The sequence below is a fragment of the Mongoliibacter sp. genome, from assembly GCF_007692705.1.
In the GTDB taxonomy this organism is placed as follows: Bacteria; Bacteroidota; Bacteroidia; order Cytophagales; family Cyclobacteriaceae; genus Mongoliibacter.
Map to the genome: position 1 here is coordinate 1 of NZ_REBN01000139.1, position 44,709 is coordinate 44,709.

At 38.4% G+C, this 44,709-nt stretch carries 36 protein-coding genes, 2 tRNA genes and 1 pseudogene; 22 read left to right on the forward strand and 17 right to left on the reverse strand.

The features are described 5' to 3' along the window. Nucleotides 1-189 precede the first annotated feature (189 nt). Together EA341_RS07725 and EA341_RS07730 are read left to right on the forward strand one after the other, a co-directional pair. Nucleotides 190-840 (forward strand): response regulator transcription factor, encoded by a 651-nt coding sequence (locus EA341_RS07725; RefSeq protein WP_293012749.1) that lies wholly within the window; start codon nucleotides 190-192, stop codon nucleotides 838-840. A gap of 341 nt (nucleotides 841-1,181) precedes the next feature. Beyond that, complete coding sequence (locus EA341_RS07730) at nucleotides 1,182-2,861, forward strand: S8 family serine peptidase (protein WP_293012751.1); 1,680 nt, start codon at nucleotides 1,182-1,184, stop codon at nucleotides 2,859-2,861. Nucleotides 2,862-3,046: 185 nt separating this feature from the next. Here the strand turns inward: EA341_RS07730 and EA341_RS07735 are convergent, their stop codons facing one another. Further along, a complete protein-coding gene (locus EA341_RS07735; RefSeq protein ID WP_293012752.1) occupies nucleotides 3,047-4,255 on the reverse strand; it encodes an acyl-CoA dehydrogenase family protein in 1,209 nt (402 codons plus the stop codon). Nucleotides 4,256-4,373: 118 nt separating this feature from the next. Between EA341_RS07735 and EA341_RS07740 the strand changes: the two genes are divergently transcribed. Both EA341_RS07740 and EA341_RS07745 read left to right on the forward strand, forming a co-directional pair. Next, complete coding sequence (locus tag EA341_RS07740; protein WP_293012753.1) at nucleotides 4,374-5,339, forward strand: tryptophan 2,3-dioxygenase family protein; 966 nt, start codon at nucleotides 4,374-4,376, stop codon at nucleotides 5,337-5,339. A gap of 223 nt (nucleotides 5,340-5,562) precedes the next feature. Further along, entirely contained in the window at nucleotides 5,563-7,149 is a 1,587-nt protein-coding gene (locus EA341_RS07745) for an NAD(P)/FAD-dependent oxidoreductase (protein ID WP_293012754.1), read from the forward strand. A 1-nt stretch (nucleotide 7,150) separates the two neighbouring features. On the opposite strand, the gene EA341_RS07750 is transcribed toward EA341_RS07745, so the two are convergent. Continuing rightward, nucleotides 7,151-8,356: a Gfo/Idh/MocA family oxidoreductase gene (locus EA341_RS07750; RefSeq protein ID WP_293012755.1), complete on the reverse strand. Its 1,206-nt coding sequence runs from the start codon at nucleotides 8,354-8,356 to the stop codon at nucleotides 7,151-7,153. 160 nt (nucleotides 8,357-8,516) lie between these two features. Here EA341_RS07750 and EA341_RS07755 point away from each other — a divergent pair, with 160 nt between their 5' ends. Further along, on the forward strand, nucleotides 8,517-9,905 hold the full coding sequence (locus EA341_RS07755) for an exonuclease domain-containing protein (protein ID WP_367127052.1): 1,389 nt from the start codon (nucleotides 8,517-8,519) through the stop codon (nucleotides 9,903-9,905). Between the two features lie 4 nt (nucleotides 9,906-9,909). Here the strand turns inward: EA341_RS07755 and EA341_RS07760 are convergent, their stop codons facing one another. Together EA341_RS07760 and EA341_RS07765 are read right to left on the reverse strand one after the other, a co-directional pair. Further along, nucleotides 9,910-11,310, reverse strand: a complete 1,401-nt coding sequence (locus EA341_RS07760) for a glycoside hydrolase family 30 beta sandwich domain-containing protein (RefSeq protein WP_293012756.1) — start codon at nucleotides 11,308-11,310, stop codon at nucleotides 9,910-9,912. A 73-nt stretch (nucleotides 11,311-11,383) separates the two neighbouring features. Then, nucleotides 11,384-11,785 carry a hypothetical protein gene (locus EA341_RS07765; protein WP_293012757.1) on the reverse strand — a complete coding sequence of 134 codons (402 nt, stop codon included), beginning with the start codon at nucleotides 11,783-11,785 and terminating at the stop codon, nucleotides 11,384-11,386. Nucleotides 11,786-11,970: 185 nt separating this feature from the next. On the opposite strand from EA341_RS07765, the gene EA341_RS07770 reads away from it, so the two are divergent. Then, nucleotides 11,971-12,564, forward strand: coding sequence for a DUF6134 family protein (locus EA341_RS07770; protein ID WP_293012758.1), 594 nt, complete (start codon nucleotides 11,971-11,973; stop codon nucleotides 12,562-12,564). Between the two features lie 549 nt (nucleotides 12,565-13,113). Here EA341_RS07770 and EA341_RS07775 read toward each other — a convergent pair. Next, nucleotides 13,114-14,451, reverse strand: a complete 1,338-nt coding sequence (locus tag EA341_RS07775) for an amidohydrolase (RefSeq protein ID WP_293012759.1) — start codon at nucleotides 14,449-14,451, stop codon at nucleotides 13,114-13,116. A gap of 92 nt (nucleotides 14,452-14,543) precedes the next feature. Between EA341_RS07775 and EA341_RS07780 the strand changes: the two genes are divergently transcribed. Beyond that, nucleotides 14,544-15,509, forward strand: coding sequence for an alpha/beta fold hydrolase (locus tag EA341_RS07780; RefSeq protein ID WP_293012761.1), 966 nt, complete (start codon nucleotides 14,544-14,546; stop codon nucleotides 15,507-15,509). A gap of 532 nt (nucleotides 15,510-16,041) precedes the next feature. Here the strand turns inward: EA341_RS07780 and EA341_RS07785 are convergent. The 9 genes and pseudogenes from EA341_RS07785 to lhgO form a co-directional block, all read right to left on the reverse strand. Next, on the reverse strand, nucleotides 16,042-18,306 hold the full coding sequence (locus EA341_RS07785) for a molybdopterin cofactor-binding domain-containing protein (RefSeq protein WP_293012762.1): 2,265 nt from the start codon (nucleotides 18,304-18,306) through the stop codon (nucleotides 16,042-16,044). A 17-nt stretch (nucleotides 18,307-18,323) separates the two neighbouring features. After that, nucleotides 18,324-18,779, reverse strand: coding sequence for a (2Fe-2S)-binding protein (locus EA341_RS07790; RefSeq protein WP_293012764.1), 456 nt, complete (start codon nucleotides 18,777-18,779; stop codon nucleotides 18,324-18,326). Nucleotides 18,780-18,883: 104 nt separating this feature from the next. Then, entirely contained in the window at nucleotides 18,884-21,124 is a 2,241-nt protein-coding gene (locus tag EA341_RS07795) for a molybdopterin cofactor-binding domain-containing protein (protein WP_293012766.1), read from the reverse strand. 85 nt (nucleotides 21,125-21,209) lie between these two features. Continuing rightward, nucleotides 21,210-21,659, reverse strand: a pseudogene (locus EA341_RS07800) (nuclear transport factor 2 family protein). Nucleotides 21,660-21,978: 319 nt separating this feature from the next. After that, nucleotides 21,979-22,800, reverse strand: coding sequence for a hypothetical protein (locus EA341_RS07805; RefSeq protein WP_293012768.1), 822 nt, complete (start codon nucleotides 22,798-22,800; stop codon nucleotides 21,979-21,981). A 235-nt stretch (nucleotides 22,801-23,035) separates the two neighbouring features. Beyond that, nucleotides 23,036-24,184 carry an aldo/keto reductase gene (locus EA341_RS07810; protein WP_293012770.1) on the reverse strand — a complete coding sequence of 383 codons (1,149 nt, stop codon included), beginning with the start codon at nucleotides 24,182-24,184 and terminating at the stop codon, nucleotides 23,036-23,038. 108 nt (nucleotides 24,185-24,292) lie between these two features. Beyond that, nucleotides 24,293-25,189, reverse strand: a complete 897-nt coding sequence (locus EA341_RS07815; RefSeq protein WP_293012772.1) for an AraC family transcriptional regulator — start codon at nucleotides 25,187-25,189, stop codon at nucleotides 24,293-24,295. A 278-nt stretch (nucleotides 25,190-25,467) separates the two neighbouring features. Continuing rightward, nucleotides 25,468-26,163: a hypothetical protein gene (locus tag EA341_RS07820; protein WP_293012774.1), complete on the reverse strand. Its 696-nt coding sequence runs from the start codon at nucleotides 26,161-26,163 to the stop codon at nucleotides 25,468-25,470. Nucleotides 26,164-26,542: 379 nt separating this feature from the next. Then, nucleotides 26,543-27,742: an L-2-hydroxyglutarate oxidase gene (gene lhgO / locus EA341_RS07825; protein WP_293012776.1), complete on the reverse strand. Its 1,200-nt coding sequence runs from the start codon at nucleotides 27,740-27,742 to the stop codon at nucleotides 26,543-26,545. A gap of 161 nt (nucleotides 27,743-27,903) precedes the next feature. Here lhgO and thrS point away from each other — a divergent pair, with 161 nt between their 5' ends. From thrS to rplT, 4 genes are all read left to right on the forward strand, one after another. Next, on the forward strand, nucleotides 27,904-29,856 hold the full coding sequence (gene thrS / locus EA341_RS07830; RefSeq protein WP_293012778.1) for a threonine--tRNA ligase: 1,953 nt from the start codon (nucleotides 27,904-27,906) through the stop codon (nucleotides 29,854-29,856). An 84-nt stretch (nucleotides 29,857-29,940) separates the two neighbouring features. Beyond that, nucleotides 29,941-30,492 carry a translation initiation factor IF-3 gene (infC, locus tag EA341_RS07835; RefSeq protein WP_293012780.1) on the forward strand — a complete coding sequence of 184 codons (552 nt, stop codon included), beginning with the start codon at nucleotides 29,941-29,943 and terminating at the stop codon, nucleotides 30,490-30,492. A gap of 20 nt (nucleotides 30,493-30,512) precedes the next feature. Beyond that, nucleotides 30,513-30,713 (forward strand): 50S ribosomal protein L35, encoded by a 201-nt coding sequence (rpmI, locus tag EA341_RS07840; protein ID WP_106132024.1) that lies wholly within the window; start codon nucleotides 30,513-30,515, stop codon nucleotides 30,711-30,713. 100 nt (nucleotides 30,714-30,813) lie between these two features. Next, nucleotides 30,814-31,158: a 50S ribosomal protein L20 gene (gene rplT, locus EA341_RS07845; RefSeq protein WP_293012782.1), complete on the forward strand. Its 345-nt coding sequence runs from the start codon at nucleotides 30,814-30,816 to the stop codon at nucleotides 31,156-31,158. A gap of 527 nt (nucleotides 31,159-31,685) precedes the next feature. Here rplT and EA341_RS07850 read toward each other — a convergent pair. Then, entirely contained in the window at nucleotides 31,686-31,808 is a 123-nt protein-coding gene (locus EA341_RS07850) for a GIY-YIG nuclease family protein (protein WP_293012783.1), read from the reverse strand. 47 nt (nucleotides 31,809-31,855) lie between these two features. Then, nucleotides 31,856-31,929 (reverse strand) — tRNA-Met (locus EA341_RS07855). A 92-nt stretch (nucleotides 31,930-32,021) separates the two neighbouring features. Here EA341_RS07855 and EA341_RS07860 point away from each other — a divergent pair. The 8 genes from EA341_RS07860 (at nucleotide 32,022) to bshB1 (ending at nucleotide 40,801) form a co-directional block, all read left to right on the forward strand. After that, complete coding sequence (locus EA341_RS07860) at nucleotides 32,022-32,417, forward strand: START-like domain-containing protein (protein WP_293012785.1); 396 nt, start codon at nucleotides 32,022-32,024, stop codon at nucleotides 32,415-32,417. A 75-nt stretch (nucleotides 32,418-32,492) separates the two neighbouring features. Continuing rightward, complete coding sequence (locus tag EA341_RS07865; RefSeq protein WP_293012787.1) at nucleotides 32,493-34,319, forward strand: LptF/LptG family permease; 1,827 nt, start codon at nucleotides 32,493-32,495, stop codon at nucleotides 34,317-34,319. A gap of 73 nt (nucleotides 34,320-34,392) precedes the next feature. Next, nucleotides 34,393-34,668 (forward strand): 30S ribosomal protein S15, encoded by a 276-nt coding sequence (rpsO, locus tag EA341_RS07870; RefSeq protein ID WP_293012789.1) that lies wholly within the window; start codon nucleotides 34,393-34,395, stop codon nucleotides 34,666-34,668. 107 nt (nucleotides 34,669-34,775) lie between these two features. Beyond that, nucleotides 34,776-36,917 carry a polyribonucleotide nucleotidyltransferase gene (pnp, locus tag EA341_RS07875; RefSeq protein ID WP_293012790.1) on the forward strand — a complete coding sequence of 714 codons (2,142 nt, stop codon included), beginning with the start codon at nucleotides 34,776-34,778 and terminating at the stop codon, nucleotides 36,915-36,917. An 86-nt stretch (nucleotides 36,918-37,003) separates the two neighbouring features. Next, nucleotides 37,004-37,867 (forward strand): sigma-70 family RNA polymerase sigma factor, encoded by an 864-nt coding sequence (locus EA341_RS07880; protein WP_009036261.1) that lies wholly within the window; start codon nucleotides 37,004-37,006, stop codon nucleotides 37,865-37,867. A gap of 206 nt (nucleotides 37,868-38,073) precedes the next feature. Further along, nucleotides 38,074-39,012, forward strand: coding sequence for a thioredoxin-disulfide reductase (gene trxB, locus EA341_RS07885; protein WP_293012791.1), 939 nt, complete (start codon nucleotides 38,074-38,076; stop codon nucleotides 39,010-39,012). Between the two features lie 15 nt (nucleotides 39,013-39,027). Beyond that, complete coding sequence (locus EA341_RS07890; RefSeq protein WP_293012792.1) at nucleotides 39,028-40,068, forward strand: M23 family metallopeptidase; 1,041 nt, start codon at nucleotides 39,028-39,030, stop codon at nucleotides 40,066-40,068. 16 nt (nucleotides 40,069-40,084) lie between these two features. Beyond that, nucleotides 40,085-40,801: a bacillithiol biosynthesis deacetylase BshB1 gene (bshB1, locus tag EA341_RS07895; protein WP_293012793.1), complete on the forward strand. Its 717-nt coding sequence runs from the start codon at nucleotides 40,085-40,087 to the stop codon at nucleotides 40,799-40,801. 5 nt (nucleotides 40,802-40,806) lie between these two features. On the opposite strand, the gene pdxH is transcribed toward bshB1, so the two are convergent. Continuing rightward, nucleotides 40,807-41,442, reverse strand: coding sequence for a pyridoxamine 5'-phosphate oxidase (gene pdxH, locus EA341_RS07900; RefSeq protein ID WP_293012794.1), 636 nt, complete (start codon nucleotides 41,440-41,442; stop codon nucleotides 40,807-40,809). Nucleotides 41,443-41,530: 88 nt separating this feature from the next. Here pdxH and EA341_RS07905 point away from each other — a divergent pair, with 88 nt between their 5' ends. From EA341_RS07905 to EA341_RS07915, 3 genes are all read left to right on the forward strand, one after another. Beyond that, nucleotides 41,531-42,100 carry a YqgE/AlgH family protein gene (locus tag EA341_RS07905; RefSeq protein ID WP_293012795.1) on the forward strand — a complete coding sequence of 190 codons (570 nt, stop codon included), beginning with the start codon at nucleotides 41,531-41,533 and terminating at the stop codon, nucleotides 42,098-42,100. After that, on the forward strand, nucleotides 42,022-44,187 hold the full coding sequence (locus EA341_RS07910; RefSeq protein ID WP_293012796.1) for a DUF349 domain-containing protein: 2,166 nt from the start codon (nucleotides 42,022-42,024) through the stop codon (nucleotides 44,185-44,187). The genes EA341_RS07905 and EA341_RS07910 overlap by 79 nt, the downstream gene beginning before the upstream one ends. A 126-nt stretch (nucleotides 44,188-44,313) precedes the next feature. Beyond that, nucleotides 44,314-44,386, forward strand: a tRNA-Thr gene (locus tag EA341_RS07915). Nucleotides 44,387-44,709 lie beyond the last annotated feature (323 nt).

Genomic DNA, 44,709 nt, shown 5'->3' on the forward strand with positions numbered 1-44,709 from the left:
TAAAATTTTGATTTTAATAAAATTAACAAATTAAATTTGGTTGAATAGTTTTTTTATACTACATTAGGTTGAAAAGTATCTTTAAAGTTAGTTTGAATAATTTTGGGAAATGGTTTTTTGGTAACATTTTAAAAATTGTTGGATATGGTTATGACTTTGAAATAAAGCCAATCATCTAAAAATTGTTTTATGTGTATTAAAGTTGCCATTGTTGATGACCACGAATTGTTTCTATTGGGAATAGGCTATTTGATTGAAAAATCCCTAGGAATTCAAGTATCAAAAAGATTTTACGATGGGCAGGAAGTTTTGGACTACCTAAAATTGGGAAATACTATCGACCTTTTGATCTCTGATCTGGACATGCCTGAAATAGATGGTTTTAAATTACTTTCCCATTTGAAAAGAGATTACCCCAATACCAAGGTGATGATCATGAGTGCTATCAATGATAAAGAAACGATTGCACTCTGTAAAAATCTGGGAGCCAATGGGTTTATAAGAAAGGACAGTTTCAAAAAAGAACTTATTGTTGCAATTGATAGAATAATGCTGGGCTTAGAATATTTTTCAAAAGGGGCTGAATCCTCAATGTTATTCACTCATTCTTCTGTATATGGTATTTTATCTGAAAAATACAATTTAACCAAAAGAGAAATCGAAATTTTGCAATTGATTTTGAATGAATTTATGAGTTCTGAAATAGCAGATAAACTTCATTGCAGCATTTTCACCATCAAAACTCATAGAAGAAATCTTTTTAAAAAACTTGGGATACGAAATCTTGCCGGATTAATCAATTTGATCAATGAATTGCAGGCAAGGTATATTGAGAAGTAAGAAATATTATTTTGAAAATTTTTTCCAGTGGTTAACAATAATTTTAAAACCAGTCAATTCAAAAATCAAATAGTGGTGAAAACTTGTAACCAAACCCAATTTGGAGCTGATATTTATCTAAAAATAGTACCTAGGTAGTATTTTTTAACTCTCTGAAAATCAGCAATTTTATTTTCTGTTTTATACCCTAGAAGGGGGGGATCATGTTTCCGTGAAAAGGCTCTTTTTAAATACAACTATAAAGTGTAGCAGTCTAAAGATGGATAGGTAACAATTTCAAACACTAAGTGATCTCTAAGTACTATGAATTTTCAATATTAAACTTTAAACAAATTTCAACCATGAAAAATTTAAAACTTAACAATAGACCACCTTTTTGGGGATTACTTATGTTATTTATAGTCTTTTCCTGTCAGGATATTAATCTGGAAGAACAACAATCGGAGGCTTTCGTCGATATAGATCAAGCATTATCTAATGCAGTCGCGGGAAGCTATATTGTAACGCTCAATGCCAGCGAAGTCAGTTTTCGTAAATCTGAAAAGTACGAGGACGTGCAGGAAAAAATGAGGAATATAGCCAATGAGGTCCTATTGAGAAGCGGTATTTTTGATAAAAAAATAAAGGCTGTATTTGGTCACGTACTAACTGGTTTTGTTGTCGAACTAAGTAATGAAGAAGTACATGCATTAAAAAATAGTCGTGGAGTTAAATCTATTTCATCAGATAAATTTACTTCAAGTAATCAGATCCTCCGAAATAATAATCCAAATAGAGGGGGAGGTGGAGGAGGATCAGACCCTGATCCAACTACTGATCCAGAGCCTACTCCAGACCCAGAACCGGAAATAATTGATACAAAATGGTATTTAGATAGAATTGATCAAAGGAAATTACCGCTTGACAACAAGTTTAATACTCCTACAACAGGTATTGGGGTAACGGTTTATTTGCTTGATGTGGAATTAGATCCAAGTCTTGACGAATTTGGTAACAGAGCTTCTAACGAAAATATTGGTCTGGGATCCGGAGGAAATCCTTACAGGATTTATTTAGGAAATATTAAAGGTGCTGTTGTTGCCGGTAAAACCTTAGGTGTTGCTAAAGACGCCAATTTGATTGCAGTAAAATTATTGTATGAAGTTGATGAAGGCGAGAGAGAGTATGATGTGCGTTTGAGCTCTTACATTCAAGCCATAGATTGGGTTTTAAGCGATGCCAAAAGTAAAAATGGGCCAGCAGTAGTTTTATCTGGACCAATTTCATATGTCATTGAACCGATGTTAGAACTGGCTATGAACGAACTATATAATTCGAATATTAGTATTTTTACAAGTGTAACTAATGCTGATAGCAATATACCGACATGTACAACATCACCTTCTGGTTTTTCAAATGTTTTTACAGTAGGACCTACCACAAAATATGATAAATTAGGATTTAATGGTTGGCAATACGGTGACTGTATTAATCTTTTTGCTCCAGGAACTGATATTCTTATAAACGGATTTCCAGGAGCAGAAACTACAGATTCAGGAATTCCTCATTTTGATATCTCGTATGGGAATTCGGCTGCATTGGCAGCTGGAGTGGCGGCACTTTACTTAGAATCCAACCCAAAAGCTAGTGCGCAGCAGGTATATGATTTCCTTTTTGAAACTTCCACCAAGGACATAGTCAAGTTCTCCAAATCTATCAATAACCACATGTTGTTTTCCGGACTGAATAGTGATGGAGCAGGAGAGATTGATCCTAATCGACCCAATTATGCCTTTGATTTAGAGGCAAGCTCTCAAAAGGCCAGAGGAAATAGTTACAATGTGTTTTTCCATTGGAATAATATAGAAAGTGCTTCCGGTATGCTGAATGTCTATCAGGATGGAGATGCAGTTGGTAGCGTACCAAATAGTGAATCCTTTATGATAGGTGTGAGTGGAAAAAACTTACCTCCAAGAACCTACAAGTTTTGTGTTCCTGGTACCAACAAGTGTTCAAATGAGGTGGTGGTGACCTTTAACTGATTTTAATGAATCTCTTAATTTTTTAACTTGTAAATGGTTCATAAAGCTTTGAAATTCTTTAAAATATAACCTTCAACCGCAACAAAAAGACCGCCGAGGTTATGAAAATCTCAGCGGTCATTGCTTGGTACGTAGTATAATTGTCAAGTCTTGGTTCTTGTGTCTTAAGTCTAAAATCTCGTTTCTTACTTAAAAGCCGCTATCCCCGTAATCTCATGTCCCAAAATCAACAAATGAATATCATGGGTTCCTTCATAGGTAACTACAGATTCCAGGTTCATCATGTGGCGCATGATTGGATATTCTCCCGTGATTCCCATTCCTCCATGGATTTGTCTGGCTTCTCTAGCGATATCCAATGCCATAGCCACATTATTCCGTTTGGCCAAAGAGATATGGGCTGTGGTAGCCTTGCCTTCGTTCATCATCATCCCAAGTTTCCAGTTGAGCAATTGTGCTTTCGTGATTTCAGAAAGCATTTCTGCCAGTTTCTTTTGTATAAGCTGAAATGACGCAATAGGCTTGTCAAACTGTATCCTCTCCATCGCATATCGCCTCGCCGAATCATAACAGTCCATAGCAGCACCAACCGCACCCCAGGCAATCCCATATCTCGCAGAGTCCAGACACATCAAAGGTGCTCCAAGACCGGATTTATTGGGAAGCAGGTTTTCTTTTGGCACTTTGACATTATCAAAAACCAATTCTCCAGTACAAGAAGCCCTCAAAGACCATTTGTTGTGGGTTTCAGGTGTAGAGAATCCCTCCATTCCTCTTTCTACTATCAAACCGTGAATCCTACCTTCCTCATTTTTTGCCCAAACCACAGCAATATCAGCTTTGGGAGAATTGGAAATCCACATCTTTGCTCCATTCAGAAGATAATGGTCTCCCATATCCTTAAAATTGGTTTTCATTCCACTTGGGTTTGAACCGTGGTCAGGCTCAGTCAGTCCAAAGCAGCCTAGCATTTCACCTGAGGCTAATTTGGGCAAAAACTTCTTTTTCTGTTCTTCAGAACCGAATTTGTAAATAGGATACATCACCAAGGAACCTTGAACCGATGCTGTAGAGCGCATACCGGAATCACCTCTTTCTATTTCCTGCATAATCAGTCCATAGGAAATATAATCCATTCCTCCGCCTCCATACTCCTCAGGGATTTGTGGACCAAAAGCACCCACATCACCAAATTTTTTTACTATATCGTAAGGAAAGTAAGCGTCTTGTGCCCACTCTTCTATATATGGGCTAATCTCTTTTTTCACAAAATCTCTGATGGAGGAACGGACTAATTTGTGCTCCTCATTTAAAAGGTCATCAATAAGATAAAAGTCCACCCCTTCAAATAAATCCTGCTTGCTTGCTTTCTGCTTTGTGGAAGTATGCTCCATAAGTATTTTGGTTAATTGCTAATTATAATGGATTTTTACAGCCAAAATGCTGCTTTCCTGCCTTGAAATAAATAAGAAGCAGGTGAAAAAGCTATCTATTTGCACAAAATTTTAATTCATGAGCCCAGCCCAATACCCAAAAGACGTTTTAGAGAAAATAGAGCTACTTCAGGAAAAATTTAAGGCCTCCGGTCAAGACCTTTCTTCTTACCTTGAAGGATTGCTTTATGCAGATTATATGACTTATTGGGATTATATCAATTTGGATATCCTGCTTTCCTTACAACAACCTAGAACCTCCTTCAAAGACGAAAAAATCTTTATCATTTACCATCAGATTACTGAGCTATATTTCAAGCTGATCATTTGGGAAATGGAACAGATTGCTGAAAAGGAGCCCATAAATGCTGAGTTTTTCAAGCAAAGGCTTGAAAGGATTATCATGTATTTCGACCACCTGATCAGTTCTTTTGCCGTGATGTGGAAAGGTATGGAAAAAGAGCAATTTCTTAAATTCCGTATGTCGCTACTTCCTTCAAGCGGATTTCAAAGTGCACAGTATCGAGTGATTGAGATTTTGGCAACTGACGCCAATAAGCTGATCCATATTGAAAAAAGGGAACTACTCGACAAAACCAGAGATACTGAGCAAATATTCGATAATCTGTATTGGCAACAAGGAGCTGTAGAATTGGCAACCGGTGAAAAGACCCTGACCCTGAAAACCTTTGAAAAAAAGTATGGAAAGCAATTAAAGGATCTGATTAAGAATTACAAAACTTCTAATATTTGGCAAAAATATACTTCCTGTCAAGATCAGGATGATGAGTTGAAGGAATTGATGAAGTCACTTGACCTGAAAGCCAATGTTTTCTGGCCTTTGGCTCATTACAAATCTGCAGTCAGGTACCTTCAAAAAGACCCTGTAGATATTGCTGCTACGGGCGGTACCAATTGGCAGAAATACTTACCGCCGAGATTTCAAAAAGTCATTTTCTACCCAGAACTCTGGTCTGAAGAAGAAATGAACGAATGGGGAAAAGGCTGGGTTGTGAAGGAGGTTTTTGGGAAAGAAAATGAATGATTTACGATTGACGAATTACGATTTACGGCGCTATTACCTGTATTTATTGCAACAATTCATTAGTTCATCAAATTGTTAATAGTTAAAAGTTAAATAGTCCGTACACCTTAACCCTTAACCTTTAACTTTTAACAAAACCATCAATTACACAATTAAACGATTCATCAATTCCTCAGTTCATCAATTACACGATTACACCATTTAAGGATAAATACCTTACACAATGAAAAAAGAAATCAACTTACAGCTTTCCCCTGAGGAAGCTTATAATGAGGAGTTATTCAGGCCCATTGCGCTCAGAAAAGCAGGGATTGGACCTGATCAGCCCATGACATACGTCAGGCAAACCCGAAGGTCTATAGATGCTAGGGGAAGAAATGTTAAGGTAAATGTTGCCGCAGAAGTTTTTGTCAATGAGGCACCCCAGCCCATGCTGGATTTTCATCATGATTACCCCAATGTCCAAAATGCTGATCAGATTATTATCGTAGGAGCTGGACCGGCTGGACTTTTTGCAGCTTTACGTGCTATTGAGCTTGGAGTGAAACCAATTGTAATTGAGCGAGGCAAAGATGTCAGGGCCCGCAGGCGAGACCTTGCAGCCATCAACAAATCTCATATTGTCAATCCTGAATCCAATTATTGTTTTGGAGAGGGCGGTGCCGGAACTTATTCTGACGGAAAGTTATATACACGTTCTAAAAAACGAGGGGATATCAGAAGAATCATGGAGATTTTGGTCGCCCATGGTGCTACTGAAGAAATACTCGTAGAGGCACATCCCCATATCGGAACCAACAAATTGCCAAAATTGGTGGCTGAATTGAGAGAATCTATTTTACAGGCAGGAGGGGAGGTGTTGTTTGATTCTAAGGTAGTTGATTTTTTATTGAAGGGAAATGAAATCCAGGGAGTTACGCTTCAAAATGGTGAAAAAATTATGGGCAAAGGAGTTATCCTAGCCACAGGACATTCTGCAAGAGATATTTTTCACCTGCTTCATGCCAAAAACATCCTGATAGCCGCTAAACCATTCGCATTGGGAGTCAGGATTGAACACAGCCAAAATTTGATTGACAAGATCCAATACAATTGTGCTGTGGATAGAGGACCCTATTTGCCTGCTGCTTCTTATTCTTTGGTCAGTCAATCCATGTATCAAGGAAAACAGCGCGGAGTATTTTCTTTTTGTATGTGTCCTGGTGGTTTTATCGTTCCTGCAGCCACAACTCCAGGAGAAATTGTAGTCAATGGCATGAGTCCAAGCAGAAGAGACAGTAAATATGCCAATTCGGGAATGGTGGTGGCAGTGGAACTGGAAGATTTACAGGAATATCAAAAATACGGCCCATTGGCAGCCATGATGTTTCAAGCTGATGTGGAAAAAAGGGCCTGGGAACTTGGAGGAAAGACACAGGTTGCTCCGGCTCAAAGGATGGTGGATTTTACACAAAGTAAAGTAAGCAGTTCCTTATTGGATACATCTTATCAGCCAGGTTTACTTTCTGTGGATATGAGGGAAGTGCTTCCGGATTTTATTTCAGAAAGGCTAAGACAGGGGCTGATCGCATTCGGCAATAAAATGAGAGGTTACCTAACCAATGAGGCCCAGATTATTGGAGTAGAAAGCCGTACATCATCTCCAGTTCGCATCCCTCGAGACAAGGAAACTTTTGAACACCCTATAGTTAAAGGACTATATCCCTGTGGGGAAGGTGCCGGATATGCAGGAGGTATTGTCTCCGCTGCCATGGATGGGGAAAGATGTGCAGAAATGCTTATTGGAAAATATGTAAGAATCAATAATTGATTCAACTCAAATTATATTCATCTTTCCAACTCATTGTGCTTCCCTCATAAAGAGATTGATTGGCCAAGGCTACCGTAATGGCGGTCTTGCCGGCATTGACAACATTGGCATAAGGCAAGGCTGATTGTGTTAAACATCTGTGGTAATCTTCAAGGGCATAATAGGATCCATCCCTTGTGGGTTCATCCAGTATCTTGACTCCTTTTTTGTCAGATGACCAAGTCAATTTGGTAGCACCGGAGACACCATCTACTTCTTGTAATTCTGCTTTGACGTCCGGTTCTGGATAGAAAATCCCCTCATTCATCAGCAAGGAAACCATACCCTTGGTACCTTTGATTTTGAAGGCATATCCTTCATGCTGATTGGCGCAGGTTGCTCCGAAATTCCCTATCATTCCCTCATTATACCTTAGCATAACCTGCACGTTATCAAATGTTTCTCTACCATCATTGAAATAATCTATTCCACCCATACCATGTATTTGGCCGGGTTGTGTTTCGAAGGCCCAGTTGATAAAGTCTATTTGGTGAGAAAGTAATTCTGCTACCAATCCTCCTGAATATTCCTTGTACATCCTCCAGTTGATTTGTCTTTCCAGATCAGAACTGGGAACAGGTCTTCTCCAATTGTGGTTGCGGTCCCACCTTGCATCGATTTGGGTGACTTTTCCGAGCCATCCATTTTGAATCATTTCTTTGACTTTAAAATAAAGTGGGGAGTATCTGTATTGGTGTCCTATTTGCACAATTTGATTTGGGTGAGCTTTTACCAAATTGTTTAAAGCCAGAACCTCATCCACATTAAAGACCATGGTTTTTTCCAAAAATAGATGCTTACCTGACTCCAATACAGCTTTCGCATGCTCAAAATGTAGGTAAAGAGGAGTGGACACCAACACCACATCAATCTCCTTATTTTCCAAAAGGGCATTATGATGATCATAAAAGCTGATTCCGGTAGGGTAGGTTTGTTTGGCATTTTCAATCCTGAAAGGAAGGTTGTCACAGATAGCGACCACCTCAAATTTTTCAGGCATGGAATTCATCACGGAATGCATACCGGATCCTCGATCCCCATATCCGATGATGCCTACTTTAAAGGGACCTTCTTGGGCTGAGGCAAAAAGTTTTGAACTGCCAATAATAGGAATCGTACTTCCTGCTGCCAGCAAGGTACTAAGTTTTACAAATTCTCTTCTATTCAATTTTTTAGGTCTTTTAGGTTTTGGATCAACAATATAAAAAAGAATTCAAAGCAAAACAGAACCTTTTGAACTTATGGCAAATGAACGGGTTTGATGGAATATAAATCAAATCAGGACAATGAATGTCTTTCATTTTTTTTAGAGGTAAAAAATTCAAAACTTGCTCAGCATAAAGAATACTAGGATGGAGTTTGTGATCGTGGACATTGAGACAACAGGTGGAAACCCCAGTAATGGTGGTATTACAGAAATAGCAGCCTTGATCTATAAAGATGGGATAGTGATTGATCAATATCATTCACTGATAAATCCCGAAAGGTATATTCCCGGCTATATCACGGGGCTTACTGGAATAGATCAAGGTATGGTGGAAAACTCCCCAACTTTCGCTGAGGTTTCTGATGAATTATTAGACTTTCTCAAAGGAAGAGTTTTTGTAGCCCACAATGTCAATTTCGATTATACTTTTATTAGGGAATCCTTCAGACAGGTTGGTATCTCTTATGATTCAGCCAAGCTTTGTACAGTGAGGTTAAGTAGAAAAGTTTTTCCCGGGCTTGGATCCTACAGTTTGGGCCGCATATGCGAGCAATTGCAAATCAAAATTGAAAACCGACACCGGGCGTTCGGAGATGCAGAAGCAACAGCTATTTTATTTGACAAAATTTACTCCAAAGATGGCCAAACCGTGCTTTCAAGCTTAAAAAGGAATGCAGGAGAAACCTTTTTACCTCCTAATATTTCAAAAGAAAAATATATGGAAATCCCTGAAGCTACGGGAATTTATTTTTTCCACGACAAAAATGGTCAGGTTATTTATGTAGGTAAGGCTACGAATATCAGGTCCAGGTTTAAAGGTCATTTCTCCGGAAATTCCAAAGAAAAAATCAATCTCAAATCCGAAATACACGATGTAAGCTGGCAGTTGACAGGAAGTGAGTTTTTGGCTTTTCTTCTTGAACTTTTGGAGATCAAGAATTTATGGCCCAAATACAATAAAGCTTTAAAATACAAGTCAAGTAACTGGGCTCTTTACTCCTATGAAGATAATGCCGGTTATTTGAGGTTTCAGGTATCGAAAAATACAAATCCACAACAAGCATTGACTGAATTTGACTCACATTCAGAAGCCTGGAAATTCATCATGGATAAAGTGAAAGAATTTGACCTTTGTCCGAAATTGGCAGGAATACAAAAGTCAGTAAGTGACTGTTTTGACTACAAAATCAAAAAATGTAAAGGAGCATGCTGTGGACAAGAATCAGCCCAAGATTACAATACAAGGGTCAACAATTTTCTAGATGAGCTGCAAGACCAAAAAGGTGAATTGCTGATCAAAGAAGAAGGGATTTACCCAGATGAAGAGACAGCCTTGTATTTTGTAAACGGGGTATTTGCGGGTTATGCATTTTTGAACGGACAGAGTATGATAAATACAAGTGAAGATGTTTTGAATATGATTCAAAAAGTAAAGCATTTACCTGAAACAAGGTATATTCTCAGGTCATTTATCCCTAAAATCAAAAGCACAAAGATTCAGGTGCTTTAATCTTTTAAAGGTCAAGAATAAGGGTTGCTACTGCACCGGGACCTAAAGTTAGATTGCCTTCATATGCTTGCCATCCAATTGTAAATTCTTTTTCTTCATTGCCTTCATTCAGTACCAAGAGGACAATTTTGCCATCTGGCCTTAAGAATGCCACATTTGGCAAATTATCTGCCATATTAGAATCTATTCTTACAGAACCAGGATCAACAAACTTACTGGCATGGGCTAAGATATAATATGCAGGGTTTCTGGTAACATCATTTCCATCAATAGTGACTCCCCCCAAGCATCTGTCACAGCCACCTCGATCAGTGAAAGGAGTTAAATCCGGATTAGAACTGAGGTTCCATTCCAAAACTGCTTTGGCCCAATTTCTGGATGCTCCAATTGTAAGGTTCTTCGTATGCCAAATCAAATCTTCAGGTAGATTTCCAGGAGCCCCTATCCACTGTTCGGTAAAATATATATGTTTGTCTGGGTGTGCTTGATGTACTTCTGAGAGTGCATCTATGGTACCCCCATAAAGGTGAAATGCCGATCCGTGAACGTACCTTTTGGCTTCAGGATCGTCCAAGATACTAATCGGGTAATCCGGTCGGTCGGCATTGTGGTCATATAAAATGATTTTTGTTTTCAGACCTTTTTCTTCAAATAAAGGACCCAAGTGGTTTTTTACAAAATCTCTCTGTTCTTCGGCAAGCATAAGTAGACTGGGATTGTTTCCAGGGTGTAGGGGCTCATTTTGCACTGTGACAGCATCAATGTGAATTCCTTCTTCGTCCATTTGCTCGAGATAACGGACAAAATATAAAGCATAAGCAGGATAATTTTCAGGCAAAAGTTGGCCTCCTCTGGTATCCTGATTGTCTTTCATCCATGCAGGAGGAGACCAAGGCGAACCCATAAGGGTAATGTCGGGATTGATTTCCAGAATTTCTTTCAGAATGGGGATTACATCTTCTCTGTCGGGACCAAGGTCAAACTTGCTAAGTTGAGGATCATTCTGACCATCTTCAACATCATGGTATGAAAATACAGTTTCATTGAGATCTGAGGCAGCGATGGATAGCCTCAAATAAGCAATACGGATATCTTCTTTTCCATCACCGAAAAGCTCTTGCAGCAATGCTTTCCTTTTTTCTTTATCCATTCCTAAAAGATGCTTGGCTGAGCCTTGAGACAAGGTAAACCCAAATCCTTCCATTTCCTGGTATTGCATCTCATGATCAATCAGGATATTGGGTGTCAACTCCCGATTTTGTTTGAAAATAGCATTATCCTGTTTTTGAAATAGTATATCCTTTGAGGGATCGGTTAACCAGAATTCTGCTTCTTTTTCATTGACGGTATTACAGGATGCGATTAATACTGTAGTTAGAATGAGTAAAGATAGGGCGTATTTCATAGGTGGGGAAATTAAACAGAAGCCATGAATTTAGGAATAAATCCATGGCTTAAATTAAATGTTTGTCGGTAATTTATAAAAAGGCCAGAGCTGCAGGCCCTAATTGTCTTTGCAGGGGCTTTAGCAGGCTCCCAATACTATTGTTATAATTGCCTAAAAGTTGTTTCCCCAAAAGATTTAAGAGAAAATTCTGTCTGGTTTTTTTTAGGTCTAAAAATTGGGATTTTTTGGCATCCTCTCCCAAAGAACTGTTGAGTACTTTGAAAACATCATCAGTGAAGCTTTTATTATTTGTTTTGAGTTTGCTTTCCTGGTCTGCACTTAGACCAAGGCCATCTGTTTTATTCAGAATATTGAGTACCTGTGTAGGGAGGTCTGCACTTCCTGCAGAGGGGACATTCAACCTTTGCGCTGTGACATTCATAGCTGATAAGGTTGTGAAAATAAATGTGAAAATGACAAATAATTTTTTCATGATTAGGTTTTTTCGTTTCAAGTAAATTAATAAAAATCAAATAAATTATAAGTTAAATATGGTTTTTATTGAGCAGGGTAAGGCTATTTTATTTTTGAAAAGACAATAATACTAAGTAATGAAATCTGATTTTCTGCTCAATCATTTGAGCTTGCAAACAATTATTTCCAATTTCGGGCATGAATATGAGATTAATAATAATTGCTGTTTTTATACTGATTTTAAATGCTACAGGGATGTCGCATGGCCAAGTAGTACAAAAATATGATGTTTCTATTGCAGGTATTTCTATTGGAGAAATGACTGCTAAAAAGTTTGATAGGGGAGAGGAAGTTGTTTATGAATTGAGCAGTAATGTGAGCTTTTGGTTTTTTGGACGGATCAATTTGGATTACTTCACCAAAACCACTTACAAAGATGGGTTGCTCAGAACAGTAAGGTTAACTTCAAATACCAACCGGGGAAATTTCAAATCGGATATAGCTTGGAAAGAAGACCATTACAAAGTTCAAACGACCAACTACAAATACGAATTGGACACCACTATTCACAAACCTCTACATTTCAGCGCCGCCGTTTTTTACTTTCAAGAGCCAAGGGGAGTTAAGGAGTTTATGGCGGAAGCTTATGGTTTGGTATCTCCGATTGTGAAAAAGGGAGAATATTACGAGGTAGATGTCAATGGTAACCGGAACCGGTTTTACTATAAAAATGGTGAACTGGAAAAGGCAGTAATGCAGTTCCCCGTCAAAAATTATGTAATTACGAGAAAGGATTGATATCTCAATAAGAAAAGGAACCGGCAAAACCGATTCCTTTAAAATATCATCGATACCTATGAAGAAAATTTTCTATTGCAAAGGTATGCCTACGGAAATTAATCACGGTTAAGTCATTGTGAAGTAATCTTTAATTTCACACTTGAAATATGCTTTCAGCGAAATAGGATGGAAATATACTTCGTGAAATATTGTAGAAATATGCTTCGCGATATAAATTGAAATATGCTTCGCGAAATATTGTAGAAATATGCCTTCGGCGATATAATTTCCTATCTTCAAAACTGAATTCCAAATTATAGCAGTAGAGCGAGGAATTTATTTCAACCTTATTTCAATCGTATTTCCACCTTATTTCTATAATATCTCTACTTTATTCCGAATCACTTCGTTCTCGGGATCTTCGCTTCAATTTCAAGTATATATCTAAAATATTTCAACTTATTTCCACCCTATTTCTATTCTATTTCAACTGTATTTCCACTGTATTTCCATCAAATTAAAGTATCTATCAATATCCACAAATATCTAATAATATCCATTTAAAAATTACTTTTTCATTATCTCCATATTCCTCAAAATATCCATTGCAAAAAGACTCATGGCCTTTATTCCTGTTTTGATGGTTGGCTCAGGTAAGGGAGCGAATTGAGGGGAATGCAATCCTGGAATTTCTAAACCCTCTGCTTTGGCTTTTTTAAGGAATTCGGGGTCAGAGGCTCCTAGATAGAACATGCTGATAGGGATATTCCTTTCCTGCAATCCAAATCTGCTGAAATCTTCTCCTATCATCTGAGCTTCAACTTCTTTGACATTGTCTTCCCCTAAATTGGTTTTAAACACGTTGACCATACGCTCTGTAAGCTCCGCATCATTGATGGTAGCAGGTGTATGTGGCTCTCTGATCCAATACGTTGGCATTTTAGACTCAGGAAGGCCTGCTGCTTTCGCATAATTTTCACTGATTCTTTTGACACTGCTGATCATTTCTTCCCTTACCTCTGGCGAATATGACCTTAATGTCAATTGCATGGTCACTTCATCAGGGATGATGTTGTGGACAGAACCTCCATGGATTGATCCAACGGTTACCACCGCGGGGTCAGTTGGTGCAATTCTCCTGCTGACAATTGTCTGATATGCCTGGATCATTTGCGCACTTAATACTATCGGGTCAATTCCGGTATGTGGGGCAGCACCATGCGCACCTTCTCCATATACTGTCACGTTCATCATGTCAACCCCAGCCATCAAAGGCCCTGCTTTGTAGCCAACCTGACCGGCAGGTAAAAACGGATCATCATGTAAAGCAATGGCATAATCAGGGTGAGGGAATCTTTCATAAAGGCCATCATTCATCATATTCCAAGCTCCCATTCCATTTTCTTCGGAAGGTTGACCCACCATCAGTAAAGTTCCTCTCCAGCTTTCCTTAAATTCCTGCATGATCCGAGCCGTACCTACAAAAACGGTCATATGGATATCATGCCCACAGCTGTGGGCAATGTAGGTTTCTTTACCGTCATTGCTGACTCCCTTCTTGGTTGAAGCATAGGGTAAGCCTGTTTTTTCCTCCATTGGAAGCGCATCCATATCTGCACGGATAAGCAATACAGGCCCAGGCCCGTTTCTCAAAACACCTACTACTCCGTATCCACCAATTCCTTCGGTAACTTCATATCCCAAATCCCGTAATTCCTGGGCTATTCGCGCTGAAGTTTCCTTTTCCTGCAAGGAAAGTTCAGGGTTTTGGTGAAGATGTTTATAGAGTTTATCTAGCTCTGGGTATATTTTATCGATAACTGTATCCACTTGCTGAGCCTGGATAGTGGTGATAAAACCAATAAAAAGAAGTGGTAAGAGGAAAATAAAATTCAATTTTTTCATAAACTGTTATGCGTTAAATTTTTCAAATAAAACAAATTATTCCCTCTTTTGGGGTAGAGATTCCAAATCATAGTTTATTCATAGCCATTTTTATGCCCTTAATTGAAAAATCAACCTATATCGCTCCACCAAAGCTTCTTTTTAACGGACATTTAGAAACTATTATTCCGAGTATTTTCAGGACGATAGATGGAGTGAATTATTCAAGAGAAAGAATTGATACCCCTGATGATGATTTTCTGGATTTGGATTGGTCCAAAGTGGGATCTGAAAAACTCCTTATCATTTCCCATGGCCTGGAAGGGAGTTCGGATAGGCATTACGTCAAAGGCTTGGTAAAGCTCTTTAATCAGAATGGATTTGATGTCTTGGCTTGGAATAACCGCTCTTGCAGTGGGGAAATGAACCGGGCTAAAATTCTTTACCATCATGGAGCTTCATATGATTTAGAAACAGTTATCAATCATGTAGAAAATGAGTATGATTATAAAGCCTATTACCTCAGTGGAATTTCTATGGGGGGAGCGCAGACTTTGAAATATTTGGGAGAAAACGGTGGTAGCTTAAATCCGAAGATAAAAAGTGCCACAGTGTATTCTACGCCCTGCAATTTGGAGGATTCTGCAGCCACACTAAAGGAGAGAAGGAATGCATTTTATAAAAAGCGTTTCCTTGGTAAACTTAAAGCCAAATTGTTTTTGAAAGAAAAGCAACATCCCGGTTTGGTAGATGTTGAATTATTGAAGACAGTGAATGATTTTGATACTTTTGACACCCATTTTACAGCTAAGCTTTATGGGTTTAAAAATGCTAAGGATTTTTATCATGCTGTCAGTGCTGACAATTGGATCAAGGATATAGAAATCCCAACCTTAATCATCAATGCGATCAATGATCCTTTGCTGAAGGACAGGTGTTATCCAGTTAAGTTGGCTGAGAAGCATCCAAACATCTTTCTGGAAATGCCGAAAAGGGGAGGGCATACTGGATTTTTACTGAAGGGACAAGAATTTTCTTGGGCGGAAATGAGGTTTTTGGAGTTTTTGAATAAGACATAAGATATTAGACACAAGATGCAAGAAACGAGAAGCGAGAGATCCAAGATTGAAGGCTTAAAGCTAGTCCTAGCGAAAGGCATAGTAAGTTGGTTCGAAAATGTGTTTATAAAAAGTGAAATGTTATCAAAATAAAAAAACGACAGCCCAGAAGGCTGTCGTTTTTTGATAATTATTACCCAATCAATTTTTGTTTAAAAATTGAAGTCTTAAATATTTTTTATGAATTTGATCAATTGCTAATCATTGATGCAAGCTGTAATGTAAGAGCCAATAAAAATTAAGCACCTATAATTAACAACCCAGATTCAGGAATCAATGTTTCATTTTTAGGTTTAAAAGTCTCAAATGCTGGTAAAAGCATATTCAGTTGATTTACAAATGAAATTAAAAGATGAGTTTTTGGCCAATTGGTAAATGATACTTCTATTTATTTCTAATGATTTTTATAGAAACAACAAAGAAAAATCCCCTTAACATATTTGGATATCAAGGGGATAGAACCTTTTCGCAAAAAGGCGGGGACCTTTAAGTTTTACATCCTTAACATTACATTATCCAGTTCTTTACCAAATGGTTGTGTGTAGAACCTTTTCCCGGTTGCCTGATAAAGAGCATTGGATACAGCTGCAAAAACAGGAGGGAACAAGGGCTCTCCCAACCCTGTAGGTGCATGTTCATTTTTAACAAAATGCACCTCAATTTTTTTGGGAGCTTCAGACATACGGATCATTTTATAATCATTGAAATTGTTTTTTTGTGGTACTCCATCTTTGAAAGGCAATTCCCCGAAGAAAGCATTTCCAATGCCATCCACAATAGCACCTTCTCCCATATTGGAAGCAGCATCAGGATTGATGACAATTCCGCAATCTACTGCGGCAACTACATTTTCAACCACCGGTTTGTTGCCCTCTAATCTTAAATCGAGTACTTCTGCAACGTAGGAATTATGGCAGAAATAAGCCGAAACACCCCGGTGAACTCCTTCTTTTGGGGAGTCCCAATTGGCTTTTTCCCTGACTAATTTCAATACACCCGCATAGCGTTCGGGGTCATAGTCGTTATTGGTTCCTACAGGATTTTTAGTGGCTCTGTCTAACAGTTCCAATCGGAAATCAATTGGATCTTTACCCAACTCTTCTGCCAATTCATCTAAAAAGGATTGCTCGGCACTTGCTATAAAATTTGATCTCGGTGCCCTGAAAGCACCAATGGTAATATTGGAGGGGATATCCCATCCCTCTGCTAAATAATTTTCTACAGCTCCGGCAGGAAACCTGTTGGGAGCAATAGGAGTTTCTGGAATTCCGCCTGCCTTTACATGAATAGCCGTTAGTTTTCCGTTTTCATCAATAGCGGCTCTGTAGGTAGCGGTGTAGGTAGGACGATAAATCCCATAAGTCATGTCATCCTCCCGGGTGTACATCATTTTAACTGGGGCCCCGACTTTTTGGGAAATTACGGCTGCTTCCACCATATGATGGGAATAAGCCCTTTGCCCAAAACCACCGCCCATCCTGGCCAAATTTATTTGGATTTTATCTTTTGGAAGTCCCAATCTTTCTGAAAGTGTATTTATAATAAATTCAGGTGCCTGTGTAGGACCGTAAATTTCAGCTTTGTCCGCAGTTACGTGGGCATAACAGTTGACAGGCTCCATACAGTTGTGGGCGAGATAAGGGGCTGTGTAGGTTTTTTCCAATACTTTGGCAGCTTTCTGAAATGCCTCTTCCGGATTTCCATCCTTTCGAAGCACGTTGGCTGGTTTTTTGGAATATTCTTCCATTCTTGCCAAGTGTCCGTCAGTATTTTCAAGCCCTGAAGGTATTTTTACTTTAGATTGATTTCCACCCCATCCTGATACGGTAATTTCTTTGTCAGGTGCTTTCTCCCATTCAACTTGAAGTGCTTTTTTAGCCTGTAGGACTTCCCAGGTGCTGTTTCCTACAATGGCTACCATTTCCTGATGGGTAGTGGTGTCAAAAGCATTTTGAACATAACCATCACTGTGGACATGAAAACTGAAAACATCTTTGATACCGGACATAGATTTGATTGACTCTCCATCAAATGTTTTCAGCTGCATGCCAAATGCTGGAGGATGCACAATGGCCGAAACCAACGTCCCCTCTTGTTTATAATCCATGGCAAACATAGGTTTGCCGGTAATGATTTTTTCTATATCTACATTTTTCTTGGATGTGCCTATGATATTGAAGTCTTTGATATCCTTCAACTTGACTTCTACCGGAACTTCAATGGTTGCAGCCATAGAAGCCATTTCTCCATAATGAGCTTTCTTGCCACTTCCTTTGTGTTCAATGATTCCCTTTGAAGTTTTTATTTCATCTGCTGATACCTCCCAGGTCTGCGCTGCTGCGGCTACCAACAAATATCTTGCTGCTGCTCCAGCTGCCCTTAATGGATTCCATCCCTGCCGAATACCTTGGCTACCTCCTGTAAATTGCCTTTCATAGCGTTCGGGGTAAAAATCTGCCTGCTCCACAATCACATTACTCCAATCCACATCCAATTCATCTGCCAAGATCATGGGCATTGAGGTTTTGACATTGGATCCAAATTCAGGATTAGGAGAAAAAAGTGTTACACGTCCATTGTCACCGATTTTGATATAACTGTTCAGCTCAAACCATTCATCAGGTAAGCCAAGGGCTTCCTGTTCCGCTGTAGGTTTACATCCAGTCAGCCAACTGAAACTGAGTATCATCCCTCCGCCTGCCAAGGCAGATGCTTTTAAAAAGGATCTTCTATTGAGTTTGGTTTTAATGATTGTCATGGTCAGGTGATTTTGGATTATGAATTGGCGGCAGTTTTGATGGCCTTTTTGATACGCACATAGGTTCCGCACCGGCATATATTGCCGTTCATGGCATTGTCAATGTCTTCGTCGGTAGGATTTGGATTATTTTCCAACAAAGCCACAGCACTCATAATCTGACCAGCCTGGCAATAGCCGCATTGTGGCACATCATGTTCCATCCATGCTTTTTGAACAGGATGATCAACTTTCTCAGAAAGTCCCTCAATCGTTGTGATTTTAGTACCTTCAGCTGCGGATACAGGAATAGAGCAGGAACGTACCGCATTCCCGTCCATTATGATAGTACAGGCGCCACATTGTGCTATACCACATCCGTATTTGGTTCCTACCAAATCCAAATGGTCTCTCAATACCCATAAGATGGGTGTAGCTGGATCTATATCCACTGATTGGGTTTTACCGTTGATGTTGAGGTTGAATGTTGCCATATATCTTCGCTTTTAAATCTTAAAGTCGATGGGAGGTTCTTTTTAATTTAAACCCCCATAAATTTTGATTGATGTTAGTAATTTATTGTTAGTGGAATTGATATTTATGTTAACTGGGGTGCAAAGGGTTGTTGATAGAGACGCTTACCATTTGCCTGATAAAGTGCATTTGCCAATGCAGCAAATACCGAAGGATAACCCGGTTCCCCTAAGCCTGTTGGGTCAACCTGACTTTCCACAAAATAGGTGTCGATCGCTTTTGGCGCTTCACCCATCCGAATCATGCGGTATCGGTCAAAATTATTTTTGTCCGGGACTCCCTGATTGAACTTCAATTCTCCGAACATGGCTGTTCCGATAGCATCCACAACAGCCCCTTCACAAAGATTTTTGGCCGCATCCGGATTGATGAGTAGCCCGCAATCCAGTGCCTGGGTTACCTTTTCAACCTTGACCTGACCATTTTCAATCCTTAGATCCAGCACTTGTGCAGCGTAGCTGTTGTGACAGAAATAAGCGGAAACGCCCCGTGAAATCCCGGCTTGGTTTTGCCCCCATTTGGATTTGGCTTTTACCAGCTCCAATACCCCGGCATAGCGCTCAGGATCGTAATCATTGTTTTCGCCAACAGGATTTTCCTTTGCTCTTTTCAATAATTCCAATCGAAAATCAATAGGGTCTTTCCCGATTTCCTCTGCAATTTCATCCAAAAAGGACTGCTCAGCCGCTGCGATAAAATTGGACCTTGGGGCCCTGAAAGACCCTACTGTAATGTTGGAAGATACAGTCCATTCCTCTACCCAATAATTTTCAACTGCACCAGCAGGAAACCTGTCCGGGTATATTGGGGGTTCCACCAATCCACCTGCATTGACATGGAATCCGATCAGGTTGTTGTCCTTGTCTAAAGCAGCACGATAGGTAGCCTGGTACATAGGTCGGTAAATTCCCCCGGTCATATCATCTTCACGGGAATACATCAACTTGATTGGGGCATTTACTTTTTGTGAAATCACAGCAGCCTCTATTAACCAATGCGCGTAAGATCGTCGACCATAGCCACCCCCCAAACGGGTCATTTCGATTTCAATATTTTCTATGGGAATTCCCAGACGTGTAGAAAGCGCCTGTTCGGTAAGTTCCGGCTTTTGGAGTGGTCCGGCACAATGCACCTGATTGCCATTGATATGGGCAAAGAAATTCATGGGCTCCATGCAGTTGTGCGCTAAGAAAGGCCCATTATATGTGCGTTCGATTACCTTGGAGGCATTTCGAAAGGCCATCTCAGGATTTCCGTCTTTGCGTACGGTCTTCGCCTTGCTGGCTACGTCGTTCATTTTAGCCAATTGTTCTGGCTCACTTTCCAGACCGCCCGGGATCGTCCTCATCTCCTTTCTCCCGTTCCAGTCCCTTTTTTCCTGATAGGTACCAAAATTTTCCCATTCCACACTTACGGCTTTTTTGGCATTCAGTACTTCCCAGGTCGAATTGCCAACGATGGCTACAAGATCAGTAAAACTGGTAGTATCAAAAAAAGTGCGTTCATAACCGTCCTCATGAGATTTGATGGGGAAAATTTCTCTGATGCCCGGAAGGTTTCTGGCCTTTGAATCATCGAATGATTTCAATCTCATCCCATGAGCCGGTGGATGAATGATCATGGCAATCAACATTCCCTCTTTTTTGTAATCTATACCAAAAAGCGGTTTTCCGGTGACTATATTTTTAGCATCTACATTTTTTCGGGAAGTACCGATAATGGTATAGGCTTTCTGTTCTTTCAATTGGACATTTTCCGGCAATGGGAGCGTGGCTGCCAAAGAAGCCATTTCACCATAATGGGCTTTTTTACCACTTCCCTGATGATAGATCATCCCCATTTTTGTCGTGATTTCACTAGCAGGCACATTCCAGGTTTGAGCAGCGGCATTTACCAAAAGTTGTCTTGCCGTAGCTCCCGCATTCCGAAGAACATTCCATCCCATTCTGATGGCCTGAGATCCACCAATAAATTGACGGGTAAAATTGTCGGTGTCTAAAGGTGCCTGTTCCACCAAGACTTTGGGCCAGTCAGCATCCAATTCTTCGGCAACAATCATCGGCATGCCTGTTTTGACATTCTGTCCTCCTTCAGGATTGGGAGACATGATGGTAATCAGTCCATTATCACCTATTCGAATAAACCCATTGATCCTGATCCACTCTTCCGGCATTCCAAGAAGGTCTTCTTTGGAATCCGGTTTACATCCTGCCAACCAACCCACACTCAAAAATAACCCACCTCCTGCGAGAGCGGATACTTTGAGAAAGGACCGGCGGTTGAGTTTTTCGGAAGTAGGATTCATTTTTTCGATTTATTCAAGGATAATGGAGACAAAGACAATTTACGAATTCAAAAGATGGATTGCTATTGTTATCAGTTTTCATTCATTATTTCTCAATCTCATGCGTATCCCGGACACTACTGAAAGTCAATGCCAGCATTTTCCAAACTGAGTCCTCTTTTTGGTATACTTCAGTTACTGTAAATTCTGTTGAAACCTCATTTTCGCGGACTACTGCATGTAGCGTGATTCGGTTCCAAACAATAGCAGTATTTCCTACCAACTCGACAGCTGAATCATGAATATCCGCTTACTTATACCAAATGCTTCCAGTTTCTATGATTTCAAGCTCTCTTGGCGTAGTTCAGGTACCGCTCATGTGGACAAATTTGGCTTGTGGATGGAATAGGGGAGTGAGTTTTTCAATGTCTTTATCCGCCATCCACTGCCACTTGTCCATGGAAAGTTGGATGATTTCTTGTTCTTTAGAAGATTGCGCATTAACGTAGTTTGCGCTTATTAGAAATAGGGTAAATATGAAGATGTACTTTTTCATTGGTATTTCGGCTTGTTTCAACTTGTAACTTATTTATGATGGATCAAATGTAGATTGATCCAATTTCTTAAAATAATGACAAGCAAACAAAGAATTACGAAAATCAAACAAGCTTTTGTGAAGGAGGATCAAGACACCTCTTTGATAGCATATTATTTTGGATTAATAAAGAAATCCGAAACCCTTGGAAATTTCACATGAGGGGAAAGTCCCTTTCGGGTCATCAGTTCGGACCTGTTGAGTCCAAAAGCTCTTACTTGGACCAAAACCTCATCCTTGTTCGGTATCGGAATTGATCTCTCTTCCAAAAATGAAATTATCAGCTTGCCCGGGACTGTTTAAAATGGCTGCCTTCATAAGATTGAGTTAATTCAATCACCTTTAAATCCTTAAAAAATCCTTCTGTTCCTATATCCACCCAAAGCCCGATTGAACCTGATGAAGTTGATCCTAACATTTCCTGTACGATAAGGGCCGGGGATTTTTGATCATTGAGAAATAGTTTGGCTGATTTGTCCCTAAATTCTATTCGGACCGTAATCCACTCGTCCAATCCGATATCGGCATAGGTTTCATATTCCCCATTGGATTCAGCTCTTAGCCTGTCAAATTTAAAGTCAGGATAAGCATAGTATTGCACGGTATGGTTTCTTCGAAACTGATCGTCCGTTCTTCCGTTTGTAGGACGGATATAGATAGACTCATAGGCAGTATTGTCCTCATCAATCCTATAGGCAAGTCCGATAAACCCACGGGTAAAAGGAGGGGCTGTCGGTAACAATCGACTCAAAACTTTTACTTCCACGGTGCCATTTTCCAGATTCACTCCTTTCAATTTGAGAAAGGTAGGCTCATCTACAGTCTCACCCATTCTTTCGAAATCAAATGGCAAGGATTCCAAATCCCTTTCCACTCTGAGCACTTCTTCCCCATTTAACCGGACGACAGATGTCATCACATGGGAAATCTCAAATTCCTTTCCTTCAAAATGGATAGTTTGGGCTTGGGCGCCAAAAGTCATGGTGAACAAGCTCAAAAGGCCCCAAATCAATTTTTTAATTTGTTTCATTCTTATAGGAATCATTTTCTCAAAATAACCGATCAAGGTTTGATAGAAGTCTGCTTTTTGATTGTGATTCATACTGAAAGTTAAAATAAGGATCCTTCTTTTCAAATAAAAACAGGGTTTGGATTCCCTGGATAGGATTTAAACTACAATATTGGCTTCTTCAATGGTAAATGAAACCAATACAAAATACTTGATTTTGATTCAATCCGGAAATGATGTTTAAGCCCATGGGATCAGGTTTCTGATAGTCCAACCCTCCCGTACCGATATCGATCAGGAGTCCGAACTTTTTACTATAAAGATTAGATCAATTCGCTACCCGCTCTTGCTCAACCGGAGTATATCGATCCCCATAAATGGTAATTTTGGATACCGCATCATCAATTTCACGGATTTCCTCAGAGGAAAATTGAATATCAGCAACAGCCATGTTTTCCTGTAGATGCGATATTTTAGTTGTCCCAGGGATCGGCACAATCCAAGGCTTTTGATGCATCAACCAAGCCAAGGCCACCTGGGTAGGAGTGAGGCCTCTTTGATGACCAAAGTTGGATATGAATTCCACAATAGGCCAATTGGCAATCATGGCTTCTCTTTGAAACCTAGGTAAACCCGCCCGGTTATCATTGGCGGCATAAAAATTAGTCTGCCCATTGAGCATGCCGGTAAGGTAGCCTCTGTTCATGGGGCTATAAGGAACAAAACCGATCCCAAGCTCTTCACAAACAGCTAAAACTCCCTCTTCCGGTTTTTTCCACATCAGATGATATTCACTTTGAATGGCTGTTAAAGGTTGGATAGCATGCGCTTTTCTTATCGTCTCAACACTGACTTCGCTCAAGCCAAAATTCTTTACTTTACCTTCCTGGATCAGATCTTTTACTGTACCTGCCACATCTTCAACAGGTACCTTTGGATCCTGCCTGTGTTGATAGAAAAGGTCAATCACATCGATTTTTAACCTTTTCAAGGACTCTTCTGCTACTTTTCGGATTTGTTCAGGACGGCTGTTGAGACCTGCCATATTTCCTTTTTCGATGTTGAATCCGAACTTGGTTGTAATGGAAATGTCATTTTTAAATTGGGAGATAGCCTCACCGACCAAGATTTCATTGGTATAAGCTCCATACACTTCCGCAGTGTCAAATAAAGTTACTCCCATATCCACGGCTTTACGCATCAGGGCTATGCTGGCTTCTTTGTTGGGGATCAGACCTCTATGGTAACTCATACCCATACATCCTAGACCCAAAGCAGTCACTTCCAGGCTATGTTTCCCTGAACCGAGCGTACGCATTTTAGTGATGTTGCCCTTTATGGAATTATTCATTCTGGATTTTTCACCAAAGGCATTTGCTAGTGTAGAAGCGCCTAATAAAGCTGCACTAAACGTAGCACCGACTTTTAAAAAGCTTCTCCTGTCTGTCTGAGGGGGGCTGATATTTGATTGTGTCATGGTGTAAGTTGTTTTAGATGTATGAAATTTAAGGTTATCTGTATCAACAAAATAATGGCAAACAAACAATCAATTACGAAAATCAAACAGAATAGAAAAGGTTACTTTTCACCCCTCCCTAAACTTCAAAGGACTGGTATCCACATGTTTCTTGAAAAAATTATTGAAATGCGTTACTTCTGTAAAGCCAAGGGCATAGGCAATTTCTCCCACATTCCATTGGCTGTGCTTGAGTAAGACTTTGGCTTCCTGTACCAACCTTTCTGCGATTACTTGAGAAGTGGTTTTTCCGGTATTTTCTTTTACAGCACGGTTGAGGTGGTTGACATGCACATTGATATGCTCGGCATAATCTGATGCAGAGCGCAATCCGATTTTAGGATGGTTTTCTTCAATAGGAAACTGACGCTCCAACAATTCCATAAACATGGCTGAAATCCTTTGGGAGGCATTGAATGGTTGTCGGTCTGTCAGGGTATTGGGCTGTAGTTTGAGTCCATAATGGATCAATTCAAAAATCAGGTTACGGATGCTGTCGTATTTGTATTTGTATTCCGATTTGAATTCTTTTTCCATCCTTTGGAAGATGGATTCGATTTCAGCCATCTGTTCGTCATTCAGCTCAAAAATATGGTTTCCGGTAGGTTGGAACAGCTCATACTGCATGATTTTTCCAAACTGACTCATAAAGTGCTGATTGAAAATGCAGTATTGACCTTTGAGTTGCTCATGATGCTCCCATTTGTAGGGGATCAGGGGATTGGAAAAAGAGAGTGCCTGTTTTTTGACTTCAATGACCTGATCGGCATAGTACACAGAGCTATTGCCTTTGACTAACATGATTTTATAAAAATCACGACGACGATAGGGAATAGTGCTTTGCTTTCCGTGGGAGTAGGGCTCCAAACTGAACATATTGAAATGTCCGATGTCATTTCGGATATTCTCAGGTAGCCAACTGAATTTCCTTTTGTAAAATTCTTCAAGTGATTCAGGTTTGTTCATAATTCTATTTTCAAATGAAGGTTATGAATTTTAACTTCTCTCATTGCTTAATGGATATTTGCTTTGCGAAATAAATAGAAATATGCCTTCGGCGATATTTAAATGATATACGCTTCGCGAAATAGATGGATATATGCCTTCGGCGATATAAGTTCCCATATCAGCAAAGCTATTTAAGATTCTGGGCTGGCCCTGGAATTTATTTCAACCTTATTTCTATAATATTTCAACTGTATTTCTAACTTATTTCAAAATCCGCTTAAATCACATGCATAAATTTAAAGTATCGGATTTGATCTCTTCACAAACTCATTATTAAATGAATAGACCAAGCTCACGTTCCAAATCCAATTGTCTACGTCTATTTCAGAAACGATTATTTTACTGATAATAGATCCTATGGAAATGGGAAAGTCCTTTTTTCCGATCAGAAATGAACCACTCGCGAAATATCCGTCTTTCTCATTCATCTTGAGGTAAAAGAGTTGTGGTTTGGCATTTAGAAAGAATTTCTCTGAAAGTCTTAGATTGGTGTGGGAAGTACCCAACGCTATAAACTGATTAATATCTGTAGGACTTTTGCCCAAGCTTCTTCCTTGTAGATATAGGAATGTAATTTTATTGTTTTCGTTGAAACTGTAACTGGGAGATATCTCTCCCGCAAAAAAACGGTTGACTTTCATGGACTCAACCATATTCCCGTTTTCATCTTCTACCATTGCATGTTCAAAAATATAAGCAGGGTGAGCACCCACATGAAGGTTGAATTTTTTACTTTTCACAAGCTTATATCTCCACCAAAGAATGAAGGACCAGGGTTCACCATCCAGTGCAAAACGCATTTCCGGGTCAAAGCTCAGGCGTTCTCCTCCAAGTGACAATTCAAATATTGCGGCAGGCCTGTTCAAAGAAAATGCAGGAATCAGTGAAAGGCCATTGTTGGTAACACTGATATTGCCCCTGAAATGAGTCAAATTTGTGGGTGTTTCTGTTTGACTTCTTCCTTTACCAATAAAAATAAAAAGAAGAACGATTGTAAGGCCAGTAAATTTCAAGCAAAATTTTGACTTTGATGAATGGGATTTAGGCAGGTTGAAATAGATGATTAATTTTTTGTACATGGGTAAGGTGGTGAGAGTAAGCATAAGAAACATAGTTTCTTTGTGCAAAACTATAAGATTTACACTTCAGATATTAATTTTATTCAAATCAATTCTTATGTAAATCAAATAATTGAGTAGAGCAGAGAATCAAGACTAGAGCGAGAAGTTGAAACATTTCCCAAATCTGAAATCCAATTCCAGTTATCAATGTTAAAGTCTAATATCTCGCTTCTAGGCTCTTGCTTCTATTTCAAAATCTCTTCAAAGCCAATTCCGAGACAGTATCACCAATAGAAAGTGAGCTCGTTGCAGCAGGAGAGGGGGCATTTAGTACATTAATAGAAAATTCATTTTCCTTGATGCTAAAATCATCCAAAAGCCCGCCAGTCTTGTCACATGCTTGGGCACGTACACCTGCACCGCCAACCACGAGATCAGACTCCTGAATATCGGGAATCAATTCTTTTAAGGCATTAGTGAAAGCAGTTTTTGAAAATGAGCGGTAAAGCTCTCCAAAACCGGTTTTCCAGTATTTGGCAGCTACTTTTTGAAAGCCAGGCCAAGCCAGTGTTTCGGATAATTCGCCTAAATTCACCTGTGACCTTTTATACCCCTCCCTTTTGAAAGCCAAAACAGCGTTTGGCCCTGCTTCCACGCCTCCCTTCATCATGCGGGTAAAGTGTACTCCTAAAAACGGGAAATTAGGATCCGGAACCGGGTAAATCAGGTTTTTGACCAAGTATTCCCTTTCTTTTTTGAGTTTGTAATATTCTCCGCGGAAAGGAATGATTTTGACATCCAAAGATTCTTTCTGACTCATTTGAGCCACCTTGTCAGAATAAAGACCGGCACAATTGATGGTCAAGTCAGTTTGAAAATCCCCTTGGGAAGTTTGGATAATGGAAGTCTTCCCAGCTTGTTTGATAGCGTCTACCTTGTGATTTAGAAAAATTTCACCACCCAATTCCTGAAATTTCATTGCGTATTTTTCTGCGACCAATTTATAATCAACTATTCCGGTCTGAGGTACATGTATGGCAGCCACTCCGGCACAATAGGGCTCAAATTGTTTAAGTTCATCCAAGGTGATGGATCGTGTTCCTTCTAATCCATTTTCAATACCCCGCTTAAGGAGACTATTTAGAATTGGAACCTGTTCTTTGCGGGTGGCTACGACTACCTTCCCTGTCAATTCGAAAGGAATATGCTCCTCTTGACAGAACTTAATTAGTTCATGGTAACCTTTGATACAGTTTATTGCCTTAAGAGAACCGGGTTTATAATACAGTCCCGAATGGATTACGCCACTGTTATTGCCAGTCTGATGCTTTGCAACTTCAGTTTCCTTTTCAATAATGGCAATTTTCAGCCTTGGGTTTTTTTGAAGGAGTTTAAGCCCTGTAGCCAAGCCTACAATTCCACCGCCAATTATAATTATCTGGAAAGTCATATTTTGTCTGATTGAGTTGGCAAATATATATAGACGCTCATGAAAAATAAACCAAGCTTATTTCTATAAGTTTTCGTAAACCCATAATCAATTTGCATATTTGCAGGTCTAAAAAGCATCTGTTTGTAAAGATGCCATGTTTCATTTATCAAATTCTTTAAATGTCTAACCAACAAATTAAAATTACCCTGCCGGATGGATCGGTAAGGGAGTATGAAAAAGGAGTTTCCGGGCTACAGATTGCACTTAGTATCAGCGAGGGTCTAGCCAGAAATGTACTTGCAGCAAAAGTAAACGGAGAAGTTTGGGATTCTAACCGGGGTATAGAAAAAGATTCTGAAGTTCAATTATTGACTTGGAATGATCCTGAAGGGAAAAACACATTTTGGCATTCCTCTGCCCACTTAATGGCAGAAGCATTGGAAGCGCTTTATCCTGGTGTAAAGCTAGGTATAGGGCCCCCAATTGAAAGTGGATTTTATTATGACGTGGACTTTGGAGATAAATCTCTTGATGGTTCCGAACTGGAGAAAATCGAAGCCAAGATGCTTGAGCTTGCCCGTCAAAAGAATGAATATATTCGAAAAGAAATAAGCAAAGAAGATGCTGTCGCCTATTTTACTGAAAAAGGTGATGAGTATAAACTAGATTTATTGGAAGGTTTAGAAGACGGTACAATCACTTTTTATGAGCAGGGAAATTTTGTAGACCTTTGCAGAGGTCCCCATATTCCTAATACCGGTTTCATCAAAGCTACTAAACTCTTGAATATTGCAGGAGCTTACTGGAGAGGAGATGAGAAAAACAAAATGCTGACCAGAATTTATGGGATCACTTTTCCAAAGGCCAAAGAATTGCAAGAGTACCTACATATGCTCGAGGAGGCCAAGAAACGTGACCATAGGAAGCTAGGTAGAGAACTTGAGTTGTTTACTTTCTCTGAAAAAGTGGGGATGGGTCTTCCTTTATGGTTGCCTAAGGGAACCTTACTTCGTGAGCGCCTGATCAATTTCATGAAAAAAGCCCAAGACAAGTCGGGCTATCAGCAGGTCGTGACCCCACATATAGGTCATAAAGCTCTCTATGAAACTTCAGGTCATTACGAGAAGTATGGTAAGGATTCTTTTCAGCCTATCGCAACACCGAATGAAGGGGAGGAGTTTCTCCTGAAACCTATGAACTGCCCACATCACTGTGAAATTTATAAACATAAACCAAGATCTTATAAAGATCTACCGGTAAGATATGCTGAATTTGGCACTGTTTATCGATACGAGCAAAGTGGAGAGCTTCACGGCTTGACTAGGGTAAGAGGGTTTACACAGGATGATGCGCATATATTCTGCCGTCCAGATCAGGTAAAAGAAGAGTTCATTAAAGTAATTGATTTGGTATTATATGTCTTTCAAGCCTTAGGTTTCGAAGATTTTACCGCACAGATTTCACTCAGAGACCCGGATAATAGAAGTAAATATATAGGCTCGGATGAAGCTTGGGAAAAAGCCGAATCTGCCATTATAGAGGCTTCTGCCGAAAGAGGAATGAAGACGGTCACGGAACTTGGTGAGGCTGCTTTTTACGGTCCCAAGTTGGACTTTATGGTAAAAGATGCGTTAGGTAGAAAATGGCAATTAGGAACCATACAGGTTGATTATAACCTTCCGGAGAGATTTCAGTTGGAATATATAGGTTCTGATAATCAAAAACACAGACCTGTCATGATTCATAGGGCACCTTTTGGATCATTGGAAAGGTTTGTAGCTGTTTTGATCGAACATTGTGCAGGAAACTTCCCGCTTTGGTTATCTCCTGAACAGATTTCAATTTTACCAATATCTGAAAAGTATATTTCCTATGCGGAGGATTTAAAAGCCAAGCTTGATGAAATGGATATAGTAGGAGTCATCGATAATCGAGACGAAAAAATTGGTAGAAAAATCAGGGATGCAGAGGTTAAGAAGATTCCTTTCATGTTGATTGTAGGAGAAAAAGAACAGGCGGAAGGAAAGATTTCAATCAGAAAACATGGAGAAGGAGACATTGGAAGTCTTTCCGTGGAGGAGTTTGCTGATTATTTCAAAGGAATCATAAAAGAATCCCTGGAACATAAATAATAGTACATTATAAGAATGAGATTTTTTAAATCTCGAAATAATTAAGATATTTGCAGGCAATTTCATTAAAACAACCAAAAAATTTTGAGAGGAAGAACACCGTTCAGACAGAGACAAGAAGAACCTTACAAGGTCAATGAGAAAATAAGAGCTAGGGAAGTGAGGGTAGTAGGCGACTTCGTAGATGGAGGAAATGCCGTATTGCCGACCGCTCAAGCAATCAAAATAGCTCAGGAAAACGATCTTGATCTCGTAGAAATTTCCCCCAATGCTAGTCCACCTGTATGTAAGGTGATAGATTATGCTAAGTTTAAATACGAACAGAAAAAGAAGCAAAAGGAAATTAAAGCCAATGCCTCTAAGACTGTTTTGAAGGAAATCAGGTTTGGTCCTAATACAGATGACCACGATTTTAATTTTAAATTAAAGCATGCGATTGGATTTCTGAAAGAAGGAGCTAAGGTAAAGGCCTATGTGCATTTCGTAGGAAGGTCTATTGTCTTCAAAGAAAGGGGTGAAATGTTATTGTTGAGATTTGCGCAGGAACTCGAAGAGTACGCTCAGGTAGAGCAATTGCCAAAACTTGAAGGGAAAAGGATGTTCCTTTTTCTCTCTCCAAAAGCCAGTAAAAAATAAATCAACAAATAAATACAGCTATGCCTAAAGTAAAAACCAAATCAGGTGCAAAAAAACGGTTCAAGCTTTCAGCAACCGGGAAAATCAGAAGAAAACATGCTTATAAAAGCCATATTCTGACAAAGAAATCTACGAAGAGGAAGAGAAATCTTACCAAAATGGGAGAAGTTCATGAGACAGATGAAGGAAGAGTAAAAGCAATGTTGAGAATTGGTAAATAATTCTCAGATTCTTCAAAAATTAAATTAAAGGTTATATTATTCACCAGACGCTGAGGTAAAAAAGACCGAAAGGCACCTAGGGTCAAAAAATTAAATCATTATGCCAAGATCAGTAAATGCAGTTGCTTCAAGAGCAAGAAGAAAAAAGGTACTCAAAGCAACTAAAGGCTACTTCGGAAGAGGTAAAAATGTTTGGACTGTAGCCAAAAACAAATATGAAAAAGGTCTTCAGTACGCCTACAGGGATAGAAGAGTTAAGAAAAGAGAATTCAGAGCTCTATGGATCATGCGTATCAATGCCGGAGCCAGAGAGTATGGTATTTCTTATTCACAATTTATGGGAATGGTAAAAAAAGCTGGTATTGAATTGAACAGAAAAGTTCTTGCAGACCTTGCTATGAATCATCCAGAAGCATTCAAAGCTGTTGTTGATAAAGTTAAGTAAGAGCGCACTCAATTACTTGATAATTTAAGCCCCGAAATTCGGGGCTTTTTTTATGCCATATATTTTGAGTTTTCGAAGCTGTTTGGTGAAATTTTATTATATTACAATTGTACAGAAACTCGAGAAGCCAATACCTTGTCATCAGATTTTGCATGATTTTGGGATTGGTTTTTTGCTAGAGAGATATTCAATTTACACATAGCGTAGTTGAAAAATCTAAAAAATTTATTTGAAAGAATATAAAACGTAAACACAGTACATTGTGTAAAACAGCTGGTATAAAAAAAAGCCCCAAAAGTGGGGCTTAAGTAGCGAGGAGCTCCCGATAGCTATCGGGACGAACTGCCGTCCGCCGCGGCGCCTGCCTACTGTCAGGCAGGGATATAAATCCTGCGCTAGATGTATTTAGGAAGTATTTGGTCTTTTATCCAATCCCTTCCTTTCCCGGTCTTGGGTTCTTTTTCTCTTCTAAGAGCTTGGGATTTCGAATTAAAAAATTCAAAGTGTATACAATACCAAGGTCTGTATCAGATTGTATGCCCTTTAGTCGAGAATTCATTGTGGAATTTGAACCTTGTGATAAGATCAGAAGTCATTCCAGTGTATGATCTATGATACTTGAAAGAATATAAAACGTAAACACAGTACATTGTATAAAACAGCTGGTATAAAAAAAGCCCCAAAAGTGGGGCTTAAGTAGCGAGGAGCAGAATCGAACTGCCGACCTCAGGGTTATGAATCCTGCGCTCTAACCATCTGAGCTACCTCGCCAAATGGGAATGCAAATATGAGGTCTTGACTTCTGAATTGCAAACTTATCTACGCAAAAAAACTGTTTTTTTGTCATCTAAAATTTAAAGAAAATGGTAAAGAATAAATTTGTCGCTGATTATCAAATCAATACTTCAAGGAAAATATTATTTCCTTATTTAAGTTCTGCAAGCGGATTGTCGGAATGGTATGCTGATGATGTATCTATAAATGAAGATAAAACTTATAAGTTTGATTACGATGGGGAAGATCATTATGCGAAGATCGTCGCTATGAGAACTAACTTTCATGTGAAATTTGAGTTTTTTGATCCCAATAATTTAGAGGAGACTGATAATGCTTACATTGAGTTCAAACTAGAAGAAAATGAACTTACACAAACGCTCTTCCTTAAAGTAATTGACTATAGCGATACTTATGAAGATGATGAACTTGAGTCCATTTGGGAAAATTTAGTTGCCAATCTCAAGGAGATCATAGGAGGATAAATTCAAATTTTAATGATTTTTGAATATTATTGCCAACTTTGCCGTTGAACGAATGCAAGTGGCGATAATTATTGAATGAAAAAACTTGATAAGCTTATTCTAGGGTCTTTTATTGGGCCATTCTTTTTAACATTTATTGTAGTAGATTTTATTCTGCTTACAGTAAACATGCTTAAGTATTTTGATGAGATTTTTGGCAAGGGGCTGGATTTTATTATTTACGTCGAACTGATTTCCTATTTTGTTATCAGTATTTCACCAATGGCACTTCCTCTGGCAGTTTTATTGTCTTCCCTGATGACATTTGGGAACCTAGGAGAGCACTTTGAACTGACAGCTATAAAGAGTAGTGGTATTTCACTTTTAAGGGCCTTAAGACCCATTGGTATATTTGTAATTGTATTGACGATTTTCGCATATTTATCCAATAATTATCTGGTACCGAAGGTTAATCTGAAGACATTTAGCCTACTTTATGACATTCGAATGAAATCTCCGGCTTTAGATATCAAAGAAGGTGTTTTTTATGCAGGTATACCAAATTACAGTATCAAGGTAAATAAAAAGGTAGATGATGTTCGGCTTAAGGATATCATCATTTATGACCATTCACAGGGACAAGGGAATATAAATGTCATTCTTGCAGATTCGGGAAGAATGGAGTCATTTTTTAATGATAGATACATGAGATTGACGTTGTATAATGGTATTAGCTATAAAGAATCCAGGGCTCAAAGAGGAATTACCGAAAAACCGGTAGATTTCAGCAGAACTAATTTTTCTGAAAATCAAATGGTTTTTAATCTTGAATCTTTTCAGATGAACCGTACTCCAGAAGATCTTTGGTCCACAAATAGATCTATTAAAAATATAGCACAGCTAAGGGATGGACTTGATTCAATGGCCAGTGAAATTAACCAAATCATTTATTATAATTATTTGACCACCGAATCGTCATACTCTTATTTCACCAGAAATAGAAAGATAAATCCTCCCAAGGATATAGTGAAAGGGAAGGCTGTTTATGATTCACTAAGGGAAGTAAGGGTTAAACTTAGGAAAGATAAAAAAGAAGACAGCTTGCTAAGTGTGGGGGTGGAAGCTGCAAAAATTGATTCAAGTCTCATGGCCATAGACTCTGTAGCTAGGGAAGAGATGAGGATGTTAGAGGATTCACTTGGAGTTGTTAATTTGCCTAATAATTTGGACACACTTCCAAAAGCTGTTGAGGGTAGTATTGAAAAAAGAGATACAACTTCAAACTTTAGACAAAAGCTTCAAAAACTCCCGGATGGAGATTTTCAGAGACCATCTATTCGAATAGACAGCTTGGAGGAAGGTAAAACACCTGACTCTACGGTGGCTAGTAAAGGCAAAGGCGTTTCTGAGTTTACTTCTGAACAAAAGTTAAAGTTGGATTCGATCATAGAGGCTGGTAATTACAAGCCTAGAGCTGCTACAGTAGCTTTGAATAATGCACGTACGGTAAAGAATAATTTCAACACAAAAATCACTCAAATAGATAACCTTGAAAGGGAATACAGAAGATTTCAGATTGCTTGGTATCAGAAGTACACCACTGCGTTTGCATGTATAGTGATGTTTATGATAGGAGCTCCTCTTGGCGCTATCATAAAAAAAGGAGGCTTGGGGATGCCTGTTTTGCTTTCAATTATATTCTTTATCGTTTATTACATGCTGACCATTACAGGTGAAAAGTGGGCTAAAGAAGCAATAACTGACCCTATTTTTGGCACTTGGTTTTCAAATCTAGTGTTGTTGCCCTTTGGACTGTTTTTCTTAAAACAAGCAAGAAAAGATGCAAGGTTATTTGAAGCAGATATTTATGTGGAATTCTTTAAAAAGATCACGAATCCGATCAAACGAATGTTTTCTAAATGATTATACGCATTTTTAAATTTGGAATAATAGTTTTACCTTTGTGGCTGTTTAAAAATCTAAAATTTAGCTAGACATGTATTTATCCGCAGAGAAAAAAGCAGATCTTTTCAAAAATCATGGCAGGTTAAAGTCTGAAACTGACACAGGATCACCGGAATCACAGATTGCGTTGTTTACTTACAGAATTCAGCACCTGACAGAGCATTTGAAAATTAACAAAAAGGATCATTCCTCAAGATTGAGTCTTTTAAAATTAGTTGGTAAGAGAAGAAGCTTACTTAACTATTTGATCAAAAACGATATCGAAAGATATAGAGCAATTATTGCTGAACTTGGAATTAGAAAATAATACCAGATTGAATGTAAGGTTCTCATGATGAGGACCTTACTTTTTTACCTCCCCACGATATTAAACCTTACTTTTAAATCTTAGCTTAATTATTTTAACAAAACTGTATGTTACCTAACGTAATTTCTAAAACTATCACCTTACAGGATGGTAGAGAAATCATTATTGAAACAGGGGCATTGGCCAAGCAGGCTGATGGTGCTGTTGTAGTAAAAATGGGAAATGCGATGCTTTTAGCAACCGCTATGTCCAAAAAAGAGGCTGGAGAAGGAGTAGATTTCCTTCCGATGTCAGTAGATTATCAAGAAAAATTTGCTGCTTCAGGAAAGATTCCTGGAGGATTTTTAAAACGTGAAGGCAGACTTTCAGATTATGAAATTCTGATTAGTAGAATCGTGGATAGGGCTATACGACCTATTTTTCCAAGTGATTACCATGCTGATACCCAGATAGCCATAACTCTTATGTCTGCAGATGCTGACGTATTACCTGATTGTCTCGCAGGCTTGGCTGCATCTGCTGCTCTTGCTGTTTCTGATATTCCTTTCAACGGACCTATCTCAGAAGTTCGTATTGCGAAAATCGATGGTAAACTCATACTCAATCCATCACCTACACAACTGGAAAAAGCTTCTCTGGAATTTATAGTCGCAGGTTCCGAGGAATATATATTGATGGTTGAAGGTGAAGCGGATGAGATTTCTGAAGATGAAATGGTGGAAGCCATGCAGCTTGCGCATGAAGAAATCAAAAGACACTGTCAGGTTCAGAAAGAATTGACCATTGCCGTAGGTAAAGAAGTAAAGCGTGAATATAGTCACGAAAAATCTGATCCGGCACTTTATGAGAAAATGCACGCTGAGTTATATCAGCCTTGTTATGATGTAGTTAGCAAACAAATTGCAAATAAATCAGAAAGATCTGAGTTAATCAAGGCCATAAAAGAAGGTTTTATCGAAAGTCTTGGAGAGGAACATGAATATGAAGCATCCTTGATTGGGCCATACTTCAGCAAAATTCATAAAGAGGCTGCAAGAAACCTTACGCTGAATGAGAAAAAAAGACTTGACGGAAGAAAGTTGGATGAGGTTAGGCCTATTTGGTCTGTCGTTGATTATTTACCTTCTGCCCATGGGTCAGCTGTATTTACCAGAGGAGAAACACAATCGATTACCACTTGTACTTTAGGTACAAAAATGGATGAACAGATGGTAGACGGCGCTATGATTTCCGGATACAATAAGTTCTTTTTGCATTATAATTTCCCTGGTTTTTCAACTGGAGAGGTTAAAATTAACAGAGGGCCAGGTAGAAGAGAGGTAGGCCACGGAAACTTGGCCATGAGGGCACTGAAAAAGGTTTTGCCTAAAGATGATGAAAATCCATATACAATAAGAATTGTTTCTGATATATTGGAATCCAATGGCTCATCTTCTATGGCAACAGTATGTGCTGGATCCCTTGCCCTGATGGATGCAGGTATACAGATCAAATCACCTGTAACTGGAATTGCAATGGGAATGATCTCTGATGCCAAAACAGGGAATTATTCTATATTATCTGATATTCTTGGGGATGAGGATCATCTTGGAGATATGGACTTTAAAGTGACAGGTACAGCAAAAGGAATTACTGCTTGTCAGATGGATCTTAAAGTAGAAGGCTTGGATTATAATGTATTGAAAGAGGCATTGTATCAGGCCAAAAAAGGCAGACTTCATATTTTGGATGAGATAAATAAAACTTTGTCAGCACCAAAAGCTGAGCTCAAGCCACATACACCTAGATCTTTCATAATGACAATTCCAAAAGAACTTATTGGAGCTGTTATTGGCCCAGGTGGTAAAGTAATCCAGGAGATTCAAAAAGATACTGGTGCTACAATTGTAATTGAAGAAAAAGATAATGCAGGGAAAATCAATATTTTCTCTAATAATCAGGACTCAATGGATGCAGCAGTTTCAAGGATCAAAGCTATAGTTGCTCAACCTGAAATAGGTGAAACATATACTGGTAAAGTAAAAAATATCATGCCATTCGGTGCATTTGTGGAATTCATGCCTGGCAAAGATGGGCTTCTTCATATTTCCGAGATTAAGTGGGAAAGGATTGAAAATATGGAAGGAGTTTTAGAACCAGGCGAGGAAATAGTTGTTAAACTTATTGATGTTGATAAAAAAACAGGAAAGTTTAAACTATCCAGAAAAGTATTGTTACCAAAACCAGAAAAATCTGATAAAAAAGATTAAGTTCAATGTTGTATTTTATTACTTTGAACTTTAATTAGAACTATTTCTGTTATACTATTCGTTCTTAACCGCAAAAATATTCTTGAATGAGGCAGCTAAAAATTAGCAAACAGATTACCAACAGAGAATCCCAGTCCCTTGATAAATACCTTCAGGAGATAGGAAAGGTTGATCTATTGACAGCAGATGAAGAGGTGGTGCTTGCAAAACGCATCAGAGAAGGGGATCAATTGGCATTGGAGAAATTGACCAAGGCAAACTTAAGATTCGTGGTTTCTGTAGCCAAGCAATATCAAAACCAAGGTCTTTCTCTTGGAGATCTTATCAATGAAGGAAATCTTGGCCTTATCAAGGCTGCGCAAAGATTTGATGAGACTAGAGGTTTCAAATTCATCTCTTATGCTGTTTGGTGGATAAGACAATCCATTCTTCAAGCACTTGCCGAGCAATCCAGAATTGTAAGATTACCCTTAAATAGGGTAGGATCACTCAACAAGATCAGTAAAACTTTCTCTGAATTGGAACAAAAATTCGAAAGAGAGCCTTCTCCTGAAGAGTTAGCAGAGGTGTTGGAAGTTACTGCAGGTGAGGTTGTTGATACCATGAAGATTTCAGGTAGACATGTATCTATGGATGCTCCATTCGTTCAAGGTGAAGAAAATAGCCTTTTGGATGTTTTGGAAAATGATGGTGATGAAAAGCCAGATGATGGTTTGATGACAGATTCTCTTAGAAAAGAGGTTCAAAGAGCACTTTCAACACTCACATCAAGAGAAGCCGATGTCATTACGCTTTACTTTGGATTGAATGGAGAGCATGCAATGACTCTTGAAGAGATAGGAGAGAAGTTCAACCTTACTAGAGAGAGAGTGAGGCAGATTAAAGAAAAGGCCATAAGAAGATTAAGGCATACCTCCAGAAGTAAAACACTAAAACCTTACTTAGGATAGTCGTTTCGATATAAAAATAAATACAAAATAAGGGGGAAACCCCTTTTTTTGTTTCTATATAGCTCAAAAAGTTCTCAGTGAATAAAGTTTTTATTATAACTTTCTGATCACCACATATTCATCAAAGTTTCGGGAATTTTAACAGGTATTAACTTTGTTGTGTAGGGTATTTTATTAAAATTTGCTAACCCAAAAAATTAAATCTAATGTCTTCTGAAATAGAAAAAGTAAAGGCCCTAATTGTCGGGTCTGGTCCAGCCGGTTATACAGCAGCCATCTATGCTTCAAGAGCAGGATTAAATCCTTTGTTGTATACAGGGGGTCAGCCTGGAGGCCAATTAACAATTACTACAGATGTAGAAAATTATCCTGGATACCCAAATGGAATAATGGGGCCAGAAATGATGGAAGACTTCAGAAAACAAGCTGAAAGGTTTGGAACTCAAGTTCGATATGGAATGGTAACCAAAGTTGATTTTTCTTCATATCCACATAAAGTGATCGTTGATGATCAAAAGGAAATTCATGCTGATACTGTGATTATTTCAACAGGAGCTTCAGCCAAGTGGCTGGGTATTGAAAGTGAAGAAAGGTTAAATGGTAAGGGAGTTTCAGCGTGTGCGGTCTGTGATGGATTCTTCTTCAAGGGTCAAGATGTAGCTATAGTAGGTGCTGGAGATACGGCCTGTGAGGAAGCTTCATATTTAGCAAATATTTGTAATAAGGTATATATGCTTGTCCGAAGAGATGAAATGAGAGCTTCTCAAATCATGCAAAATCGAGTACTTAAAAATCCTAAAATTGAAGTTTTATGGAATACTGAAACTGAAGAGATTTTGGGACAAGACGAAGTTGAAGGCGTTAGGATTTTTAACAATAAGTTGGGAGAAAAGAGGGAAATTAAAATTTCTGGCTTTTTTGTTGCTATAGGGCATGAACCCAATACATCCATTTTCAAGGATTATCTAGAAATGGATGAAAATGGTTACATTTTGACCAAATCAGGTAGTACAAAAACAAATATTGAAGGAGTTTTTGCTTGTGGAGATGCTCAAGACCATATTTATCGACAAGCGGTTACTGCTGCAGGTACAGGATGTATGGCTGCGCTTGATGCTGAAAGGTATCTCGCTGCTCAAGAATAGTTTGAATCCTATCAAATGACAATTAAGAAGTACTTATTAGTATCTATATTATTATTGTGCATGGGCCTTTTTGAGGTTCATGCACAAACTTTTCCCAAGATTATAAAGAAACCTAAGTCTGAGACTCCAGCACCTCCCTTGAATCCAGTTCAGAGAGATCTCAGGCTTTTTGATTCTAAAAACTATCTTCAAAATCTCACGAAGGAAACAGATTCTTTGCTTTTCAAAGACTTTGTAAACCTGAAAAGAAGGTTAAGCATTGTAGCAGAAGATACACTATCTCTTATCTGGGCACCTACAAATCAATTGGTTCAAGTGTCAGAAAAAATACTAATTGATAGTATTTGGGTGACGGCATTTGAATACTATTCCTCATGGGACAGCCGAAAAATTAATATTTACGATTTCAATCCAAAGGAGTTTAAGGATACAGTTTATGTTAAACTTTATGATCCATTTTTTGGGACTGACTATAAAATGCCACTTGATGAAACACATATTACATCGGAGTTTGGTTTTAGAAGGTTTAGATGGCACCATGGTACAGATTTAAGGTTAAGAATTGGAGATCCTATATACTCAGTATTTGATGGAATAGTTAGGGTCAGATCTTTTGATCGAAATGGATATGGTTATTATATTGTAGTGAGACATAAAAATGGACTCGAAACCCTTTATGGTCATATGTCAAAATTAATAGCAGATGTAGGCCAAGAAGTAAAGGCAGGTGATTTATTGGGTCTTGGAGGTAGTACTGGTAGAAGTACAGGGCCTCATTTGCATTTTGAAGTCCGGTATCAGGGATTATCCATAAACCCTACAGAAATGTTTGATTTTAGTTCTGGAAGATTGCGGTCAGACACCTACAGAATTACTGCTTCAAGTTTTGATCATGTTATTCAAACCCAAGAAGCTATTTATCATAGGGTGAGAAGTGGTGAAAACCTCAGCTCAATAGCTAGGCGTTATGGAGTCAGAGTGAGTACATTGACCCGGTTAAATAATATCTCTACAAATAGTATCTTAAGGGTTGGACAGCGCTTAAGAGTTCGCTGATAAAAAACTATAAACCATGAATCTTGATATACTTGTAATAGCAGCACACCCTGATGACTCTGAATTGGCTTGTTCTGGAACAATAGCTTCTCATATTCAAAAAGGATATAAAGTAGGTGTTCTTGACCTGACTAGAGGTGAGATGGGCACACGAGGTACTCCTGAAATCAGAATGGAAGAATCCACTGAAGCTGCAAGAATTCTTGGGTTATCAATGAGGGAAAATCTCGGATTTGAAGATGTTTTTTTTGAGGACGACTTTCAGCACCAACTACAAATTATAAGATATATTAGAAAGCTTAGGCCTCAAATAATTTTGGCCAATGCAATTTCAGATAGGCATCCAGATCATGGGAAAGGTGGCAGTGTTGCTTCGAAAGCTTGTTTCATGAGCGGTCTGCGCAAAATTGAGACTGATTGGGATGGACAATCTCAGGAAGCCTGGCGACCTAAGTATATTTACCATTATATTCAAAATAATTACATCAAACCGGATTTTGTAGTTGATGTTACAGAGTTTTGGGATAAAAAAATGGAGAGTATTAAAGCTTTTAAATCTCAATTTTACGATCCCAATAGCAATGAGCCTGAAAGTTTTATTTCCTCATCAGGTTTTCTGGATTTTATTGATGCCCGCGGAAAGGAATTCGGGCATAGTATAAATGCTAGATATGGTGAAGGTTTTACTGTTGAGCGTATGGTTGGAATTGATGATCTTTTTAATCTCAAATGAATAATTTAAGGAGCTAATCTATTGATTGTCCATTTGTCATCATTAGTTTTGTTATAGACAATTCTATCATGAAGACGACTTGGCCTTCCTTGCCAAAACTCTATTTCTAAAGGAGATATTCGATAACCTCCCCAGTGCTTAGGCCTTATAATTGTGTCAGGAGTAAATTTTGATTGGAGATCTTTTTCATTGTGTTCTAAAAAATCTCTTGATTCAATCCTTGAACTCTGTGGTGATACCCAAGCGCCAACTTGACTTGCATATGGTCTTGAGAAAAAATATTCATCTGATTCTTTTTCCGACACCTTATCTACTTTTCCAATAATTCTCACTTGTCTTTCCAACTCTGCCCAATGAAAGGTAACTGAAACATAGGGATTTGAATCCATTTCTTTTCCCTTGGTACTTTTGTAATTTGTATAAAAAACAAATCCAGAATCAACGCCTTTTAGCAATACAATTCTGGAATTCGGCCTTCCATTTTGATTAATTGTAGCAAGATTCATAGCATTAGCTTCCAGCACTTTTGAATTTAAAGCTTCTTCAAACCACAACTTAAACTGTTCAATTGGACAAGGATTAACTTCTGAAATATCTAGGGTTTTAAGGGAATATTCCCTTCTTATATCTGCAATTTCCATAACAATAAAGTTTTGATTATAAAATTATCATACTTATTGCATTTAAAAAATTTAGCCATAAATTACCTCAGAAACTTTTAACAACTTCATGAGCGGAAAGAAGAAAAATAAACCAGAATCCGGAAACTTGTTGATTTCAGAGCCATTCCTTCAAGATGAGAATTTTGTAAGGTCTGTGGTGTTGATATGTGAACATAATGAAAATGGATCTTTCGGTTTGGTTTTGAATAAACTGTCTATTTTGAAACTAAATGAATTAATAGAAGATGTTTCTATTACAGAATGTGAAGTTTATGTAGGAGGCCCAGTAGAACAAAATACACTACACTTTATCTATTTTGGCGAAAAGCAGACCGAAAATAGCATTGAGCTTGCTAAAGGTTTGTGGTGGGGTGGAAACTTTGAAGAAATTCTCGAGAAGATTAGTCTTGGTATTTTAAAAAGAGATCTTATTCGTTTTTTTATTGGCTATTCAGGGTGGGCGATCGGACAACTTGATGCTGAAATTGAAGAAAAGACCTGGATCATCAGTGATAATATTGATTCAGAAAATATTTTTACTGCCTCTCCTGAGGAATTATGGAAAATTATTCTGAAAAGTATGGGTGGGGAATACCAGATGATGGCAAATTATCCAATAGACCCAAGATTAAATTAAATCATTTTACTACTTTTGCTAATTACGGATATCAATTAAGTACCGATTATATTATGGATAATGACAAGGAAATGTCTGAAAATGACAAGGGGACCAAAGCCAATTTACAAAAAGGGGCTGATGGTAAGTTAGAACAAAAGAATGAGAAACCTTCTGATGAATCCCAAAAAAACATCGAAGAAACACAAGATGAAACTGCTGTTAGTCAAAAGGAGGAGACAAAAACTCCAGATGATTCTGTGAAGTCAGAAGCGAAAGACGTTAAAAAGGATAGCGAAACAGAGAGCACAGTCAAGAGCAATGTAGAGTCTCAAGAATCTGATGAAAACCATTCAGAGGAAAATGCTGATGCCGAAGAAAATGAAGAAGAGGAGATTGAAGAAGTAGACTATTCAGGAAGTTCAAAGAATGAGCTTTTAGAAGCCCTCAAAGCCTTGGTTGCAACGGAGAAATACTTGAAAATTGATTCTGTAATTAATGAAATAAAAGGATACTTTGATGCTATATATAATAAAGAGAAAGAGGCTGCATTAAAAGATTTTTTAGAAAATGGAGGAACTGAAGATGATTTTCAATATAGATCCGAGGATGAGGACAAATTATTTTTTGCTGCTTACCACGATTTCAGAGAAAAAAAATCAAGTTTCATTAAGGATCAGGAAAGAAAAAAAGAACATAACCTAATTGCTAAAAACGAAATACTGGACAAGCTTCGGGAACTTGTAGATGGCGAAGAAACGACTCATAGTATTGGGACTATTAAAAATATTCAAGAAGAATGGAAAAAAATAGGCCCTGTTCCCAGTGCTCAAAATAGAAGTCTTTGGGCTTCATATAATGCTTTAATGGATAGATTCTATGACAATAGAAGTATTTATTTTGAACTTAAAGAATTAGATAGGAAGAAGAATCTAGAGCAAAAATTAGAAATATGTGAAAAAGCAGAGGCTTTAGTAAAAGTAGAGGATTTAAAAGATGCTATTAAAGCCTTGAATGATCTTCACGAGGAGTTTAAGCACATAGGACCTGTTCCAAGAGACGAACAAGAACCTTTGTGGCAAAGATTTAAAACTGCTTCTGACGCAGTTTATGAAAGAAGAAAGGAATTTTACGATAGTCAAAAAGAAGTATTTAAAGAAAACCTTGTCAAAAAAGAGGAGCTGATAGAAAAGCTTTCTGCCTTTAAAGATTTTACTGCGACTAAGATTAAGGAATGGAATGTGAAAACCAAAGATGTTTTGGCAATTCAAAAAGAATGGGAGGCTACAGGTCCTGTTCCAAGAGAATCAGGCAAAGAAATCAACAAGAAGTTTTGGGGATTATTCAAACAGTTTTTTCATAATAAGAATCAATTCTTCAAGGAACTCGACGAAATAAGATTGAAGAATAAAGAGAAGGCTGAGGAATTAATAGAAAAAGCCACAATATTGATGGAGAGTACTGATTGGCAGGAAACTTCATCTAAACTAATTGGATTGCAACAGGAGTGGAAAAAAATAGGTCCTACACCTGAAAAGGTAAGGGATGAACTCTACAGGAAGTTTAAACTTGCTTGTGATACATTCTTTGAAAATAGGAGAAATGCAAATAAGCAGGTTAATAAAGAGTTTGAAGAAAACCTGAAGCTTAAAGAAGATTTAATTCAAAAAATTAGCGATGCTGCTGAAGGAGAAGACTTGTCAGAGCAAGTTTTGGAAAAATACATAGGAGAATTCAATGCAATTGGATTTGTTCCTAGAAAAAACATGAAGGAAATAGTTTCCAAATTTAATGAGGTTGTAGATGTTTATGTAAATAAACTTGGAGTAGAAGGAGGAAGTAAGGAGGAATTTTTATTTAGGCTTAACCTAAACAAACTTCAGGCTGATCCAAATGCAAATAGAGTCTTGAATAAGAAAGAACACGGGATTCGTAAACAAATTGCTGACCTTGAAAATAATATTACGCTATGGAAAAATAATCTTGAATTCTTCACTTCTTCAAAAACAGCTGATAAGTTAAAAGATCAATTTGACGAAAAAATCATTAAGGCTGAAAATGAAATTGAAAAGCTTAAGAAAAAACTTTCGATAATTCGAGAATTTTAATTGTCTCATAAATAAGGGGATGCAGTTTTTCCCCTTATTTTTTTTCAAAATACCTTTGCACCATTGATCTATCCCTCTATATTTGCACCACGAATTCAGTCAAAGGGCTGGATGAAAAAATAAAAAGCCTCCTTAGCTCAGCTGGTAGAGCAACTGACTTGTAATCAGTAGGTCATTGGTTCGATCCCGATAGGAGGCTCTTTTTATATTTTGGAGTGGTAGTTCAGCTGGTTAGAATGCCTGTCCCGAGTACTCGGGAAGGTCTCTGGTTCGAGTCCACTTCGCTATGTATAAAATCATCAGAAGAGATGATTGAAAATTTATTTATTATATCAATTATGGAGTGGTAGTTCAGCTGGTTAGAATGCCTGTCCCGAGTACTCGGGAAGGTCTCTGGTTCGAGTCCACTTCGCTATGTATAAAATCATCAGAAGAGATGATTGAAAATTTATTTATTATATCAATTATGGAGTGGTAGTTCAGCTGGTTAGAATGCCTGCCTGTCACGCAGGAGGTCGCGGG

Bases quoted from the DNA above. Each gene is read 5' to 3' on its own strand.
- EA341_RS07725 (WP_293012749.1), top strand. From the start codon at position 190: ATGTGTATTAAAGTTGCCATTGTTGATGACCACGAATTGTTTCTATTG.
- EA341_RS07730 (WP_293012751.1), top strand. From the start codon at position 1,182: ATGAAAAATTTAAAACTTAACAATAGACCACCTTTTTGGGGATTACTT.
- EA341_RS07735 (WP_293012752.1), bottom strand. From the start codon at position 4,255: ATGGAGCATACTTCCACAAAGCAGAAAGCAAGCAAGCAGGATTTATTT.
- EA341_RS07740 (WP_293012753.1), top strand. From the start codon at position 4,374: ATGAGCCCAGCCCAATACCCAAAAGACGTTTTAGAGAAAATAGAGCTA.
- EA341_RS07745 (WP_293012754.1), top strand. From the start codon at position 5,563: ATGAAAAAAGAAATCAACTTACAGCTTTCCCCTGAGGAAGCTTATAAT.
- EA341_RS07760 (WP_293012756.1), bottom strand. From the start codon at position 11,310: ATGAAATACGCCCTATCTTTACTCATTCTAACTACAGTATTAATCGCA.
- EA341_RS07765 (WP_293012757.1), bottom strand. From the start codon at position 11,785: ATGAAAAAATTATTTGTCATTTTCACATTTATTTTCACAACCTTATCA.
- EA341_RS07770 (WP_293012758.1), top strand. From the start codon at position 11,971: ATGAGATTAATAATAATTGCTGTTTTTATACTGATTTTAAATGCTACA.
- EA341_RS07775 (WP_293012759.1), bottom strand. From the start codon at position 14,451: ATGAAAAAATTGAATTTTATTTTCCTCTTACCACTTCTTTTTATTGGT.
- EA341_RS07780 (WP_293012761.1), top strand. From the start codon at position 14,544: ATGCCCTTAATTGAAAAATCAACCTATATCGCTCCACCAAAGCTTCTT.
- EA341_RS07785 (WP_293012762.1), bottom strand. From the start codon at position 18,306: ATGACAATCATTAAAACCAAACTCAATAGAAGATCCTTTTTAAAAGCA.
- EA341_RS07790 (WP_293012764.1), bottom strand. From the start codon at position 18,779: ATGGCAACATTCAACCTCAACATCAACGGTAAAACCCAATCAGTGGAT.
- EA341_RS07795 (WP_293012766.1), bottom strand. From the start codon at position 21,124: ATGAATCCTACTTCCGAAAAACTCAACCGCCGGTCCTTTCTCAAAGTA.
- EA341_RS07805 (WP_293012768.1), bottom strand. From the start codon at position 22,800: ATGAATCACAATCAAAAAGCAGACTTCTATCAAACCTTGATCGGTTAT.
- EA341_RS07810 (WP_293012770.1), bottom strand. From the start codon at position 24,184: ATGACACAATCAAATATCAGCCCCCCTCAGACAGACAGGAGAAGCTTT.
- EA341_RS07815 (WP_293012772.1), bottom strand. From the start codon at position 25,189: ATGAACAAACCTGAATCACTTGAAGAATTTTACAAAAGGAAATTCAGT.
- lhgO (WP_293012776.1), bottom strand. From the start codon at position 27,742: ATGACTTTCCAGATAATTATAATTGGCGGTGGAATTGTAGGCTTGGCT.
- thrS (WP_293012778.1), top strand. From the start codon at position 27,904: ATGTCTAACCAACAAATTAAAATTACCCTGCCGGATGGATCGGTAAGG.
- rpmI (WP_106132024.1), top strand. From the start codon at position 30,513: ATGCCTAAAGTAAAAACCAAATCAGGTGCAAAAAAACGGTTCAAGCTT.
- rplT (WP_293012782.1), top strand. From the start codon at position 30,814: ATGCCAAGATCAGTAAATGCAGTTGCTTCAAGAGCAAGAAGAAAAAAG.
- EA341_RS07850 (WP_293012783.1), bottom strand. From the start codon at position 31,808: ATGTACTGTGTTTACGTTTTATATTCTTTCAAGTATCATAGATCATAC.
- EA341_RS07860 (WP_293012785.1), top strand. From the start codon at position 32,022: ATGGTAAAGAATAAATTTGTCGCTGATTATCAAATCAATACTTCAAGG.
- EA341_RS07865 (WP_293012787.1), top strand. From the start codon at position 32,493: ATGAAAAAACTTGATAAGCTTATTCTAGGGTCTTTTATTGGGCCATTC.
- rpsO (WP_293012789.1), top strand. From the start codon at position 34,393: ATGTATTTATCCGCAGAGAAAAAAGCAGATCTTTTCAAAAATCATGGC.
- pnp (WP_293012790.1), top strand. From the start codon at position 34,776: ATGTTACCTAACGTAATTTCTAAAACTATCACCTTACAGGATGGTAGA.
- EA341_RS07880 (WP_009036261.1), top strand. From the start codon at position 37,004: ATGAGGCAGCTAAAAATTAGCAAACAGATTACCAACAGAGAATCCCAG.
- trxB (WP_293012791.1), top strand. From the start codon at position 38,074: ATGTCTTCTGAAATAGAAAAAGTAAAGGCCCTAATTGTCGGGTCTGGT.
- EA341_RS07890 (WP_293012792.1), top strand. From the start codon at position 39,028: ATGACAATTAAGAAGTACTTATTAGTATCTATATTATTATTGTGCATG.
- bshB1 (WP_293012793.1), top strand. From the start codon at position 40,085: ATGAATCTTGATATACTTGTAATAGCAGCACACCCTGATGACTCTGAA.
- pdxH (WP_293012794.1), bottom strand. From the start codon at position 41,442: ATGGAAATTGCAGATATAAGAAGGGAATATTCCCTTAAAACCCTAGAT.
- EA341_RS07905 (WP_293012795.1), top strand. From the start codon at position 41,531: ATGAGCGGAAAGAAGAAAAATAAACCAGAATCCGGAAACTTGTTGATT.
- EA341_RS07910 (WP_293012796.1), top strand. From the start codon at position 42,022: ATGGAAAATTATTCTGAAAAGTATGGGTGGGGAATACCAGATGATGGC.